Below are 55,974 nucleotides of genomic sequence, written 5' to 3'. Positions count from 1 at the left end.
CGCGGCTTCCAGGCGGCTTCCGCCTGACGGGCACGGGCGCGCGGCGGCGCCTTACATCCTTGTCCCCCTCAAGGAAGCACGGACCCGGCTTCATACAATCTTAAAGGGCCATGAAGCATAACCCCTTGGGTTCTCACGTTTCCGATGGGCATGATGCATCCTGTGCCGATCCGCAGGCATGGGACGTATCTCATGGATCTGGGCAAGATCGTTTGGACGGTGTCATTCGTGCTGGTATTGTGCAGCACGCCGATGTTGATTCCCGACCTGATCGGTATCCAGCGCTCGGTCGAGATCGCCAGCGGGGCGGATCTCTGGTACGACGGGGAGCTTTCCGCCGACCTGCTGCGCCTCCAGGTCTCCATCCGTGCGGTCGAGCCGGACAGTCGGACGGAGGTGGCCGAGGAGGTGATGCTCCGCCTCGACAACGTGTTCAACCGGATCAACGCATTCCCGGAGGCAGGCAGCGCCGAATGGCACACCTGGGCCGCCGGGCGCGAGGCCGGCGTCGCGGAGGTCCGGCGGGTCATCGACCGGATCGACCGTTACCTGCCCCTGCTCCGAACCGATCGGGCCGCTTTCCGGACACTGGCGGACCGCACCGTCGAAGAGGCGGTGGTCGTCCATCGGCGGGTGCTGTTCGCCGGGTCGGACCACCAGAACGTGCTGGTCGGCCAGATACAGCGCCAGGTCAGCGTCTTCCAGATGAAGCTGCTGGGCTACGGCGCCGGATCCGCCCTGCTGGTGCTGGCTTTGGTCTGGCTGATGCTGCGCCATGTCGGGGCCGAGAAGGAGCTCAGGAAGACCAACCGGGATCTCCGGGACCTGACGGATCGCCTCGTCGTCGCACGTGACGCGGCCGTGCGGTCCAACGAAGCGAAGACCAACTTCCTGGCCAATGTCAGCCACGAGCTGCGCACGCCGCTGAACGCCATCCTCGGCTTCTCGGAAGCGCTGGCGAGCGGCATCTTCGGCCGGTTGGCCAGCCGCCAGGAGGAATATGTCGGCGACATCCATCAGTCCGGCCAGCGCCTTCTGGCGCTGATCAACGACATTCTCGACCTTGCCAAACTGGACGCGGGCAAGCTGGAGCTCCGGGAAGAAGCGGTCGCCTTGGACATGCTGGCAGCCGAGGCGGTCCGCGACCTGCGGGTCGCTTCCCGCGCCGCCGGGGTCACGGTCGATCTCACGCCGGCCGTGGGCAACGTCACGATACTGGGCGACCCGCTGCGGCTTCGGCAGATCCTGGACAACCTGCTCTCCAACGCGATCAAGTTCACTCCCTGGGGTGGCCGGATCGAGGTCGCCTTGGAGCGGTTCGCCGATGGCCGCACGGTCGTCGCTATATCCGATACCGGGGTCGGCATTCGGGCCGAGGATGTGGCACGCGTCTTCCTGCCGTTCGAGCAGATCGACAGCCGGCGGGCGCCTCAGGTCCAGGGGACCGGATTGGGATTGCCGTTGGTCCGCCAGCTGGTGGAGCGTCACGGAGGCACGGTCAGGATGTCGAGCCAACCTGGCTTGGGCACCCAGGTGCTGGTCGAGTTGCCGCCCGAACGCGCGCTCCGGGCGGAGACCAGCCCAGGGCCGATCGCACCGGGCAACTCCGTTGCGGATCACAGTCCCCGCAACATGGCATGAAGGGGGGGACTCCCCACCGCTTGTCAATGATCCGAGTAGTGTCTGGGGGTGCCCCTTACGTCCGATGATTATGGTTCCCGACGGCCCGACACGCGTCAAGCCTGACCCTGCGGGTCACCGCCGATGGCGGCACGGGCTTGACTCGTGCCGTTCCGCCGGAAGCGCCGCCTCCATCGGATGTAAGGGACAGTATCACCTCCGCCCAGTTTCAGAGGCTTGCTTCAGGCGGCTTGGCGTGTCCGCCCGGCGCGTTGCGGGTCGTACAAGCCGCGGCCACGCAACATGGCGCAAGCGGTTTCCAGCAGCCGGTCGCCGACCGTGCGCAACGCCCGGCCATGACTGTGGCCGGCTTTGCGCAGGGCTTGATAGCGCACCTTGCAGGTGGCGTCGCATTGGACCGCGACACGGCTCCAATGATAGACTGCGTCGCGCAGACGCTGGCAACAGGCCTGACGCATCAGCACGATGCAACTCTTGCCACTACGCCGGGTCACCGGCGCCACGCCGGCCAGCGCCCGCAGGGCTTGATGGTCACCCGCCTTCAGGGGCTCGCCGGCCTCGACCAGCAGAGTGGCGCAGACGATCCTCCCAACCCCCGGCAAGGAGCGCAGGATCGTCACGTCGCTCTGCTGTGGCGGCTGCCCCGGCACCGCCTCCGGTTCCTCTGGAGAGGCCGCCAACTCGGTCAGGATCTGGTCGACCCGCCGCTCGGCCGCCGAGATCTGGCGGTTGACGAGGCGCAGCCGGTCGCGCAAAGCGCCGACATGGGCGCTCGCCGCCTCGACCGTGCCGGACGCCACCGTCAGCGCCGGACGACGCAGGCGTCGCACCACTTCGGCGGCGTCGAGCCGGCGAATCCGATGCTTCCTCAGCAGCTTGGCGATCGTGCTCTCGCGCACCCGGCGCGCCTTGGCCGGCGTTGGCGCCAGCGCCCAAAGATCCAGCAACCATGCCGCCGACAGATCGTCGGATAGGTCCAGAATCTGCGGGTAATAGCGCCAGAGCTGCTCGCGCATCCGATTGGTCAGGCGAACGCGCTCGTGCTTACACTCCTCGGTCATGCGCAGCCGTTCGCGCAGTTCGATCATTCTGGGCTCATCCCGCCTCAGGCGCCGGAAGCAGCGGGTATCGGTGCGCAGGCTGTCGCCCAACACCCGGGCATCGCGCCGGTCGTCCTTGGCTCCGGAAACTGAAAATCGGTCCCGGAAGCGGTCGAGTTGCTTGGGATTGATGGCGTGCACCGCGAAGCCGCGTTCCATCAGGCTCTCCACGACCGGACCGTGGGGCAGTTCGATGCCAATGCCGATGCGTTCCGGAGCGGCGCCCGTGGTCTCGATCAGCCAAGCCGCCAGACCGGCCAGTTCCTCGCCACTGTGGCGCACCGCGCGCTCCCCGCGTACCACGCCACGATCATCGACCAGGCAGACCTGATGAACCTCGCTCGCCCAGTCGATGCCGACATACCAGTCGAACATCTCACTCATTCAAGGGCTCCCATCCAAATGGGCCGCCGCAGCCTGGATCCACCCCTGTACTGGCGCTCGCTTGGCGCTGACTCCCCACTGGGCCTCAGCCGCGGCCTGCCGCCGGGGCACGCGTCCCCCCCAGGTGTTCGTGACACAGGGGGCAAAAGGTTGCTCCCGGCGGATCGGCCCGATCAGTCAACGGCGCTATGATACCGCTGACCATTCGACCCGTGAAGGGTACAGGGGACCGGAAGCGGCTGAGGGAAAGCGGCGTTGCGCCTTACCCCCTTCACCTTCGCCGGTCCCCCGCCGCGACGCCGCTCACACCGCCGCTCCGGCAGCGCCTTTCTTCGCCAGTTCGCGCGCCTCGGCGCTTGCCATCGCAAGCCGGCGCTGGCGGCGGAGCTGGAGTTGCCGGTCGGCGAGGACGCCCAGCAGGATCACGGCCCCCATGACGGCGAAGTTCAGCGAACTCGGTATGCCCAGGATGTTCACGAGGTTCTGCAGGACCTGGAGTAGAACGGTACCGAGCACGATGCCCAGGATCGAACCCTCGCCGCCGCGGAGCGAGCATCCGCCCAGGACCGCGGCGGCTATCGCGTAGAGTTCGTAGAAACTGCCGTGCGCGGACGGCGAGACCGATTGCGTGTAAAAGACGAAGAAGACGGATGAAATGCCGGCCAGGGTTCCGCCGATCACGTAGGCCGCCGCGATCACCGTGTTCGTGGGAATGCCGGAGAACCGGGCGGCCTCCTCGCTCTTGCCGACGGCGAACAGGTAGCGGCCATAGACTGAACGGTGCAGCACGACGCCCATCAAGGTCGCGACGATCAACAGGAAGATGAAGGTATGGGGAATGTTGTAGGTCCGGCCGGACATCAGCCATTCCAAGGTTTCATAGCCATAGCCGTAGCCGAAACCCTGGGTGGAGTCTGCCGTGTACCAGCGCGCGATGCCCCGGTACAGCAGAAGTCCGCACAAGGTCACGACGAACGGCTGCATCTTGAGCCGGGTTACCAGCAACCCGTGGATCAACCCGAGCACCGATCCGCCGGCGATCGTCAGGAGCAGGGCCACGGGCCACGCCAGTTCGTAATTGACGAGCAGATCGAGGAAAACTATCCCCAGCAGCGCGAACATCGAGCCGACCGACAGGTCCACGCCGCCTGAGATGATGACCAGGCCGGCACCGATCGAGATCAGGCCGAACAGTCCGATCTGGTTGGCGAGGTTCATGAGGTTGATCTGGGAGATGAACTGCGGGTTGATCGCAGCCGTGATGGAACCGATCACCAGTATCAGGATCAGCAGGCCGAGTTCTTTCTTAAGCATGGGTGACCAGCTCCTCCCCGCCCATGTTGCCTACGGCGAGCGTCAGGACGTTGTGTTCCGAAAACTGGGGCCTGTCGAGCATCCCGCTGATCCTGCCCTCGTGCATCACCGCGATGCGGTCGCTGACGCCGATGACCTCCTCCATGTCGCTGGAGATCATCAGGATCGCCACGCCGGCATCGGCGAGCCCGCGCATCAGGGCGTAGATCTCGCTTTTGGCTCCGACGTCGATGCCCCGAGTCGGCTCGTCGAAGATGATGAACTGCGGACGCATCGAAATCCATTTGGCCAGGACGACCTTCTGCTGGTTCCCGCCGGACAGGGTGACGGCGTCGGTGTCGATGGACGGCGCCTTGATCGCGAGGGCGCGGCACTGCTCCCTGGCCAGGCTCGTCTCGCGCGACACGTCGACGAGCATGGCCTTGGCCATGCTCCGGAGGTCCGGAAGCGAGATGTTCTCGGCTATGGTCATGTCGAGCAGCAGGCCGGATTTCTTCCTGTCCTCCGGGATGAGATAGATGCCGCAGGCGATCGCATGGGCCGGCACCCTGATGGAGAGAGGCTGCCCATCCAGGAGAATGCGGCCCCCTTTGGCGGCATGGATGCCGAAAACGGTCTGGGCGAGCGAGGTCCGCCCCGCCCCGACCAGACCCGCCAGACCGAGGATCTCGCCGCGATGCACGGTCAGCGAGACCTCCCGCTCGGGAAAGGCCGACGTGACGAGGTTCTGGAGCTCGAGTCCGCCCTTCCGTCCCCCAGCCTTCGGCGGGATATAGAGGGACTTCAACTCCCGACCGATCATGAGGCGGACCATCGCACCGCTCTTGATCTGCGACTTCGGCAGTTCGCCGACCCGGCGCCCGTCGCGCAGCACCACGACCCTGTCGGCGCACTGCTCCACCTCGCCGAGCCGATGGGAGATATAGATGATGCTGACCCCCGAAGCCTTGAGGTCGGCGATGACGTTCAGCAGGTTGTCCGTTTCGGTCAGCGTCAGGCTGGAGGTGGGTTCGTCCATGATGATCAGGCGGGCATCCATGGACAGCGCCTTGGCGATCTCCACCATTTGACGTTGCGCGATGGACAAGGCGTCCACGGGGTCTTCAGGACGGAAATCGACGCCGAGGCGCTTCAACAGCGGCTTCACGCGCTCGTGCAGGGCGGTATTGTCGATGAGGTTGAGGATGCCCCCTTTCCGGGGCTCCCGCCCGATGAAGATGTTCGCCGCGACATCGAGGTTTTCGAACAGGTGCAGTTCCTGATGGACGAACGCGATCCCGGCGCGAGCCGCATCCTTGACGGTCAGCGTGGACCTTGGAATGCCGTCGATGACGATCGAGCCCGACGAGGGCGAGACCACGCCTCCGAGGATCTTCATCAAGGTGGACTTGCCGGCGCCATTCTCGCCGATGAGGCCCACGACCTCACCGTGCCCGACCGAGAAATCGACGCCGGCCAGCGCCTTGACGCCGGGGTACGTCTTCGTGATCGAACGGAGTTCCAGTAGGGTATTCGACATGCGCGAACCTCGTTCGCACGCAAGGAACGGCATTCCCTGCGGTGGCCATTATCCGAAGGACGGCAAAGGGTCCGGCATCCCGATGCCGGACCCTTCAGGAACTACTTTTTCAGCAGTTCCCTGACCTTGGCCGCGAAATCCTTGACGTTGGACTTGTCGATCACCTGGGTGGGAACGATCCTCTGCTTGTTCTCGGGGATGAAGGACCGATCGCCCTCGATGTACTTGGCGAGGTAGATCATGGACTGGTAGCCGAACTCATAGGGCTGCTGGACGACGGTGGCGTCGATCACGCCCTCGGAAATGCCCTTGAGGGTCTGCTGGTCCTCGTCGAAGCCGACGATCTTGAGCGAGCCTCCCTTTCCGGCCGCCTTCACGGCGTTGTAGATCTGCGGCGTGTTGTAGGCCCACAGGCCGACCAGAAGGTCGATGTCAGGATACTTCGTCAGCGTGTCCTCGACGTTGGCCTTGGCCTTGGCCTGGTCGCCGCCATCCGTGCGGACGTCGATGATCTCGATCTTCGACCCGGCTATCGCCTCCTTGATGCCCTGCAGCCGCTCGCGCGCGTTGGCTGCGTCGAGGGTGCCGACGAAGACCATCGCCTTGCCGCCGTCCGGAAGGGCCTTCATCATCTGCTCGCCGGCCTGCCGGCCGGCGGCCACGTTGTCCGTCCCGATATACAGCGCGCGGTTCGACTGGGGGGCGTCCGCGTCCTGGGTGAACAGGACTGCCTTCGCGGCGACCTGATTCAGGATTTCCGTCGAGTTGTCGGGATTGACGGGGCTGATCGAAACCCCGGCCACGCCTTTGGCAAGGAGGTCTTCCAGGATGCGCTTCTGCGCCGCGGCGGACATCTCGCCGGGGATGTAGAACTCGATATTGTAGTTCGGAAGTTCGCTCTGGGCCTTCTCGGTGCCACGACGGGCGATCTGCCAGAAATCCGCGGGAACATTGACCACGAAAGCCAGGGTCTTCTTTCCCTGGGCGAAAGATGGCTGGGTCGTCATGACGCCGGCCAGAACGGCGACAGCCATACCGGCCAGGGCGGTCTTCATCTTGATCATGGCGTTTCCTCTAGGTTGCTTGTTATTTTATTTTGCTTTCACTAACCTAACGCTTCGCCAAACTCCCGACATGCGCGGCTGCCGCGTCGATCCGGAGCTTGTTTCTCCTTGGCCGCAGATTTCACGATGCAAGCCTGCCTCCCGTCAATGATTAATTAGACCCTCAGTATAAAGAGCCATCGATCCTCTCCGGGACCGGCGGACACCATCCGGCGGAGCCGGCCCGTCGCCGAACGGACACCCACGACTGGGACCTCGGCCCTCGCGAGGCTTGCGGACGCAGGATCGGGGGCTTCGGCCTCTCCACCGAGCGGTGCGGCCGGAACTGAACAAAAAAACCCTGCTTCCGTTCAGTTCCTGAAACCACGAGCGGAATGGCCGCCCTGAGCGGCGATCGGCGGATATCCGCCTGATGGTCGCGGGCGCCGACCGCATCGCGGGGATCGCCCCGATCGGTAGGCGGAAGGTCGCGCATGGTCGAACGAGAACAAGAAGCATCCGACATGGGAGGGCCTCAGATGGGAAACGGACTGTATCAGCAGGGCGAGTACGACGAGTATGCCGAATCCGCCCCGGACCGGCGGAAAGCGATGATCCTCTGGGGCATGCGGGCTTTCGGGCTGATCGCGGCCCTTGCGGTCTGGCTCGCCATGGGGAACTCGGAAGGGCTGTCGCCCGACGCACGATGGGTCGCGGCGATCGGCACGCTCATGGCGATCTGGTGGATGAGCGAGGCCATCCCGCTCTCGGCCACGTCGCTGCTGCCGATCGTGCTGATCCCGATGCTGACCGAGCGGACCGTCAGCGAGGCGACTGCACCCTATGCCAGTTCCATCGTCTTCCTGTTCCTCGGCGGCTTCCTGATCGCCATCGCCATGGAAAAATGGAACCTGCACCGCCGCGTGGCGCTGCTGACCCTGGCCCGCGTCGGGGTCGAGCCCCGTCGGATCGTGCTGGGAATGATGCTGTCGACGGGCTTCCTGTCCTTGTGGGTGTCGAACACGGCGACGACGCTGATGATGCTGCCGATCGGCCTGTCGGTGCTCACCCTGGTGGTGGAACACAGCCCGACGCGGCAGAGCGCCTCGGATGTCGAGGCGCTGCACTCGGGCGCCCGCATCACGGACGTCATCGAGGATGACAACATCAAGCGGTTCGGCGTCTGCCTGATCCTCGCCATCGCGTGGTCGGCGACCATGGGCGGGCTCGGAACCCTGCTCGGCAGCCCGCCCAACGCCATCGTGGCCGGCTACGCCGCCGACGAACTCGGCCGCAGCATCGGTTTCCTGGAATGGATGATGATCGGCCTGCCGCTGGCCCTCACCTTCATCCTCATCGGCTGGGTCCTGATGACCCGGGTGCTCTATCCGTTCAGCCTGGATGAGATTCCGGGAGGTCGCGAGATGATCGACAAGGAGATCCGCGATCTCGGCCCGCTCAGCCAGGGCGAGAAGGTCGTCATGGCCGTCTTCGGCGCGGCGGCGTTCCTGTGGGTCGTGCCGGGGCTTCTTGCGGCCATTCCAGGCCTGGGCGACCGGCTCGGACCGATCGGCGACCTCAACGACACCGCGATCGCCATCGCCGCCGGCATAGCCCTGTTCATCCTTCCCGGCCGGGGCCGGACGGAGATGGCCCTGAACTGGAAGGATGCCGAGAACGGGCTGCCCTGGGGCGTGCTTCTCCTGTTCGGCGGCGGACTCAGCCTTGCGAGCGCCGTCGGGGCTTCGGGGCTCGACAACTGGTTCGGCCAGCAGGTGGTCGGGCTGGGGGCGCTTCCCATCATCCTGCTGGTCGCGGCGGTCACCGCGATCGTGCTCTTCCTGACCGAAGTCACCAGCAACACCGCGACCGCCGCGACTTTCATCCCCGTGCTCGGGGGCGTTTCGGTCGGCATCGGAGCGGATCCGCTCACGCTGCTGATCCCTGCCGCCCTGGCCGCGACCTGCGCCTTCATGCTGCCGGTCGGCACGCCGCCGAACGCGATCGTCTTCGGGACCGGCGCGGTGACCATAGGGCAGATGGCGCGGGGCGGCTTCGTCCTGAACCTTATCGGGATCATCCTGATCACCGCTTTCTGCTACGTCCTGGGCGGCCTGGCCCTCGGCCTGAAGTTCTGAATTCCCGGGAGCGGGAGGGAGACCGTCGAAGCGCGGACGTCGACGCTCCCTCCCGCCGCGCGGTCGGCCGGGCGGCGGCCCTTTCGAACCACGCCGCCCCTGGGTCAGGCGGCCGCGGGCAGGCGCGCGATGACCTTGATCTCGAAGTCGAAGCCCGCCAGCCAGTTCACGCCGACCGCGGTCCAGTTCGGATAGGGCGGGTCGCCGATCACCTCCTGCCGCACGGCCATGACGGTCTCGATCTGCGCCTGCGGGTCGGTGTGGAAGGTGGTCACGTCCACGACGTCCCGGAACGTGCAGCCAGCCGCCTTCAGGACGGCCGCGAGGTTGTCGAAGGCCAGCCGCACCTGACGTTCGAAATCGGGCTCGGGCGATCCGTCCGCCCTGCTGCCGACCTGGCCCGAGACGAACAGGAGGTCGCCCGAGCGGATCGCCGCGGAGTAGCGGTGCTTCTCGTAAAGCGCGTGCCGTCCGGGCGGGAAGATCGCTTCGCGACTGGTCATCGTTTCGTTCCTCTTTCGAAGGGGACATGCCGGGCCGGCCGGCGCGACGGTGTTGCCCACCAGGGGCAAGGCACGTGCCCGGGGCTTGCGGGTCCGCAGGTTTCCCCGGACTTCATGAACGGCGCATCGCATTCACATACGCTGCGTATGTGAAAAGAGAGCATACATCCGCCCCGTATGTCAACTAGCATGCGGCCCGCATTTCGATCGGTCGGAGGTAAGGGTGGCAACGGGACGGCGCGCCGAGATGATGGAGGAAACCCGGGCCAAGCTCATCAGGGCGGCCCGGCAGGCCTTCGCGGCCAAAGGCTATTCGGCGGCGTCGATGGACGACCTCACCGCCGAGGCGGGGCTGACGCGCGGCGCGCTCTACCATAACTTCGGCGACAAGAAGGGTCTGCTCCAGGCGGTGGTCGACCAGATCGACGCGGAAATGGCGGAGCGCGCGCGCGCCGTCGGAAGCCGAGCCGGAAACGACTGGGACGGGCTCCTGGCGGAAGGCGTCGCCTATATCCAGATGGCGCTGGAGCCCGAAGTCCAGCGCATCGTGCTTCTGGACGGACCGGCCGTCCTGGGCGACCCTGCCGGTTGGCCCACCCAGAACCGCTGCCTCCAAACGACGACGCGCACCCTCCGATCACTGATCGCCCAGGGCATCGTCAAGCCGGTGGACCCCGAGGCTGCCGCCCGGCTCATCAACGGGGCGGCGCTCAATGCCGCGCTCTGGATCGCAGCGGCCAAAGACCCGCACAGCGTCCAGGAAAAGGCCGTCGAAGCCTTCATCCAGCTTGCCGGCGGACTCCTGAGAACCCGATAGCGACGGCGGGAGGCTTGCCGCCGCTCTTCGGCACAAGGCGGATGATCGATCAGATCGGCATCATCAAGGATCGAATCCCCTGGCACATGGTTGATACAAGGCTATCTGAAACGGCCGAACCATTTGCGGGAGAATTCAATGACTGGTGGCAATATCGCTTATCTGGTGCTCGTAATCGGATCTTTCCTGGCTTTCAGCGGAGCCCTCTATTTCGGCAGCACGCGGACCTTGGAAGCCGAGACCGATCCGAGCGTTCCGACAGGAAAAACCAATCCCGACACCATGCACGACCATGACCAGATGTGAGTTCCCGCGCGAGGCGTGACGCGGGAATGCGATCCCGCCTGCCGGACGGCGGGGCGGGATCGATCGAGCACGGCGGCGGATGCCTGGTCTGCGAACGGATGGAGGGAAGCCGCTCCATGGGAACGGCCTCCCCCTGCCTGTTCCTTACTCCTCCCGCCCGCGCTCGATCGCGCCCGGTCAGGTCCGACCTTCAGTGCAGCCGCGCTACACGATGCCGCCGGCCCCGCCGAAGCCGCGCCCGCGGCTCCCCGCCCAGGGTATCGGAGAAAAGTTCAGGTGATCCTCGACTTCGCGGATGCCCGGCACCGTCTCGGCGGCAACCCTCAGGGCGTTGCGCTCGGTGTCCGAACCCACGAACCCCCAGATCTGCGCCACCCCGTCGGTCACGACGATGTTGAGCTGCGACACGCGCGCCCAATCCTGCCCTTCGAGGTTGGCCATGACCTTCTCGCGAAGCTCGCGGTCGTTGGCGCTGATGGGGACGCCCATGTCGGGTGAGGAGGCCAGGACCACGCGGAGCAGGTCGGCGCGCGAGACGATGCCGACCAGCCGTTCGCCGCGCAGCACCGGCACGCGCTTGATCCGCCGCTTCTCCAGGATGCGGACAATCTCCTCGGCCGGCGTGTCCTCCGTGACGGTGATGACCTCGCGGGTCATGATGTCCCTGGCGTGGATGGCGTGCGTCTTGATGAACTCGGCCGCGTCTTTTCCCGAGCCGTCGAACAGCCGGGACCACCAGGCGCGGTGCCCGTCGCTGGTCGCCGCGACCCGGTGGATGATGTCGCCCTCGCTGACGATCCCCAGGACGCGCCCATTCCCGTCGATCACCGGCACCGCACTGATGTGCTTCTTCAGTAGGCATTCCGTGATTTCGTGAACCAGGCTATCGGGGGCGACCGTCTTGGGGTGGGTCGTCATGATGTCTTTTGCACGCATTCTTGCCTCCCTGTCGTTTCGTATGTCCCTCATCCAAGCAGGTATGGTCTGTGTCATTTCCCCGCCTCCGGAGGGATGACGCCATGGCACCGGGATCCCATGGCGTCATGCTGCTTCACGCGACGGCCCGATCGTCAGGCCAGGAACTGGAAGTAGAGGACGTAAAGCGTCAGCAGCACCAAGCTGATCGTGCCGGCCCATGCCCAGGCGAATTGGAACTTGCTCGGAAGGTGTTCGCGCTCGAAATCCGAGGTGAAGTTGTCCTTGATCGCCTTGATGGTCAGCCAGAACAGGATCGGCGAGAAGAGCAGGGCCATCACCGAGGCGACCTGGACGACGAAGATGGGTTCGGGCAGGCCGAAGACGACGGCGATGCCGGCCACCAGCCAGATGACCTGCATGCTGCGGTACAGCAGCTTGCGCATGCGGGGGTTGTCCCAGTCCCGCTTCAGTCGGACGGCGCATTCCTCGAAGATGCGGGCCTGACCATCGAAGTAGGTGAAGACGGTGGAGAACAGGGCGGCCACGCCGCCGGCGATGATGACCGGGAAGATCCACGGGCCGAAGGTATCGGTATAGATGCGGGCGATCGTCACGCCCATCTCGCTGCCCCTGGGAACCAGCCCCAGCGGGTTCAGCACGGCCGCGCCGACGATCAGGAAGACCATGCCCGACAGCATGGAGATGATGTAGCTGATGTTCATGTCGCGCTTGAACAGGATCAGGCTGTTCTTCATGTAGTTCGGGTCCATATGCACCGTGTGCCCCTGGGCCCGCATCTCGTTGACCTTGACCATGCCCGCTTTCTTGTCCACGGCCCAGTTCGACTGCATGGGCGCGACTTCGAGCGTCGTGGGGAAATAGCCGAACATGGCACCGAACAGCAGCATGGCGCCGATCGGCGGCAGGGTCGGCAGCAGGCGCGACAGATACTCGGCCGGAGGCGTCGCCTGCAACGCGAACGCCACGAAGCAGGATACGGCGAAGACGATGATCAGGACCTTGCAGATGCCCTCGACCGACTTGTAGCTGCCGAGCCACAGGATGGCGACGGTTCCGACCAGGATGGCGACTGCCCACAATTCGAGCGACATGAAGGGGAAGGCCGCCCACATCAGGGCGGCACAGCCGAGGGCACGCCCAGCGATGCCGACGGTATTGGCGAAACCCTGGAAGATCATGAACCAGAGCGGCCAATTGCCCACCCGGTGGTAGGCGTTGATGATGGTTTCGCCCTTCACCATCGTGTAGCGGTGGGCGAACTCGAAGGCGCAGTATTTGATGATATAGGCGGCCAGGATCACCCAGAGCAGATCATAGCCGAACCGGGCGCCGGCGGTCGGCGCGTGCATGATATGGCTGGCCCCGATGCCCGTCATCGCCGCCGCGATGCCCGGCCCCATGGCCCGCCATGTGTCCCGGAAGCCCGTTCCCGGAGCATTCAGGGTAACGGTCTGAAAACCGTCCGTCGGGTTATCCTTGGCCGCAGTCGTGGCTGGCCTCAGACCCTTGTCCGGATCTCCTGGAAGCGCTCTGACGGTCATTTTTCCTCCCAAAGATTATTTTTGTGCGCAGGGGCCTGTTCTGCCGAGGGATTGTTGCCCTTGCTGGTATACTAAATGCAATATACAAAGCGTCACAACCTCATCCACGACTCTATTCCGCATGGCGAAAACCGTTGTCGGTTCGATGAAGACATCTTCCGATGTGCTGGAGTTTCGATCGGGGACGTTTGGCCCGCGCGGAACCGGGCAGCCTCTGCCCGTACCGAAACGACGGCATGCCTGTGCGCCGGCGACGGTCGGGGTCCGCGGAACCCACCTGGAAGAGGGCGGAAACGGTAATGCCGTTGTACCGGAGACCCACAGGGATATCTAATCGCGAGGCAGGCCGGCTTTGCGCCTGTGGCAGCCTTCAAGCGATGCCTGTTGATGACATTTGACCAGACGCTGACGCTTGCCATCCTGTTCGGGACGATGGCGCTGTTCATTTGGGGACGCTGGCGGCACGACCTCGTGGCGATGGTCGCCCTGATGGCGGGAGTGGCCGCCTTTGTAGTCCCCGTCGGCGAGGCGTTCTCCGGCTTCGGGCATCCTGCGGTCGTCACCGTCGCGGCCGTTCTGGTACTGAGCAAGGGCCTGTCCAATTCGGGCGCGATCGACATCCTGGCGCGCCATGTCCTGCCGGTCAGGGCGGGAGCGCCGATGCTGATCCTGGCCATGTCAGGACTGACTGCGTTCCTCTCGGCCTTCATGAACAACGTGGGTGCCCTGGCCCTGATGATGCCGGTGGTGATCCAGGCGGCCCAGAAGAACGAGATCCCCGTCGGATACCTGCTGATGCCGGTCTCCTTCGGGTCGATACTGGGCGGCATGACGACGCTGATCGGAACGCCGCCCAACATCATCATCGCCGGGTTTCGCCACCAGGCCGGCGGCAGCCCGTTCGGCTTGTTCGACTTCACGCCGGTCGGGGCGGCCGTGGCTCTGGCCGGCATTGCTTTCCTGTCCCTGGTCGGGTGGCGACTTCTTCCCGTCTCCGCGCGACAAAGCCGGACCGGCGGACAGCTTTTCGACGTGGGCAAGTACCTCACGGAAATCCTGGTGCCCGACGGGAAGCTCACCGGTCGATCGCTGGCCCAGTTCGAGCCCGAGCTGATCGAGGTGGGTGGTCAGATCGTCGGACTGGTGCGCAATGACGAGCATATCCTGGCGCCCCGGGCTTGGCGCCGTATCCGGCCTGGAGACATCCTGGTGGTCGAGGCCGAGCCCGCCGCCCTGACCGACATCGTGACCGCCTACGGGCTGGAGCTCGTGGACGACCGCCGTATCAGCCAGGAAGACCTGCAGTCCGACGAGATGGAGTTGATGGAAGTCGCCGTTCGTCCGGGCAGCCTGCTGGCGGGCCGCACCGCGGCGGGCATCCGCCTGCGCTCCCGGTTCGGCATCAACCTGCTGGGCCTGTCGCGCCAGGGCCGCCAGACATGGAGCCGCCTGCGGGACCAGAAATTCTCCGCAGGCGATGTCCTGATGCTGCAGGGTCCTGCCGGCCGCCTTGGCGACTTCATCGCCGACACCAACTGCGTTCCCCTCGTCCAGCGGGCGTTGAAGTTTCCGAGACGCGGCCAGACCATCCTGGCCGTTTCCATCATGGGCGCCGCCATAGCCACCATCACGGTCGCCGGAGTCCCTGCGGAGATCGCCTTCGTCGCGGCCGCCGTGCTGTTCGTCCTGGCGGGCCTGGTCAGGCTCAGGAACCTTTACGAGGCCATCGACTGGTCGGTCATCGTCCTTCTCGGTGCCCTCATCCCTCTGGCAATGGCGATGGAAACGACGGGTGCCGCGGCGTTGCTGGCGCAGACGATCGTCGGATATCTGGCCGGCGGGTCCGCGGTGGTGGCGCTGATCCTGATCCTGGTCGTGACGATGACCCTGTCCGACCTCATGAACAACGCGGCGACCGCGGCCGTGATGGCGCCGATAGCCATCGTGGCGGCCCGCCAGATGGATGCCAATCCGGATTCCTTCCTGATGGCCGTGGCCATCGGGGCATCCTGCGCGTTCCTGACGCCGATCGGACACCAGAACAATACCCTGATCCTGGGCCCTGGCGGATACCGGTTCGGCGACTACTGGCGGATGGGCCTTCCCCTGGAGATCATCGTCATCGCCGTCGGAGTTCCCGCGATCCTGCTGATCTGGCCGCCTTGACCCTGCGGTGATAGAGTGCGGGAGTTTCTGCAAGAGGGCTCAGCTCAAGCGAGCGGCCATGGTATGCGGTTGAAGTCCGAAGCCGATTGGAACGCTGCGGCCGCTACGGCGTGGCCGTCACCTGAGACCCAGGATCTCTGCGTGCTGGCCCTATTGCCGTGACAATGCCCTTTGATAACGTCACCTCACCACCCGAAGGAGGCGCGCCGCAAGCCGCTTCACCGCCATCCCCTCGGGCCACCCGGAAACAGAACAGCCCAGAAATGCGCGATCAGCTCCAGGCGCGGGCAGCCGAAGCGGGGGAACGGCAGGCCGAAGCTGCGGGCGACCTGCTTCAGGACTATGCGGAGCGCCACCGTCCCGAGCGCCGCCGCCGGTGCTCCGAGCAGCGCCAGCTCCGTGCCCTCAGTCATGATTCCGCCCAGGGCCCATCCGGCCCAGCAGATGGCGGCGAGCGCCGCCGCGCCTACGAACACCAAGTCGCAAAGCCCGGCCAGCGTGATCAGACCGAGGCCCAGCCAGAGGGGCGGGCCCGGGCGGCGGATCCGTGTCAGGATGAGGATCAGGGCCACGCCAACCGCCGCGCTCACGGCAGCCGTTCCGGGATGGCCGGCGATCAGCGCCGCCGGGACCAGCAGAAAGACGAGAACGTAGCCAAGCGTACCGGCAGCCAGCAGCACCTTGAGCAACATCACGTTGCCCAGGGCCGCAGCCGTCTCGCGGATCTCCTGGCTGGTTCGTTCGGTTTCGGTCATGGCCGCTCCTCCCGATCGCGCGATCTCCGAATATTCGGAAAAGGCGGCTAGGTCAGTATGGGTCCGATTTGTGTCCAGGCTCCCGAAGCGCATATCAGGACCGGGACGCCACCTCCCTGGCGAGGCGCATCACTTCCCGGCCGAAGCGGGTGAGGTTACGGGCTTGGCGCCTGCAAGCGGCGCGAGTTGCTCGGAGCTCAGGACGACGCATTGCTGCGACGACGGTCGGTCGCCGGACCCCGCGTGCGCGGCGGATGCCAGGAGGGACACTGCGATCGTCGCGAAGGCTCGCATGGGCATGGTGTTTCTCCTTGAGCGGAGCAAGAAAGGCATGTCGGAGTCCAGGTCCAAAGGACGCAGGTGGCTGTCATCGCGGCGAGAGGCGCGCGCCGCGCAGGGCGCGGTCTGTCGCCGGCCACCTGAAGGAGAGGCCCAGAGCACCGGGAAGTCGGGCGCTCCCCAGTCGAGAAAAGGTTCCTGAGGTTTGCCGTGATCCAGGCATTGAAGCGGCCTGGAGCGTCGCGGCCTCGCGGGACGAACCCGTAGATCGGGCGGTGGGAAATGCCGCCTTGGCTGCCTACCGTCCTCTTGACGGCCACGACGATCCCAGGCGCCAACCCATGGGTCAAAACGGCCCGTGCGGTGCCCCAGCCGATATTCAGACGGATCGAAATGGCGACGCTCCCCGTGACCATCACCAGCACCGACACGGCGATGGTGTAACGCTCCATGTTTCGGCTACTTTCGATCGTCTCACCGGCTCAGCTTGGATGCGGCGATGGGCCTCCGGCGGCTGTCGGCCGGTTGGGTCGACGCTTCGCAGAGCAATGATGCGAGTGGCGAGGCCCGAGCATACCTATCCCCGGTGGGCACACCATCTCATCCATCACCACTGCTCCGGTAGCACGGATCATCTGGTTTCCGGAAAAGCTACCATGCTTGACGAGGCATCGGCAACTCGGGGGCAATGTCTCTGGAGAGCACCCGCTCCGCGGCCAGGATTACCCGCTTCGTTCGAGACGCGATACAAGCTAGAGGCTCCGGAAGAGGGCATTGACGACGGACGGCCGGGCGTTCGATCCCCTGATGCGCGCAGTGGCGGACCGCGCCTAATCCCAGGCCGCGATCCGGGCGTACCTGCGCCGGCGCGGCATCAGTGCGGTCACACCGCGGCCGCGCGTAAAGCGCCCGCGAGCCGTGAGCGCGCCAGATCGAGCGCCTGATCGGTCGGCTCAAGTACTTCCGGCGCATCGCGACGCGCCACGGGAAGCTCGCAGACAACTATTTGGCCATGCTTCAGCTCGCTGCCGTTCGTCTATGGCTCAGACTTTGAGAACGTCACTTGGACTTTCTGCGCGCCGTAAACCTGGAAGCTCTCGTCGAAGACCCGGCGGATCCGGCCGCGCAAGGAGGTTTCGCGTCGTACGCGGACCGACGCACGCTCCGGCGCCCGCCGCACCGACAGGTGGGCGTAGTAGGTCGACGGGGCGATCGGCAGCACCTTGCGGTCCGGCTGGAACCCGTGGACGGCGCGGTGATCGCAGATGAAGGCGATCATTTCCTGGATGGGCGATCGAGCTCCGCCTGGGCAAAGTACGCCGATGCCTTGCGCAGGATCTCGTTGGCTTGGCGTAGCTCGCGGTTCTTTCGCTCCAGCACCTCCAGCCGCCCTTCCGGGGCCCACGGCACTCCAGCCGGCGCCGCGCCGCCCTGCGACAGACGGACTCGGCACGGTGATCCGCCACCATCCGGACCGCGCGCGACCGAAACTCGGGCGAAAACGAGTTGGATGTCTTCTTCGATCCCGTAAGCTCCATCCTCTCAAACGGTAGAGCCGACAGCAGCGATGATCAAGTCCCCAGGCGTGGTGTAGGAGCGCCCGTTCCGGGGCAGGCCCGCAGGGAGGCGTAGCCGACCGGAGGGCCTGCCCCGGAACGGGCGGTCATCGTGGTTCTCGGGTAAAGTCTGGTCACCACAACACATACCTGATCCAAGGTGACCACGATGACCGACGAGATGATGACGCTTCGCTCGATGCTTGAAAAGGGCACTGATGCGGATGTGCTGCGGGAGATGATCGGCTTTGCCGCCCAGCGGCTGATGGAGATGGAGGTTCAGGCGGTGACCGGCGCCGGTCACGGTGAGCGCTCGGCTGACCGCCTCGCACAGCGCAATGGCTACCGGGATCGCGACTGGGAAACCAGGGCCGGCACGGTGGAGCTGCGCATCCCCAAGCTGCGCAAGGGCAGCTATTTTCCAGGATTTCTGGAGCCGCGCCGGATGGCGGAGAAGGCGCTGACGGCGGTGATCCAGGAGGCCTACATCCAGGGCGTTTCGACCCGCGGGGTGGACGATCTGGTCAAGGCCATGGGCATGAGCGGCATCTCGAAGAGCCAGGTCAGCCGGTTGTGCGAAGAGATCGACGACCGGGTCAAGACGTTCCTGAGCCGTCCGATCGAAGGCGACTGGCCATATCTCTGGATCGATGCGACCTACGTCAAGGTCCGCCAGCAGGGACGTATCGTGTCTGTCGCCGTGACCGTCGCGGTGGCGGTCAACACCGACGGCCGGCGCGAGGTGCTGGGCATGGACATCGGTGCCTCGGAGGCCGAGACCTTCTGGCTCGAATTCCTGCGCAAGCTCAAGCGTCGCGGTCTCGCTGGCGTCAAGCTGGTGATTTCCGACGCCCATGAGGGCATCAAGGCAGCCGTCCAGCGCGTGTTCCAGGCGACATGGCAGCGCTGCCGAGTGCATTTTATGCGCAACGCCATGGCGCATGCTGGCAAGCAGGGCAAGCGCCTCTTCGCCGCGTTCATCGCCACCGCCTTCGCCCAGGACACCGCCGAAGCCGCCAAAGCCCAATGGCGCCAAGTTGCCGACCAGATCCGGACAAAGGCTCCCAAGTTGGCGACCCTCCTGGACGAGGCGGAAACCGACGTGCTGGCCTACATGACGTTCCCAAAGGAGCATCGGGTCAAGATACACTCGACAAACCCGATCGAGCGCCTGAATGGCGAGATCAAGCGCCGGACCGACGTTGTCGGCATCTTTCCGAACGAGGACGCCATTACTCGGCTTATCGGCGCCATTCTCCTGGAGCAGAACGATGAATGGGCCGTCCAGCGCGCCCGCTACATGACACTGGAAACCATCGCTCCACTCGGCGATAATTCCCCAATCATGCTGCCCGTTGTGGCTGCATGATAAACCCGGCCAGACTGCTGGGAACCAGGATGATTGGCAATGCCAATCCTACACCACTGCCTGGGACACGATCACAGCGATCCCGGGGCGATTAATCGACTCGCTTGCCCGATCGCCTGTCAAAGCTGTGCCGAGGCGATCGAACGAATCAAGCGCTGTCAAAACGCCCCATCTCCCAAACCAAAGGTGCAAGGCTGTTGGTGGCTTTCATCACGCGGCCTGCCCAAATCGGTGCCGGGCCTTGCCGGCCGATATGAGCAGGTCGCGATTGATTTCAGAATGTTCCGGACCACTTGCACAGTTCCAAAGAGCTATTGGCGCTACTTTGCTTCCCCGGTTGAAGAACCGCTATTGGCCCAGAAATGGCGAAGGCCAGCTAACCTACTGAGGTTGCTGGCCTTCAAGATGGTGGGCGCGACAGGGATTGAACCTGTGACCCCTACGATGTCAACGAAACGCCTGAAAACCAACCACGTGAAAATTCAATCGGTTAGAAGCAAGCCAACCAGGAACAGAACAAAAACATAGACCCGCCTGCGCCTCGAATGCACCCCAGATGCACCCCAGGTCCGCTTGCATCGGTCAGCATGATCGATGCTGGTCAGTCGCGGTCGCGCTTGGCGTGCCGCTCCTGTTCGAGTTCCAGTTCGCGCACCAGAGCCGTGCGGCAGCACTCCTCGCGCTCGACCGCCGCGGACTAGCGGGCCTTGAGCTTGCGGCGCTGGCTGGCCGCCGCATCGCCGTCCAGTTCCGCCCTGAACTCCTTCAGCCGCTCGCCCATTTCGGCGCGCAACGCCTCCAGCCGGCCGCAGCGGCGGAACGACGCGGTTCACGATTGCCTAACCCGGCTCACACCGCCTTCCGGACGCTGACCGCGACGATCCTGTCGTATGGGATCGGACCGGACACAATGCCCACCTCCCGGGAAAAGGCGATCATACCGGCGACCGACCGCTCCGGCAGACAGGTATCGTAGAACGGCAGGTCGCGCCGGACCAGTTCGGCGATCAAGCCGGTTTCCGCAGGCGGGAACAGCACTCCGGCGATGCGGGTCGCCGCCAAGGAGTCGTCGCGCAGCACTTCCTGCGCCTCGGCGACGGCGCGGGCCATGCCGACGGCGGCTTCCGGCGTCCGTTCGATCAGCCGGTCCGTCGTCGCCACGATCGCGGTCGTGTAATCGAAACAGTCGGCCGGCCCGTCGCCGCGCCGGGGATCGAGAAGCACCATGCCCGTGCCGCTCCGGACGGCCAGTTCCGCCCCCATGCCGTTCGCCCAGAACCCGTCGATCAGCCCTTCGGCCAGAGCCCGGGCGGCGGTCATGCTGTAAGAGTCTGTTTGTAGGCGTCAGGCTGTAAAGGGCGGATGAAGCTTGGTCCATCCGCAAACTCGGTGCAGCGCGAGGGGACTGTAGGATGAAGATAACCATATGAGGCGAAGAGCTTTTCCTCACAGAGTGCTGTTTGAGCGCGAGCCGCCGGTTGCCCGTTGCGCTGAAGGAAATCCTTCTCGTTGTTCCTGCCCCGCATATCGGCGGCGGCACGATCGAGGCGCACAAGGCGTTGCAGGATCTCGTCGCCGCCGACATCGCTGCCTTCCTACAGGCCGGCCTGTCGGGCGCCCGTTCCGGAGATGGCCTGTAGTCAGCCCCAGACGCTGGTCAGCACCCGGATGAAGATCTCTACGCTGGGCGATTGCACCGGCTTTAACCAGGCTGCGCAGGTGGGGATCGGCTGACGCACGTCGTCGAGATCACGGATCACGATGCCGCGACGCTGGAGATTGCGGACGCAGCCGGCATAGACACTGACCCCCGTTCCCGCCGCGACCAGGCCGAAGATGCCTTCGCTCGACGAGGCCTCCTGCACGATGTTCGGATGGAAGCCCAGGTGGTGGCAGATGTCGAACAGGTTACTGCGGTACGCTCCCCAGTTCTCGCCCGATCCCAGCACGAACGGTTCATTCGCAAAGTCGGCCAGGCGCAGGTTCCGGACGTTCGACAAGGGATGGGTGATCGGCAGGAGCGCCACGTACCGGTCGGTGTCGAAGGCATAGTTCTCCACATGCTCGCTGTCGAAGGCGCCGATCATGAACCCGACGTCGATCCGGTCGGCCAACAGGGCCGCATGCTGCTGTTGCGTCGACAGGAAGAACAACTCCAGCCGCACCTCCGGCCGATGCCGCGCAAAAGCCCGGATGAACTCCGGCAGACGGCCGTTGATCGCGAAATCCATGTAGCCGACGCGTACGGTGCCGAGTTCGCCCCCGGCGGTCCGCCGTGCTTGGGCGACCGCGCGCTCGAAATGGTCGATCCCGATCCGGCACTGGGCGAGGAAGACCTTGCCGGCCTCGGTCAGGTCGACCGTGCGCGTGGTGCGGCGGAATAGCGGGACCTTCACGTGGCGCTCGAGCTCGCCGATCAGCCGGCTGAGGCCGGGCTGGGTCATGTTGAGACGCTGGGCGGCGCGGCCGAAATGCAGTTCCTCGGCCAGGGTGATGAAACCCCGGACATGTCTGAAATCGAAGTTCATCCGCTAATTAATGACTAAACTGGTATCAATAATCCATATAAAATAATTTCACGGACTGGATCTCCTGTCGCATGCTCGGGTCCGAGGCCGCCGAAAAGATCCGAAAACGGGGCGGCCGACGCTCAACAGGGTGCGACAATGTCATTCGATAACGACCTCGACGCGGCGCTGAACGCCGCCTTCGCACAGGCCACCGAACTGTACCAGAAGCGCGGATTCCAGCGCCGGGTGGGCTTCGGCAGCCGGCCGGCCCTGATCAACGTCGATCTCGCCAACGCCTGGACACGGCCCGGGAATCCGTTCACCTGCGAGAAGATCGACGATCAGATCATTCCGGGCGTCCAGCAGCTTCTGGCGGCCTGCCGGCGGAACCGCCATCCCGTCGTCCACGTCACCACCTGCTATCAGGTGACGGACGGACGCGACGCCGCGACTGACATGGGACTGTGGCACCATAAGATCCCGATCGAGGTGGTCGAGCAGGACAAGCCGGAACTGTGGGCGATCGACAGCCGGATCGAGCCGGTCGCGGGCGAGCAGGTGCTGGTCAAGAAGCGCGCCAGCGCCTTCCACGGGACCTATCTTGCCGGCTTCCTGCGGGCCAACGGCGTGGACACCATCCTGGTCACCGGCGTGACCGCGTCGGCCTGCGTGCGCACGACGCTGTGCGACGGTCTCGCCGAAGGCTTCCGCACCATCGCGGTGAGGGAATGCATCGGCGACCGGGTGCCGGGTGCCGTCGCGTGGAACCTGTTCGACATCGACGCGAAGTTCGCCGACGTCGAGTCCGTGGACCGCTGCGTCCAGTATCTCGACGAGGTCGGACGCAAAGCCGCGGCCTGAGCCCTACGGGCCGCCAACAGTTCAGAAATATTCAAGAAAAACAGGGGGTTCACTTTGACGAAGCTGATCGACCGCTTGTCCGGGGCGCCGACGCGCCGTGATGTCCTGTTCGGCCTCGGAGCGGCCGGCGCCGCGGGAGCGGCCCTCACCCTGCCGGGGAGACCCGCGCGGGCCCAGGGAGGCACGCTGGTCGTGTCCAACTGGGGCGGCGACTGGAACGAGCGGACGGTCCGCTTCGTCGAAGAACCTCTGGTGGAGAGCAAGGGGATCCGCATCTCCCACGATCTCGGCATGGAACCGGAGCGCAAGGCCAAGCTGCTGGCGGAACGCAGGTTGCGGCGGGGCACCGTGGACGTCCTGCACATCAACGAGGGGGACAGCTACGAGATGTTCACCCAGGACGTGCTGACCGAGATCGACTTCTCCAAGGTGCCGAACTACGGTGACGTGGTGCCGTCGCTGAAGAACCGGCCCTATTTCGTGCCCTGGCTCTACAGCGGCGTCGTCATCATCTACAACAGGGACAAGGTGCCGAACCCGCCCAAGTCCTACGCTGAACTGTTCGACACGAAGTGGGCCGGCAAGGTCGGCCTGACCAACCAGCTCTATTTCAACTACATCATGATGGGCAGTCTGCTGGCCGGCGGATCGGTGACCGACGGCGAGGCCGGGAAGCGCAAGCTGGTCGAGCTGAAGGAGACGGTCGAGCCGCGCATCTACGCCGCCCACCAGCAACTGGGCGCCGCTCTGGCGACCGGAGAGGTGGACATCGCCGTCAACTACAAGGCACGCGGCCTGCAATGGCGGAACGACGGCGCGCCGCTGGCGATCCAGTATCCGGAGGAGGGCGCCATCGCCGTGATGTTCGGCGCGGGGCTGCCGAAGCGGGCGCCCAGTTCCGAACTTGCCCATGTCTATTTCGACGCCATGCTCGACCGGAAGGCGATGGCCGGGCTGGCGGGTGCCAGCTTCTACGCTCCGGCCAACGGCGCCGCCGAGCTGTCGCCGGACCTGCGCGAGCTGATCGATTTCTCGCCCGATCAGGCGGCGGCGCTGAAATTCCCCGATTACGCTTATGTCGCCAAGAACACCGCCGAATGGTTGGAGTGGTGGAACAAGACCATCACCCGGTGATGGAGGACGCGAAGCCGATGACGAGCGCTGCCGTGACCGCGTCCCCCTCTCCGCCGCGCGCGGCGGGCGGGAGACGCCTTCCGCCGGTGTTCGGCCTGACATCGCCCGCGACCCTGTTCGTGGTGCTGGCGCTGCTCGGGCCGCTCGCCCTGATGTTCCGATTCAGCCTCAACCGCTTCGTGCCGGGCGAGCTGATGACGAAGGCGCTGACGCTGGAGAACTACGCGAAGTTCTTCGGCGACGGTTTCTATCAGGAGGTCCTGTTCACGACCCTGTGGGTTTCCGGCCTGTCCACGCTGCTCTGCCTGGTCGCCGGATTTCCGGTTGCCTACTATCTGGTCCGGCAGGCGTCGCCCGCCTGGAAATCGCGGCTGATGATCCTGATCATCCTGCCGCTGCTGATGGGAAACGCCGTCCGGACGGCGGCCTGGATGGTGATCCTGGGGGACCATGGGCTGCTCGCCGCCGGGCTGGAGGCCACCGGCGTCTTTCCGCCGCTGCGCCTGATGTACACGCCCGCCGCCGTGGTGATCGGGCTGGTGTCGGTCATGCTGCCCTTCATGATCGTCACGCTGCGCAGCGTACTGGAGGGGATCGACCGCAACCTGGAGGACGCGGCGGAAAGTCTGGGCGCCGGTCACGCCATGGTGTTGTGGCGGGTGGTGCTTCCGCTGGCACTGCCAGGCATTCTGGCCGGCACGATGCTGTGCTTCATCCTGTCGATGAACGCCTATGCGACCCCGGTGCTGATCGGCGGTCCGCAGTTCCACATGATGGCGCCCGAGGTCTACCAGCAGGTCGCGAAGGCGATGAACTGGCCGTTCGGATCGGCTCTGGCCTTCATCCTGATGGCGGTGACGCTGGTCCTGACCACGACTGCGAACCTGCTGGTCCAGCGGCGCTACCGGCGCTGGTCGGAATGAGAGGGGGTGCCTGATGAACGCCGGTTGGACCGGGCGGATCTACGCGGCGCTGTCCGCCGCCGTTATCGCCTTCATCCTGCTGCCGCTGGCCGGGATCGTCTGGGTCAGCTTCTTTTCCAACCGCATCCTGACGTTTCCGCCGGAGGGCTACACGCTCGCCTGGTACGTCCGCGCCTGGGAGATGGACACCTTCCGCGAAGGCTTCGCGACCAGCGTGCAGACAGCGGCCTGTGCCGCGGTGATCAGCCTGGCGCTCGGCGTGCCCGCCTCGCTGGCGCTGGCACGCGGGCGCTTTCCCGGACGCGACGCGATCCAGACGCTGCTGCTGGCGCCCATGATCGTGCCCGGCATCGTCGGCGGTGCCGCGCTGTTCATCGCCTTCATCGAGCTGGAGGTGCTGTTCGACCGGCAGATCGCCGGAACGCTGGGCGGACTGCTCATCGCGCACGGGCTGATCGCCCTGCCCTGGACCGTGCGGCTGGTCACGGCGTCGCTGGCCGGCATGGACCGCTCGGTCGAGGAGGCCGCGGCGAGCCTGGGGGCATCGCCGCTGACCGTGTTCCGGCGGGTGACATTGCCGGCCATCCGGCCGGGAATCGTCGCGGCGGCGTTGTTCTCGTTCGTGATCTCGTTCATCGACCTGGAGAAATCGATCTTCCTGGTCGGCGCCGGGCGCACGACGCTCCAGATCGCGCTGGTCAACTACTTGGAATGGAACCTGGATTCCACGGTCGCGGCGGTCGCGACGGTGCAGATCGCCATCATTGGGGCGCTGCTGCTGGCGAGCGACCGATACGCCAAGCTGGGCCGCGCGTTCTGATGCGGCTTCACGGAAAAGGGGAGTGATCGGATCATGTCGGATGTCGTTCTCCAGTCCATCGTCAAGCGGTACGGGCAGACGCTGGCCGTGGACGATGTATCCCTCTCGATCCCCCAGGGCCATCTGGTGGCGCTGCTGGGTCCGTCGGGATGCGGCAAGACCACCACGCTGCGGATGATCGGCGGTTTCGTGGGCGTGACCCAGGGGCGGATCTTCGTGGGCGGGCGGGACGTGACCGCCTTGCCGCCCGCGCGGCGCAACATGGGGTTCGGGTTCCAGAATTATGCGCTTTTCCCGCACATGACGGTGGCGCAGAACGTCGGCTTCGGCCTGGAGATGCGCAAGGTTCCCAAGGTCGAGGCGGCGCTGCGCGTCAGGACTGCCCTGGACCGCGTGCGGCTGGGCCATCTGGCCGACCGGCTGCCCAAGCAGTTGTCCGGCGGGCAGCAGCAGAGGGTTTCGCTGGCCCGCGCGCTGGTGATCGAGCCGGACGTGCTCCTGCTGGACGAGCCGCTGTCCAACCTGGACGCGCAGCTCCGCCAGGAGATGAAGATCGAGATCCGGGAGCTTCAGCGCAGCCTCGGCATCACCACGGTCTTCGTCACCCACGACCAGGACGAGGCCCTGTCGGTCGCCGACCGCGTCGTCGTGATGCGTCAGGGCCGGATTGAGCAGGACGGCACGCCGGACGAGGTGTTCGAAACTCCAAGGTCGCACTTCGTCGCCGAGTTCATGGGCGTGACCAACCTGTTGGAAGGGCGGCGTGAAGGTCCCGGCGAGTTCCGGACCGCCAGTGGCGACCTGATCACGGTCGACACCGACGGGCAGAACGGACGCGGGCACGCCGCGCTCGCCTATGCCGTGCGGCCGGAGCGCATCGAGGTCACGGTCGGCGGCGGCCCCGATCCGGCGAACTCGCTGGAGGCGGAGATCGAGAACGCGACATACCGCGGCCACGTCATCGACTATCGGCTGCGCACGCCGTCCGGTCTGACACTGGTCGCGCGGCGTCCCGCCTCGGCCCTCGGCGGACCGCAGGCTCTGGAAGCCGGGGCCAGGGTCCGGGCGTCGTGGAGCCGGCACGCCGGCGTCCTGGTTCCGATGTGACCAATCGAATAAAGAAGACAGGCATGGAGAGGAATAAAGTGAGCAAGCTGCACGACGACCTGGTCGTCATCGACGGACTGATCGTCTCGGACTTCGGACCCGAAATCTTCCGCGAGATGCGGCGCGGCGGGATCACCGCGGCCAACTGCACCTGCTGCGTCTGGGAAGGCTTCGAGGAGACGATGCGGAACGTCGCCCGCTGGAAGGGCTGGTTCCGCGACCATCGGGATCTGATCACGCAGGTCCGGACGGCCGGCGATATCCGGCGGGCGAAGGACGAAAGGCGGACCGGGATCATTCTCGGCTGGCAGAACACCTCGGCGATCGAGGACCGCCTGGAGTATCTGGATCTGTTCCACGAGTTGGGCGTGCGCATCATCCAGATGACCTACAATACTCAGAACCTCGTGGGGTCGGGGTGCTACGAGGGTCGTGACGGCGGCCTGTCCGACTTCGGGCACGACGTGGTTACGGAAATGAACCGCCTCGGCATCCTGTGCGACCTGTCGCATGTCGGGCCGAAGACCTCGGAAGACGTGATACGGGCCTCCAGGCAGCGTGTCGCCTATTCCCACTGCCTGCCGTCGGGCCTGAAGGCGCATCCACGCAACAAGAGCGACGAGCAGCTCCGGTTCATCGCCGAGCACGACGGATTCGTCGGCGTCACCATGTTTCCGCCTTTCCTGCCGAAGGGCCCCGCCTCCACGGTGGACGACTATGTCGCGGCGATCGAATACGTCATCGGCCTGATCGGCGAGGACAGGGTCGGCGTCGGCACCGACTTCACCCAGGGTTACGGCAAACCCTTCTTCGACTGGATCACCCACGACAAGGGCAACGGCCGCAAGCTGACCGACTTCGGCGAGGTGGTGAACCCCGCCGGCTTCCGCGAGATCGCCGACTTCCCGAACCTGACCTCGGCGATGGAACGCCGTGGCTGGCGGGCGAGCCGCATCGAGAAGATCATGGGCGGGAACTGGTTGCGGCTGCTCGAAGATGTCTGGGGCGGCTGAGAGGCGTTGTGTAACCTTGATGAGATGGACGGCCTCCCGCATTCCAGCACTGGAAGTGCCATGTGACGGACTGATCCCTTTCATCACGGAGGTTGTACGATGTCCACGGCGCTCATCCAACTCTATTCCTACTGCTCTCGAAAGGCCCTTCTGAAACTGTCGGTCAGCGGCTGGATGATGTAGGTACAGAATGTATGGTCGCCGGTGTTGATGATGGTCTCGACCGGCATGCCGGGAGTCAGCCTGACCCCGTCGAGCGCCGCGAGTTGAGCCACGTCGGCCTCGACCCGGGGCAGATAATAGGTTTGATCGGTGCGCTCGTCGTGCAGGGCATCGGCCGAAACCTGGATGACCCGCCCGTCGATGTGGGGCGTCGTCCGGCCTTTGAAAGCTGAGAGAACCAGTTTGGCGGACAGGCCGCTATGCACCACATCAATGTCGGTCGGATCGATCCGGGCCTCGATCACCAGCCTCTCGCCCTTCGGCACGATGTCCAGGATGTCGTTGCTGGGAGGGACGACGCCGCCCAGGGTGTGGTAGCGCAGGTTCAGGACCGTTCCCCCTGGGGTGCGGTGATATCACGGCGTCCGAGCTTGACGCTGGCCTCCGCCAGGCGCTCCTAGACCTGGGCGAGCTGGGTCTCGACTTCGCGCAGTTCGAGCGCCGCCTTTTCCACCCGGGTACGCCTTGCATTGAGGATCTCCATCTCGGCGCCGGCGATCGCCTCCCTGGCTTCCGCGCTGCGTCCGGCGTACTCTCCCTGCTGGCCGGCCAGATATGCTGCGTTCCGCTCCAGGGCGAGCAGGCGTGGCTTACGCTCCAGGCCTTTCTCGACCAGAACTCTGACCGACGCCACCTCCTCGTTGATCAGGGCCAGCTGATCGAGGCCGGCCTCCCATTGGGATCGGAAGGCGTCGGTCTGCGCGTTCAGCTGGGCTATGCGCTGGTGGAGCACATCGATTTCGCCTTGCAGGGCCTCGCGCCCACTGGTGAAGATGCGCTCCTGCCCTCTGATGATTTCTGACACCTTCTTGTTAGCGATGAGGGTACCGAGCCGGTCACGCCACTCCTCGCGCTGCGCCCACTTCATTACGGCGGCGATCGCCTTGTCGTGAGCGGAATCCTGCATGTCATGTCCCTTCCCGGTCTGTCCAGGGAGCGAACATCTAGAGGGTAGAAAACAGCAGTATCAATGCAAGGATCAGCGAAATGGTCTGCCAGAACCGCACGGGGTTCCGGTCGTAAAGCGGCGGCTTGCGCAGACTGACAGGGCTACCGCGCACCAGCCCGCTTTCCAGCTCCGAGGCGAATTCGATCGCGTCGGCAACGCGGTCCCGGCGATCCACGGCCACGGCCCGCTCCAGGACGGCGTCGAGCCAGCCCGGCAGGTCGGGCCGGTAGCGTGACAAGGGCGCCGGCTTGCCGAAGCGCGGCCGGCTGAACGGCTCGACCTCGCCATAGGGGTAGTGGTTGCTGAAGGCCCGGTAAATGGTAATGCCCAAGGCATAGATGTCGCTCAACTCGTCGCCGGCCTGGCCGGCGAGCAGTTCCGGGGCCATGTAGCTGGGCGTCCCGGGAATGTCGGCGGCCGGGAAATCCTCGATCCGGGGCAGGCGCACCACCCCCAGGTCGATCAACCTCAAACCGCCCCGCGGTTCCAGGATCACGTTGTCCGGCTTGATGTCGCGGTGGACGATGCCGGCACGGTGAAGTGCAGCGACCGCCTTGCACAGCTTGATGGCGATCTCGACGCCGTCGCGCAAGTTCAGCCGTGGCTTGCGGCCCAGCCGTTTCTCCAGCGTCTCGCCCTCGTAGAAGGGCATGATGGAGTAAAGGCAGGTCTGGCGCTCCGCCGGCACCTCGATCACCTCGCCGATCCAGGGGCTATGGATGCGCGCCGACACCCAGGCCTCGCGCAGGAAGGCGGAGTGGTGGGTGGCATCGGTCGCGACCATGGGCTGCGGAAACTTCACCACGACCCAGCGGTCGCCGTTGGCGGTGTCGGCGGCCTTGAACAGGCGGCTGTAGCGCCCGTCCGACAGAACGCTGTCCAACCGGAAGCCGTCGACTGTATCTCCCGTCCTGGGCACCGGATCGCGGATCGGCAGGGCGGCGATAGCCGATTCAAGGTCGGCATGCTCCGCCGGAGGCAGGCGGATGACGTCGATGACCAGGGCCGTGATGTTGTCGGTGCTGCCGGCCTGGAAGGCGGAGGCGACGATCTCCCGCGCCGCCTCCTCCGGCGCCAGGCCCCTTATCAGCAGGTCGCGGATGCGGCGGTCTCCCAGGGTGCCGTGGACCCCGTCCGAGCACAGCAGTAAGCGGTCGTGCGGCTTCAATGCCTCGGCCGAATAGTCGAGCCTGACCGACGGCTCGATTCCGATCGCCCGGAACAGCACGTGCCTCAGGTCCGGATGCTTGAGCGTGTGGTCCTCCGTCAGGCGCACTAGGTCGTCGCCGCTCAAGCGGTAGGCACGACTGTCGCCGACATGGAGGACATGGGCCTTCCTGCCGAGCAGGATCAGCGACGTGAAGGTGCAGGACGCATTCTCCAACATCGCGTCGGTCCGGCCGAGTTGGTGTATCCACCGGTTGAAGGCGTCGATCGACGCTGCGGCGGCGTAATGAACGCCGACCGTCGCCGGCTGGGCATAGTAGCCATCGATGAAAGTCCTGACCGCCAGCTCCGCCGCGACGCGCCCGCCCTTGGCGCCGCCGACACCGTCGGCCACCGCCGCGACGATCCCCTGCCGAATGCGCTGGAGCGCGGTTCCCTCGTAAAGACCGGCGTAATCCTCGTTCCGCGGGCGCCGGCCCTGTTCCGAAGCGATGCCGAACCGGATCTGGATGCCCTTGGAGCGAACCTCATTCATGCCGATGGAATCCACGCGCCGTCAGGCGCGGAACCGGCCCGGAGACCGCGACCGCCACAGCCGCTCGGCCATTGCCTCGGCCTCCTCGATCAATGCGGCTCGGCCAACGGCCCTCAGGCCCACGGCTGCGGTCGCGATGACCGCCTGCTCGGCGACCGGGTTGTCCAACTCCCCCGCCCACAGCAGGGCGGGGTGGCGTGGATCCAGGTCCTCGGCACGCCACTGGTAGGTCGTTTCCATCCGTTCCGCGAGCCGGGGCGCCCAGAATTCCTCCGCCGCCTGGCCGTCCTCGACGGTCGCGACCACGCACTCCTTCAGGGGGGAGCGTTGCGCCTCGCCGCCGATACCCTTGAAGATGGCGGCGCGGGGCTGGCCCAGGCGGATCGCGATCTCCTGGTGCAGCGGGCGGTAGGGCGGATGGAACACGCTCTGGATCTGGGCAGGGGCGTCCAGCGGGTTGATGTCGCGGGCGAAGGTGTTGACCGCGGTCCGCACGCCCAGCAGCGGGCGGAGTTGGAACAGCCGTTCCAGGTCGGGACAGAAACCCTGCAGCCTGATATAGGCGAAATTGCTGTTCCGCAGTTCGGCCGCCGCTTGGGTCAGGGATCCACAGGGATGGATGCCCAGCTGGGCGAGCGCAGCGGGGGTCGGGGCGTACCCTTCCGACCCGCCGTCGATGCCCTGCATCAGCACCTTGACGCCCTCTGCCGCCAGCAGCAGCGCCGACAGCACAAACCAGGGCTGCTGTCGGTGCCGGTCGGCGTAGGAGGGCCAGCCCAGGTCGGGAACGATCGGGTCGTCGGGCCGGGCGAGCACCGACTTCGCCGCCCGGACGAATCCGGCAAGCTCCGCTCCCGTCTCTCCCTTGCGCCTCAGCAGCAGAAGGAAGGCGCCGAGCTGGATGGGATCGACCTCGCCGCGCAGGACCATCGTCATGGCCGTTTCGGGCTCGTGCTCCTCCAGGTCGCGGAACAGCTTCGGTCCCTTGCCCAAAGCCCTCGTATATTCGGCGAACGGATGTTCCTGCATGATCGGTGACTTTCCCCGATTTTCATCAACGATATTCTAGTGCATTGACGCCGGCAAGGGATTCACACAAGGGCGGCATTGTGCGAGTCTGGGGTCATGGCCCAGACAGTCAGCGTCATCGTCAGCCCTGAGAACCGCGCGCGGTTGGCCGCCGTCATCGGGGACCGCAGCCGCCCGCTCAAACACACGCAGCGGGCCCGTATCGTGCTTCTGTCGGCGGATCGGCTGCCGGTCCTGGAAATCGCCCGGCAGACCGGGGTAAGCCGCCCCTCGGTTTGGCGCTGGCAGCGTCGCTTCGCCGAGAAGGGCGTGGACGTGCTGCTGCGCGAACCCAGCCGCAAGCCGGGCAAGGCTCCGGTCCCGGAGGAGACGGTTCGGCGGATCGTTGCCCTGACCTGCGCGGAACCGCCCGGAACGGCGACCCACTGGACCGGGCGGGCGATGGCCGAGGCGGTCGGCCTGAGCCTGCGCACGATCCAGCGGATCTGGGAGGCGCATCGGCTCCAGCCCCACCGCATCCGCACCTTCAAGCGGTCCAACGATCCGGCCTTCGCCGCCAAGGTCGAGGACGTCGTCGGCCTCTACATGGACCCACCCGCCCACGCGGTGGTCATATCCATCGACGAGAAATCGCAGATCCAGGCGCTCGACCGCACCCAGCCGGGACTGCCGCTGAAGCCGGGGAAATGCGGAACCATGACCCACGACTACAAGCGCCACGGCACCACCACCCTGTTCGCGGCCCTGAACGTGCTGGACGGCACCGTGGTCGGCCGCTGCATGAGCCAGCACCGTCATCAGGAGTTCATCAAGTTCCTCAACGCCGTCGAGCGCGCCGTTCCGGCGGGCAGGATCGTCCATGCCATCCTGGACAACTACGCCACCCACAAGCACCCGAAGGTGCAGGCCTGGCTGGCCGATCACCCGCGTTGGGTTTTCCATTACACGCCCACCTCGGCGTCCTGGCTGAACGCCGTCGAGGGCTTCTTCTCGACCCTGACCAGCAAGCGCCTGAAGCGTGGCGTCTTCACCTCCGTCCCCCAACTGGAGGACGCGATCCGCCGCTTCATCAAGGAGCATAACGGCAAGGCAAAACCCTTCGTCTGGACCAAGCCCGCCGAGACCATCCTGGAAAAGCTCAGGCGCCTTCCCGCTGCATCCCTTCAATGAGTCGCTGCACTAGCGGACATGCTGGTGCGGTGCAGCATTTTGTTCCATGAGATATCGGTGGCTTCGCTTTGCTCCGCATTGCATGTGAATGCCGGCGCTACCGTCCGCGGTAGTAGCGGTCAAGTGGTAGGAACGAGCGTGACCGCAACTCCGTTCCAGAGTCTCAACCTGATTTTGCACCGACATCATCAAGGAAATACCCCATGGCCAAGGACAACCAGGGGCAAGCCCGAAAGATGGAGATCGATGGCATGCAGAAGGCGAAGCGGCTGAACCACAATGCCGTCGCTAATACAGCGCCTGACAGCAATGATGCCAGCCGCAACGATCCCGAATTGACCTCTCCGGCAATCGGCGTGCCGAAATCGCCCGGATCCCACAGCTGAGCACCGGGAGGGCTAAGCATCGGGGCCGTCGCCCAAGATTTATTCAGACTGTCATGATGACGGCAGGTTGAGCAGATATTGGGCAATTATCGTTTCCGACGCGCCTTAATTCCATGCAGTGACCGACGCCGACCAGCCACACCTGTCCGGCGTCGGTGATTTCAAGCACCTTCTCTAGATCGGAAGATCGTCGAGTACCTCTTAATTGGGTAAGAGCGGGCGGTTCCGCAGCAATGAAGTTATAGATCTTCATCTGTGAAAGATGTTCGCATGACACCAACGTGACAGTTGGCACATGGATTGCGACGCCATTTCCCCGGATGGATGAAGATATAAGCATAAAATCGAAAGATTAATTTTATGTTTTCTCGGCTGAGTTGGGTCGCAGCCGCAGAAAAATCCGGGGAAAGGAGCTCCATGCACTCTAGTTTCTGGAAGGCGGGTCATCCACCGACCCTGTTCGCCGCGTTCCTGTATTTCGATGTCAGCTTCATGGTATGGGTGCTGCTGGGGCCGCTCGGCGTCCAGATTTCCGAAACCCTCGCGCTCAGCCCGGCCCAGAAGGGCCTGATGGTGGCCACCCCCGTACTGGCCGGAGCGTTCCTGCGCGTCGTGCTAGGCCTGATGGTCGACCGGATCGGCCCGAAGCTGACCGGCATCATCGGCCAGCTGCTGGTGATCGGGGCGCTCGGCGCCGCATGGCTGGTCCAACTGTCCGCCCTGTGGCAGGTGATGCTGCTGGCCGTGTTCCTCGGCGTCGCCGGCGCCTCCTTCGCCGTGGCCCTGCCGCTGGCGTCGCGCTGGTACCCGCCCGAGCACCAGGGAACCGCGCTGGGCATCGCCGGCGCCGGCAACTCCGGCACTGTCTTCGCGGCCCTGTTCGCACCGACGCTGGCCGTCTGGTACGGCTGGAACAGCGTCTTCGGGCTGGCCCTCATTCCGCTGGGCATCGCCTTCGTGGCCTTCCTCGTCATGGCGAAGGACAGCCCGGATGCCCCGCCGCCCAAGTCCCTGAAGGAATATCTGGCGGTGCTCCGGGAGGTCGACGCCTGGTGGTTCATGTTCTTCTACAGTGTGACCTTCGGTGGCTTCGTCGGCCTCGCGTCCTCCCTGACCATCTACTTCAACGACCTCTACGGGCTGGGCGCCGTGGAAGCGGGCTACTTCACGGCGGCCTGTGTCTTCCTGGGGTCGGTGATGCGGCCGGTGGGCGGCTATCTCGCCGACCGGATCGGCGGTATCCGGTCGCTCAGCATCATGTATGCCATCGCGGCGGCTTTCCTGATCATCGTCAGCTTCGGCCTGCCCAATGCCTGGCTCGCGCTGATCGCCTTCGGATGCGCCATGCAGGCCCTGGGTATGGGCAACGGCGCCGTGTTCCAGCTCGTCCCCCAGCGTTTCCGGCGGGAGATCGGCGTCATGACCGGGATGGTCGGCATGTCCGGGGGCATCGGCGGGTTCTATCTGGCATCGAGCCTGGGCCTGTCGAAGCAGTGGTTCGGCGACTACCAGGCGGGATTCCTGGTGTTCGCTCTGCTGGCGGTGGTGGCTCTGCTCGGCCTGTCCGGCGTTAAGAGGCGGTGGCGGACGACCTGGGGTGCCGCCCACATGACCGCCGCCAAGGTCTGACGGCATGGCGGGGACGCATGCGGGGACCCGCACGGACACGCACTGTCCGTACTGCGCCTTCCAGTGCGGCATGACCCTGGTCCGGGAAGACGCCTGCGGGGAGGTCCGTTACACCGTGGCCGCCCGCGATTTCCCGACCAATCGGGGCGGACTGTGCCGCAAGGGCTGGACGGCCGCCGACCTGCTGTCGGCACCCGACCGGCTTACCACGCCCCTGATGCGCGACAGCAAGGACGGCCCCCTGCGCCCCGCCTCGTGGAACGAGGCGCTTGACAGGATCACCGACGCGATCGGCCGGACCCAGCGGGAGCATGGTCCGGCCGCCGTCGGCATATTCGGCGGCGGCGGGCTGACCAACGAGAAGTCCTACATGCTGGGCAAGTTCGCCCGCGTGGCGCTCCGTACCCCCAACATCGACTACAACGGCCGTTTCTGCATGGCATCGGCCGCCGCGGCCGGGATGAAGGCGTTCGGCATCGACCGCGGCCTGCCGTTCCCGCTGGAGGATATCGGGAGGGCCGAGGTGATCCTCCTGGTCGGCGGCAACCCGGCTGAATCGCTGCCCGTCATGATGCAGTACTTCGAGGAGCAGAAACGCCGAGGCGGCCGCCTGATCGTCGTCGATCCCCGAGTCACGCCCACGGCGGCGCTGGCGGACCTGCATCTCCAGATCACTCCGGGAACCGACGCCGCGCTCGGCAACGCCCTGCTGAACTCGGTGATCCGGCAAGGCTACCTGGACCTCGACTTCATCGGGCTGCGCACCGTCGGGTTCGAGCAAGTCCGGCGGACCGTAGGCTCCTACTGGCCCGATCGGAGCGAGCGCATCACCGGCGTTCCCGCCGACCGCATCAACGAGGCCGCCCGCATGCTGGGCACCGCCGGGACGGCGATGGTGCTGACCGCCCGCGGGCCGGAGCAGCAGAGCTCCGGTGTCGACAACGTGCTGTCTTTCATCAACCTGGCGCTGGCGCTGGGCAAGGTCGGCAAACCTTTCTGCGGCTTCGGCACCCTGACCGGCCAAGGCAACGGCCAGGGCGGGCGCGAGCACGGCCAGAAGGCCGACCAGCTTCCGGGATACCGCAAGCTGGACAACCCGGAGCACCGGGCGCACGCCGCTTCGGTCTGGGGCGTCGAGGAAGCCTCGCTTCCCGGCCCGGGGCTGTCAGCCTGCGAGCTTCTCGCCGCCCTCGGCCGGGAGGAGCCGGGCAAGCCCGGCATCCGCGTCCTTCTGGTGATGGCCTCCAACATCGCCGTCTCGGCCCCGGATGCGGCGCAGGTCCGGCAGGGCCTGCGGGCGCTCGACCTGCTGGTGGTGTCCGACATGTTCCTGTCCGAGACCGCCGGGATGGCCGACGTCGTCCTCCCAATCGCCCAGTGGGCAGAGGAGGAGGGCACCATGACCAACCTGGAGGGGCGCGTCCAGCTACGGCGCCGGGCGAAGCCGGCACCCGACGGCGTCCGCACCGATCTCCAGGTGATCAAGGCCCTGGCCGACCGGCTGGGCCGCGGCGCCCACTTCACCGACGATGCCCGCGAAGCGTTCGGCGAGCTTCGCCGGGCAAGCTCCGGCGGCCTCGCGGACTATTCCGGCATTACCTGGGAGCGGGTCGTGGCGGAGGACGGCGTCTTCTGGCCCTGTCCCGATGACGCCGCTGGTCCTGCCGGGACCCCCCGCCTGTTCCTCGACCGTTTCCCGACACCCGACGGCAGGGCGCGCTTCAGCCCCGTCGGCCACCGTCCCCCGGACGAGGAGCCGGACCAGCATTACCCGCTCTACCTGACCACGGGGCGGGTGCTGTCGCAGTACCAGTCCGGCGCCCAGACGCGCCGGGTGCCGGCGCTGCTGGAGGCGGAGCCCGAAGCTTTCGTCGAGATCCATCCCGGCATGGCCCGAAGCTTCGGCATCCGGAACGGCGACCGGGTGCGGCTCGTCACCCGGCGGGGCGACGCGGTGGTCAAGGCGCGCCTCGTCACGACGATCCGGATGGACACGTTGTTCGTCCCTTTCCACTGGGGCGGCGCGGGGTGCGCCAACCTGCTGACCAACGCCGCCCTCGATCCCGTCTCGCGCATACCGGAGTTCAAGGTCTGCGCCGTCCGCCTGGAACGGGCGGACTTGCCCCGGAAACATTGAAGAACGCCCTTCACACCCACTGAACCACGGGAGAAACCGGACATGATGGATTCGACCCCACGCTTCCTCAACGGCGTGTTCGACTTCGAGGGGCGCGGCCTGTCGCGGCCGGCGGAGCTGGACCCGACGCTGGCCTATACGGTCCCGGCGGACAAGCGCGCCCAGCTGATCTACCTCCGCGCCGGAAACTCGCTGGATGAATTGGTCTACCTGGTGCTGACCAAGGATGGCGCGCCGATGCGCTATTTCCCCATCGGCGCCAAGGACGCGGTCCATGTGCCGCTGGCCGTGGTCGAGGACCTGTTCCCGGAAACCAGGGTGGAGGTCTTCCTCGGGGCGCCCGAGGGCCAGGCCGGCACGCTGGTGCTCGACATCGGCCTGATCGAGATCTGACGGTTTCTCCCTTCGCTGCCATCTTCCCAGGAGAGAGCCATGGGCAAGCGTAAACTGGTCGTCATCGGCAACGGCATGGCGGGCGCCCGCGCCGTGGAGGAAGTGCTCGCCCGCGGCGGCGCCGACCTGTTCGAGATCACGATGTTCGGCGACGAACCCTACGGCAACTACAACCGCATCCTGCTGTCCAACGTGCTGAACGGCAGCCAGGACCCGGCCGACATCGTCATGAACCCGCTGGACTGGTACCGGGACAACGGCATCACCTTGCACGCCGGGTCACCGGTGACCGATATCGACCGGTCGGCCAAGACGGTGCGGTCCGGCGCCGGCGTCCACATGCCCTATGACTATCTGCTGATCGCCACCGGCAGCCGCGCCTTCGTGCCGCCGATCGAGGGCATGACCGGCCCGGGCGGTAAGCTCCGGGACGGCGTGTTCGCCTTCCGCACGCTAGACGACTGCGACGGCATCATCGCGAGGGCCAGGGAGAGCCGGCAGGCGGCGGTGATCGGCGGCGGCCTGCTGGGCCTGGAGGCGGCGCGCGGCCTGATCAACCACGGCTGCCAGGTCCACGTGATCCATATCGGCAAGCACCTGATGGAGCAGCAGCTGGACGCCCCGGCCGGCGCCATGCTGAAGGCGGCCATGGAGTCCATGGGCGTGCAGGTTCATCTTCAGAAATCCACCACGGCCGTGCTGGGCGACGAACGCGGCATCACCGGCCTCGCCTTCAAGGACGGCACCGGCATCGACTGCGACCTGGTCGTCGTCTCCGCCGGCATCCGGCCGAACGCGGAGATCGGCATGCGTTGCGGCCTGACGGTGGAGCGCGCCATCGTGGTCGACAACCACATGCGTTCGGTGGACGACCCCGACGTCTATGTCGTGGGTGAATGCGCCCAGCACCGGGGCCGGGTCTACGGGCTGGTGGCGCCGCTGTGGGACCAGGCGAAGGTGTTCGCCGACCATGTCACCGGGCGCAATCGCGATGCCGCCTACCACGGCTCCAAGCTGGCGACCAAGCTGAAGGTGATGGGCGTCGAGGTGGCCGCGATGGGCATCACCGAGCCGACCGAGGAGCGGGACGAGGTCGTCCAGTTCACCGAGCCCAAGCGCGGCACCTACAAGAAGCTGATCGTCCGCGACGGGCGGCTGGTCGGCGGCATCCTGATGGGGGACATCAGCAAGGCGGCCTACCTGATGCAGGCGTTCGACCGGGATGCGCCGCTGCCCGACGAGCGGCTGTCCCTGCTGTTCGACCTCGGCGCGCCGGCGGAAAAGGTGACGCTGGAGGAGATGCCGGCCGAGGCCCAGGTCTGCAACTGCAACGGCGTGACCAAGGCCGCGATTGGCGGCTGCGTTTCCGGCGGCGCCCGCACCGCGTCGGCGGTGATGAAGGCGACGCGGGCCGGCATGGGCTGCGGCTCGTGCAAGGGGCTGGTCAACGAACTGGTCGATTTCTACTGCGGCGGCGAGGCGGAGGAAGACCCCTCGGTCCACTACTATGTGCCCGGCGTGCCGCTCGCGACCCAGGACCTGATCGAGGCGATCCTCGCCAACGACTTGAAGTCCGTGTCGTCGGTCTTTAAGGTGCTGGCCGGCGGCAAGGAAGACCCCGGCAGCAAGCCCGGCCTTGCCGTGCTGCTGTCGATGATCTGGAAGAGCGAGTACGAGGACGAGCGCGACGCCAGGTTCATCAATGACAGGATGCACGGCAACATCCAGAAGGACGGCACCTTCTCGGTCATCCCGGAGATGCCGGGCGGCGTCTGCACCCCGGACGAGCTGAAGCGGATCGCCGACGTTGCGGTCAAGTACAACGTGCCGCTGGTCAAGCTGACCGGCGGCCAGCGCATCGACCTGGTCGGCGTGCCGCGCGACGACCTGCCTGGCGTCTGGAAGGACCTGGGCATGCCGGCCGGCCACGCCTGGGGCAAGAGCTACCGGACCTGCAAGTCGTGCATCGGCACCGATTACTGCCGCTTCGGCCTGGGCGACAGCATGGCACTGGCGACCAGGATCGAGAACCGCTTCCGCGGCATCGACAGCCCGGGCAAACTGAAGCTTGCCACCGCCGGTTGCCCGCGCAATTGCTCCGAGGCCTACGTCAAGGACGTGGGCGCGGTCGCGATCGGCGACGGCAAGTGGGAGATCTATGTTGGCGGCGCCGCCGGCGCCCACATCCGCAAGGGCGACCTGCTGTGCGTGGTCGGCAGCCACGACGAGGCCCTGAAGATCATGGGCCGCTTCATGCAGTATTACCGCGAGACCGCGAAATGGAAGGAGCGGACCTACAGCTACGTCGAGCGCATCGGCATCGCCAAGCTCCGATCCGTCGTCGTGGACGACAGCGAGGGCATCAGCGAGCGCCTGGACAAGGCGATGCAGGAATCGATCGACGCCTATCGCGATCCTTGGCTGGAAGGCCAGAATCCCGCAACCCCCAACCAGTTTACCTCACTCGTTCCAGTGGAGGGCTGAACCATGTCCGATCGTTTCACCCTGGGTCCCCTGACCGGCCTTCCCGCCGGCGAGGGGCGCACCTTCAAGCTCGGCGACCGCCGCGTCGCCGTCTTCCGCACCAGGGACGGTGCAGTCTATGCCACCCAGGCGAGCTGCCCGCACCGATCGGGACCGCTGGCCGACGGCATGCTGGGCGGCCATGCTCTGGTCTGCCCGCTGCATGACTGGATGTTCGATCTGAAGACGGGGAGTTCCCTGAACGGCACCTGCGGCATCAAGACATACACAGCCCGTGTCGAACCCGACGGGAACATCACCGTGGAGGTTGACGACGGCCCAGAAATCAATGCCAATCCCGCTGCCGGTCCCATGACATCCGACATCGGCACAGGCACGCCGCCGCCTAGCTGAACGTAATGAAGGATTGACCCTTTCCTCTCTATAGGACCGAAGAAGACATCAGGTCTGAAAAGGTTAGGGACTGCTGGAGCTATGCGGGAAATTGGGTGACGCGGTTTTCAGGCGGCACTTGGTAGGGGAACCTCGGCAACCTCGATGCCGTCGCGGAATGTGACGCCGCGGATGACCTTGGGCAACTGGTTTTCGCCGTTGAGCCGGCGCCAGGTCTTGGACGCGGCCATGACCAGCTTGAAGACCATCAGCTTGGCGGTGTCCTGGGACAGCGCGCCCTTGGTCCGAACCGTCCGGTGGCGCACCGTGGCGAAGACGCTCTCGATCGGGTTGGTCGTGCGCAGGTGCTCCCAATGCTCGGCCGGGAAGTCGTAGAACGCCAGCAGCGCGTCGCGGTCCTTGGTCAGGCAACCGACCGCGCCGGCATACTTGGCGCCGTACTTCTTCTCGAAGACCCCGAGGGCGTCCTGCGCCGCCTTGCGGTCCGGAGCCATCCAGATCTCCTGCAGGTCCTTCTTCATCGCCGGCTGGAGGGATTTCGGCACCTTGTTGAGGATGTTCACGGTCTTGTGGACCCAGCAGCGCTGGTGGCGCGTGCCCGGGAACAGCTCGTCCAACGCCTTCCAGAAGCCCAGCGCGCCGTCGGCGACGGCCAACTCGGGCGCGACCTGGAGGCCGCGCGCCTTCAGGTCGACGAGCAGCTCGCGCCAGCTCTGGGCGCTTTCGCGCACGCCGACCTGGAAGCCGACCAGTTCCTTGCGGCCCTCCGGCGTGGCGCCGATGACGACCAGCATGCATTCCGCGGTCGGCTCCATGCGGGCCTGCAGGTGGATGCCGTCGGCCCAGACATAGACGTAGCGCCGGGCCGACAGGTCGCGCCGCTGCCAGCGCGCGTAGTCCTCCGCCCAGTCCTGCTTGAGCCGGCCGATCACCGCGGGCGACAGGTTGGGCGCGTCCTTGCCGAGCAAGGCGGCCAGCGCCTCCTGGAAGTCGCCGGTCGAGACGCCGCGCAGGTAGAGCACGGGCAGCAGGGCGTCCAGGCTCGGCGTCCGGCGCGCCCAGCGCGGCAGGATCGCAGAGGTGAAGCGGACCCGTTCCTCCGCCTCCCCGGCGCCGCGGTCGCGCACCTTGGCGCGCCGCACCGCGACCGGCCCGATGCCGGTCTGGATGGTGCGCTCCGGGCCGTGGCCGTGCCGCACCACGCGCTCACGGCCGTCGGCCAGCCTCAGGTCCTTCATGGAGGCCAGGAAGGCCTCCACCTCCGCCTCGATGGCCTGCTCCAGCAGCCGGCGGGCTCCGGCGCGCAGGATCGCGGTCAGCGGGTCGTCGAACTCGTCGGGCTGACGCAGCCGGACAAGGGTGCTATCGTCGTTCATGGCGTATCGCTCCTTCGGGAGGTTCGGGCAGGCTTCGTCACCCGCCTCGATACGCCGCCTTCCTCACCGCGTCATCACCCAGTTTCCCGCATAGCTCACGGCGCGGCTCTGCTCGACCTTAACGACCTGATCCCCGCGGGATCAGAGTGGACGCTCCTGAATGGCAATGCGATCAACGACACCGGGCAGATCACAGGCTTCGGCACCAATCCTAGCGGCGAAGGCCGTGCCTTCCTGCTGACGCCGGTCATGGTCGCGGAGGTCCCGGAACCGGTGACGCTGGCACTGATCGCCGCCGGGGGCGTTGGGCTGAGCTTGGTGCGGCATCGCAGGCGCCAAAAAGTCTAATGTACGATCCAAGGATGACGCTGCCTGTCCGAAACCCACCGTTTTCCAACAGGCTAGTGCACTGACGCAGACATAGGATTCACAATGGGCTGCGGCCGTGCGAATCTATCGGCATGGCCCAGACCGTCAGCATCATCGTTGGACCGGAGGACCGCGCGCGCTTGGCCGCGATCCTCGGTGATCGGAACCGCCCCCTCAAACATGGGCAGCGGGCAAACATCATCATGCTCTCGGCTGAGCGACTACCGGTGCAGGAGGTGGCGCGCCGCGCCGGTGTCAGCCGTCCGGCGGTGTGGCGTTGGCAGGTGCGCTACGCCGAACAGGGCGTGGACGGGCTGCTGCGCGACAAGACGCGTAAACCTGGCCGGGCACCGCTGCCGACCACGACGGTGGCCAAGGTTCTGGCTCTGACCTGCTCGGAACCACCCGGGGCGGTGATGCGTATTCCGGCGAAAGCGCCCTGGCGTTTCGGTTCAAACCGCCCACCGTTTCGGTGATTTCGCCCACCCGCCCCATGGGACGGGTGGGTGGGCGGCATCGTGATCCATCGTTTTCATCTTATGCTGGTATCGTCGCTCGTGCCAGGGGTCACGATGGCGTTGCAGATCTGGCTGTTTTCTGGTCTGCCGCCCGTACCCGGCGCATGGACTCGCCCGTGAGCTCGATGCGCAATGCCCGGTGAACGACGCGGTCGAGGATCGCGTCGGCGTAAGTGGCATCGCCGATCGACCGGTGCCAGTTCGCCACGGGGATCTGGGTTGCCAGCACCGTGGCGGCACGGTCATGCCGGTCGTCGATCACTTCCATCAGGTCGAGCCGCTGAGCCGCAGTGAGCTCGGTCATGGCCCAGTCGTCGATGATCAGCACCTCCAGGCGGGCCAGGCGGCGCAGGACGCGGGCGAGCGAGCCGTCGAGCCGGGCGGTCGCCAGATCGTCGAGCAGGCGCGTCAGCCGGGTGTAGAAGACGCCGTAGCCTTCCCGGGCCGCCTGGTTGCCCAGCGCACAGGCCAGGAACGTCTTGCCGATGCCGGTCGGGCCGGTCACCAGCAGCGGCTGGTGCTCGCGAACCCAGCGACAACTCGCCAGATCGCGGATCAGCGTGCGATCGAGGCCGCGCGGCGTGCGCCAGTCGAGATCCTCCAGGCAGGCGGTCTGGCGCAGCCGGGCCCGCTTCAGCCGGCTGGCCAGGGCGGTGTTGGCGCGCTCCGCCGTCTCGCGCTCGACCAGCAGGGCAAGCTGGTCGTCGAAGCTGAGCTGGTTGCGCTCGGGCTGGCGCTCGAGGTCTTCCAGGCCGCGCGCCATGCCGTACAGCCGCAGCCGGCGCAGAGCCTCGTGGGTCGGATGCTTCATGCTCTCGGGTCTCCTTGTTCAGTTCCGGTAGTAAGAGGGGCCGCGCAGGTTGGCGTGCTCGCCCAAGCCGTCGGATGAGGCTGGCGGCGGACCGCCGCTGGTGAGCCAGCGCTGGACGTAGCGCCAGGATCGGACATTGGCTTCCAGGGCGGCCTGACAGGCTTGTTCCAGCCGGTCGGCGCCGTGGGCGCCGCCGAGCCGGAGCAGGCCGAGACCGGCACGCACCGCCTGCTCGCGATGTTCCGCCGCCGCCAGGATGCGCTCGAACAGCAGGGTCGCCGCCGAGCCGACCGCGGCGAACTCGGCCTGAAGGTGTTCCGGCGTGTAGCGGGCCACCGCGCGGTGGGAGGCCGGCTGGTGAGCTTCCAGCGTCGTCCGGCTGCCGGCCGAAGCCCGGGGATGGCAGGCGACGCGCCGCCCGCGCAGGAAGATGCTGATCAGGGCGGCGGTCGCGTGGACATCGACCGTCTTGCCGATCGCGGTGTAGGGCACCGAGTAGGCGGCGCCGTCGATCACGACATGGTAATCGGGCGCCAGCTTGTAGCGGCTCCAGGTTCCGGAACGAAGCGGTCCGCCGGCAGCGGCCGCAGATGGGCACGCTCCCGCTCGGCCAGGATCCGCGCCCGGCAGCTGTCCTTGTCGCCGCTCAGCGGTGCTGCGTTCAGCATGGCCAGGTGCTCCCGGATCGCGGCGTTGGCGGCGTCGAGGCTGACGAAGACGGTGTCGCGGATCGGCGCCAGCACGCGCCGTTCGACCTGCAGCACCGCATTCTCGACCGCTGCCTTGTCCCTCGGCTGACGCACCCGCGTCGGGACGACGGCGATCCGGTAGTGCTGGGCAAGGTCGTGGTAGCCGGGGTTGAGGGTGGGATCGTAGAACGAGGCGTGGCTGACGCCGACCTTGAGGTTGTCGGGCACCAGGCGGGCCGGAGCACCGCCCAGGTGCTCCAGCAGCCGGACGTGGGAGGCCAGCCAGTCCTCCGACCGCTGCGTCCAGGTCGCTTCGGCGTAGATGTAGCCGGAGTACGGCAGGCAGGCGACGAAGATCTGCGCCGGGCGGGCATCGGCGCCGACCCCGATCATCAGGGTCATGCCGGCGTAATCGACTTCCAGCGCGTCGCCCGGCAGATGGTCGCGCCGCATCCGGGGAACTGCCCGGGCGGCCTGCCAGTCCCGGAAGCGCTGGACGAACTGGGTGTAGCGGTAGCCGTCGGGATGGCAAACCAGATACTCCTGCCAGAGCAGTTGGAGCGTCACGCCCCGCCGGCCCAGGTCCCGCTCCACCGCTGCCCAGTCCGGCAGGGGACGTGGCTGCGCCGGCGGTGGCGGGAACAGACGCCGCTCCAGCTCCTCGTCGCTCCACTCCTTCACGTCGCCAAAGCGCAGGTCCGCGCTCTCGAGGCGGCGCAGGTAATCGCGCACCGTCGTGCGCGGCATCCGGCATGCCGCCGCGATCCGGCGCACGCTCGCCCCGAACTCATCGCGCAGCCGCAAGACTTCCCTGATGCGTCGCATGTCCGATCTCCCTCGCGGCATCCCACCCTCCCTGCCCATTGTCGCAAGGACCCCAGTGTAGATGCCGATACAGGATCAGACGCCGCCCATCTCTACTCCCACGTGTGGGCGAAATCGCCGAAACGGCAGGGCGGTTTGAACCGAAACAGGGGGGCGCTTTCCCCCGAAATCAGAGGGCGGATTCAGCCGAAATATGCACGGTGACGCACTGGACCGGTCGGGCAGTGGCCAAGGCGGTCGGCATCAGCCTGCGCGCCGTGCAGCGCATCTGGGAGGCCAACCGCCTTCAGCCCCATCGCATCCGCACCTTCAAGCGCTCCAACGACCCGGCGTTCGCCGCCAAGGTCGAGGACATCGTCGGCCTCTACATGGACCCGCCGTGCCACGCGGTGGTGCTGTCCATCGATGAGAAGAGCCAGATCCAGGCGCTCGACCGCACCCAGCCCGGCCTGCCGCTGAAACCCGGCAAGTGCGGGACGATGACGCACGACTACAAGCGCAATGGCACCACCACGCTGTTCGCCGCGCTGAACACGCTGGACGGCACGGTGGTCGGGCGCTGCCTGCCCAAGCACACCCACAAGGAGTTCATCAAGTTCCTGAACGCGGTGGAGCGCGCCGTCCCGGCGGGCAAGGTGATCCATGCCATCGTCGACAACTACGCCACCCACAAGCATCCCAAGGTCCTGGAATGGTTGGCCGATCACCCGCGATGGGTCGTAAGCGATGCGAGCGGACCCTTGGCCTTTGGCTGCGTGATCACCGCATGGATCGGTTGCGGCGGGCCTTGAAGTGTTCGCGCAACTCCAGGATGGCCTTGGCTACGGCCGGGACGTCGGCCTCGGCGATGGCCGCCGTGCCGAACAGCACGGGGCCCAGGGCCTGGAACGGAGCATGTTCCGGTTTGCCCGGGTTGGTCACGCTCTTCCAGGCGCGCGGCGCCAGCCGGGTGGCCACCAGGAACCCGAGGGACCAGAAGATCGGGTCCAGCCCTCCTGCGTGGTGCGGCGCCAGATGCGGCCGGTACAGGCCGGGGAACTGCGCCATCGTCTCCGACAGGCGGTTATGGTGGTCCGCCACGGCCTGGACGGCCCGGTGCTCCCGGCTGCTCTCCGCGGCGAGCAGGGCGTGGTCGCCCAGCAGGTCGCCGAGCCAGATCCGCGGATCGAGGAACTTCGGCCCGATCAGCACGGCGGTCAGGTAGCCGTCGAGGCCGTCCAGCCGCGACACCGGCGCCGCCCGGCCCCGCTGGTACGCTTCGAGCTCCTCCGCGTCCTGCATCGCCCTGGGCGCCGCCGGTCCGGTCTGCGCAGCGGGCTCGGCCGTCATGCCGCCCGGACCGTCCCGGCATCGGCGCCCCGCTCGGCTTTCCATGCCCACGGCAGCAGGCGGTCGAGATCGTTGGCCTTCACGGCACCCGACACGATGCGCTCCAGCACGTCGGCCAGGTAGGAGAACGGGTCGAGGCCGTTCAGCCTGGCGCTGTTGATCAGCGAGGCGAGGATCGCCCAGTCCCGGCCGCCCGCCGCGGAGCCGGCGAACAGGGCGTTCTTGCGGCCCAACCCGATCGGGCGCATCAGTCTCTCCACGGTGTTGGTATCCACCTCGATGCGGCCGTCCTCGAGGAAGGCGACCAGCCCGTCCCAGTGACCCAGGGTGTAGGAGATCGCCTTGGCCAGGCTCGACTGGCCGGAGATCTCCGCCCGCACCGCCATCAGCCGGACCTTCAGAGCTTCCAGGATCGGCCGGGACCGGTCCTGCCGGACCCGCAGGCGGGTCTCCGCCGTCGTGCCGCGGATGCGTGCCTCGATGGCGTAGACCTCACCGAGGCGCCCGATCACTTCCCGCGCCACCTCCGACCGGGTCGTCCTGAACACCGCCACGAACTTGCGGCGGGCATGGCTCAGGCAGAAGACGAGCCGGATCGTCGCCCGCCTCCGGCGGCGGACAAGCGCCTTGTAGGCCACATAGCCGTCCACCTGGAGAAGCCCGTCGAAGCCCGCCAGCTGGTCCTGGATCGCCGCCGTGTCCCGCCCCTCGGCGAACACGTAGCCGACCGCCGGTCGGGCCGGTCCCTGCCAGGGGCGGTCGTCCACCGCCTGGGCCCACAGCTGGCAGATCCTGGTGCGGCCCCGTCCGGGATCCAACCGGGGCAACGGCGTCTCGTCGCAGAACACCCGCTCCTGGGATCGGATGTAGAGCAGCAGCCGCTCGTACAGCGGCTTCAGCCACCACGCCGCCCGGCGAACCCAGAACACCAGCGTCGTCCGGTCCAGCGCGATGCCCTGGCCGGCGAACATCCGGGACTGCCGGTACAGCGGCAGGTGCCAGGCGAACTTCGCCACCACCACGTGGGCGACCAGCGCGGTGGTGGCCATGCCGCCGTCCACCACGCGCGGCCTGGCGGCGGCCTGGACCAGGGTGCCGCGGCAGCATCGGCAGGCATACTTCGGCCGGATGGTGCGCAGGACGCGCACAAGGGCCGGGATCACGTCCAGCGCCTCGGCGACGTCCTCGCCGATCCGGTGCATCGGCCCGGCGCAGCACGGGCACGCGGTGCTCTCCGGCTCGATAGTCGTCTCGACCCGCGGCAGATGCCGGGGCAGAGCGCCGACATTCCGGTTCGCCGGACGGCGCGGGTGCCGCCCCGGCTTCCCGGACGTGCGGTCCGCGTTGTCGTTGGCGGCCGGAGCCGCCTCGACGGCGAGGTCGCCGAGATCGAGGACGCCCTGCTCCGGGTCGATCATCGCGGCCCTCTCCGACTTCGCCCCGAAGATCATCGCCTTCAGGGTCTTCACCTGCGCCTGCAGATCCGCGTTCCTGGCCTCCAGATCACGGATGATCCGGACCAGTTCGGCGGGGTCTGCGGGGAGCGGGTCGGGAGGCTCGGCCATGCCCCGGAGCATACCGCAAAAGCCGGCAGCATCCCAGACGGATCAACGCCTTCAGCCCATCCACCGGGGCGTCTTCACGGGTGGCGGCGCGGCCGCGCGCCACTCCAGTCCGTCGAGCAGCAGCGCGAACTGGACCGCGCTCAGCCGGACCGCGCCGTCCCGGACCGGCGGCCAGGGGAATCCGCCGTCCTCCAGCCACTTCGTTGCGAGGATCAATCCGCTACCGTCCCAAACCAGGAGCTTGAGCCGGTCCTTGCGCTTGGAGCGGAAGACGAAGACGTCACCGCAGTAGGGATCCGCCTTCAGCGCCTCGGCCACCAGGGCGACCAGGCCGTGGACCCCTTTGCGGAAATCGATCGGCTGCGTGGCGAGCACGACCTTGAGGCCGGGACGCGGCGTGATCATCCCCGCCCTCGGGCGGCCGCGACGACCGCCGCGGCGAGGCCGGGATCGACGGCGCCGTGGAACACCAGCCGCCCGCTGCGCAGATCCATCTCGATCCGGCCCGGCGCCGTCTCCCGGGATGCTTGACGCCGGTCCCGCGGAGGAGCGGGCGCAGGCTCCTCGACCACCGTGACCGGAACGAACAGCGGCGTCTGCGCCGGGGTCGCTTCCGGGACCGCACCTGCCTCCCGGCGCCAGACCGTGAGCAGGCCGCGGTTCACCCCGTTCCGCCGCGCGACCTCGGAGATGTTGGCGCCCGGCACCGCGCTCTCCGCCACGATGCGCGCCTTCTCCTGTGCCGTCCACACGCGCCGTTGACACCGTCCCGTGATCACCTCGACCCGCCGATACGGCCCGTCTTCATCCATGGCTTCAAGCCTGGGATGAAGCCTGACGCCATCCTCCATCGCCCCCTCCGTGCTCCGTGAACCCGCGCGTAATCTCGCTCACAGACCCGGTTCCGGGAAGAAGGGTGCACTCGCATCGCTTACGATGGGTCTTCCACTTCACGCCCACCTCAGCCTCCTGGATCAATGCCGTCGAGGGCTTCTTCTCAATCATCACCCGCCGACGCATTCGGCGCGGCGTCTTCAAGTCCGTGGCCGATCTGCAGGACGCCATCGCCCGCTACATCCGCGAGCACAACAAGGCATTCAAGCCCTTCGTATGGACCAAGCCCGCCGACACCATCCTCGCCAAAATCGCCCGCCTCCCTGCACCTTCTGAATGAGTCAGTGCACTAGCGCGACGTCGGTCTTGTAAGCCTTTAAGAGCATGGGTGTAACTGAATCGGGACGGACGGTCTTGGCGTGGCTGACGCCAACGGAGTCCATGACTGCCCTTACCGCGAGTTAACCTGAAACAACCGACCCGCCTGTTCGGCGGTTGCAGAACCGCCATCGAACGGTTCATCAGCCGTTGCGAGCGGCAGATGCATTCGAACTAGGTCTCTCCTAGCCAGAAGAAAGAAAAATATCGGCCTCTTCTGCTTTTTCTGTGTACCGTCATCTAACGAGCCACCTCCGCTGCTGTGGCGCCCTGCTGAATGGGTCAGTTTGACTTGTCTGATCTTGCCGGCTCCAGCAGTTCCAGGATGAAGCGGGCCGTGGCCGCGTTGCGGATGCCACGCACCCCGGAGATCAGGTCGCGGCAGGTCGGCAGGCGCCCGAGGCGATCCCGCAAACTCTCTGCCTTGCGCGCGAGCGTCTCCAGTTCGTTCAGGTCGTATGCGTCGAGCAGACGCCGGGCGTCCGACAGGTGCAGAGCGCTGACCCGAGCCGCCCAGCCGACATCCTCGGCATCAATCACTTCCTCCGCCTTCCCGAGCAGAAAGTGATAGACCAGGGCGTACTTCATAGCGCGCCACATCACCCGCCGGAAGAACGAGGTCGGCATGCTTTCGTGACGCGCGAAGGCCTGACGGAACGCGATGACGTATGAATCCTCAGCCTCCGTCGAGGTCCGGTAGATCGGATGCAGCGGTTTGGCTTCCAACGCCTGCCACGCGGCCGCCAGCGGCGCCAGATTACCGGGCTCCATGGTCCGGTAGATCGGAAACAGGCTGGCCGGCCGGGCCGGATCCGGGTCGCCGACCACGTACTGAAATCTCTGCATGAAGCCATCCAGCATGCTCTCCGCAGAGACAGCTGAGAGAAAAGTTTCGGGCACCGAAGTACCGACGATCACGAGGGCCGGATCCTCCACCACGATGCTGCCCTTCATGGTGGTGCGGGATAATGGCTTGTTGTCGTACAGCCGCAACAGGTAATCCCGAAGCTCTTCCGCGTAGCTCTGCGTCTCAATCCGTTTCAGGACCTGAGCCCACTCATCCTGGAACCATGCTCCCCGGTTGTGTTCCGCGAGCTGTTGCATGAACGTCGCAGCAGTAGTCGTCTGCGGAAACTGCCGCAGCGGCATGGTCGCGCTGATCACGGTTGTCGACAGGGTCTTGCCCGAGCCGCTGGGAGCGAGGATCGTCGTCCACAGATCCGGCCGCATCCGGGTGCCGGCAACTTCGATCACGACATCACGATCGAGCAGATAGGCGGCCAACGAGTTAAGGGTCAGGAAAACCGGCACTTCGAGCGGAAAATCGGTCGTCCGCTGAAACAGTTCTGCGACGCGGTCGAGCAACGATCCCGGTGGCACGATATCCATGCCGCGCCAGTGACCGGCGGGCTTGCTTGCCAGCAGTCCCTTGAGCGCCGTCCGACGATCATCGCTCAGGCGATCGCTGGCGATCAGGTCTATCAGGCTCAGCTGCTCCGGGCGGGACGAACAGGGTGTCTTGCGCGGCATCATCTCATCCGTAGTGTATGGGAACCGCTCGGGAGATATGCCCCTGCCACGCTGACCCAAGGCGAATGCGCGTCGGCACGGCGACGCGTTAAGGTCCCTTCAAGTTCTTCCTCCGTGACCCCGGTCGGCATCGGCAGCAACGGCGCAAACTATTGTAATCAAAGGTAAATCTGCGAAAAGCTCCTGTCAGCGGAGCGTCAGCAGGTTGATGCTGCATCCGGACCCGAGGTGAATATGCCACTTGGTCTCAGCCCGCTGCGCACTGTCGGAGCAGCGGGCGGCTTCCTGGCGCCGGATCACCCGCGGGCGTCACGGCCGGAGCCGCCCCGCAGCCGGTTGCGGATGCGAACGTTGCGCTGCGATGCCATGATGCGACCGAGTTCGGCTTCCAGTGCCGCGTCGTCCCGGCCACGTGCCGCCAAGTCGAGCATTTCCCGCGCGGCAGCATTGCGTGGCTGTGCGGTGCGGACCGGTCCGGATACCTCGGTACTGACGGCGGGGCTCGCGACCGGCGACGATGCCGGCAGCGGTTTCTGCGCCGGTCCCGCGGCCTGCGCCTCCTGCGCCGCGACGGGTATCCAGCGGCCGACCCAGCCCGGGACGAGAGCCCTGCCCGCCAGGGACGCGCCCCAGCCCGCGATCAGCGCCAGCTGTTGCTGCAGCCATCGGACCATGCCCTTCAGCTGGGCTACCAGGGCCTCCGCAGCCGTCCGGCGCCGGCGCTCGCGCCACGCTTGGCGCGCCAGCCACTGGCGCCGGTGCCGCTCGACCCGGGCCAGCCGATCCAACTCGGCCCGATGGGCTCGCAGCGCGGCGATCTCCTGCCGGGCATCGTCCAAATTCCTGCGCAGCATCGTCGCGATCTCCTTCGCAGCTTTCTTCGCACCAGCGGGATCCGGCAGGTCGGTCCCGCCCATGCGCATCATCAGCTCGCCTTTGCGTATTCCGGGCAGCAGCATTCGGACGTTGTGCAGCACACCGGCCTCGTCGACCGCGAGCAGCGTCTTCCCGAGGCCGCGCGCCCGGCCGCGCTTGCCGCCGTCTCCCCACGCCAGCACCAGCCCATAGCCCGCCAGATGGTCGCGGAAAGCCGGTGCGCTGTCCGTCGTCGTCCAGGCAGCCACGACAACCGCGGACACCTCGGCAACCGGCAAGCCGGTCCGGACTGCCGCCTGCTCGCGGGCATGCGTCCGCCGCCGTGCCCGACCCGGTGTCGGCGGGCCGTCATGCCGACGCCCGCAAGCCGGCCGCAGGGCGGCAGCTGTCGGCCGGTCGTGCACCTGGCGCAGGCCGTACTGGCGCTCCGCGCGGCGCGCCGTGCCCATCAGGGTGCGGACGGTATAGGAATCCGATGCCGTCCGGCCGGTTGCCGGATCCGTCCGTGCCCATACTACGTGGTAGTGCTCGCGCGCGTGCTTGACGTGTCTGACGACCAGGCGCGGGTGTCCACTGAGGCCCAGGTCATGCTCGGCCCGGTCGACGATCTCCATCAGCAGAGCGGGCGTCATGGCGCCGCTCGACCAGTCCTCCGGAGCAGGGTTGAAGCTGACGTGCATCAGCGTCCTGACCGGCGGGCGTCGGGCGGTCGCGGCGTAGTCGTCGAAGTCGGCCAGCGCTCCCCATCCGTGCGCGGACGCCGATCCCCGGATCTGCAGTACCTCGGGTCGCTCATCGTTTTGGCCCTTCAGCAGGTGCGCGGCAAGTCCCCGGGGGTCGCCCCGGCTTTGACCCTTAATCAGCATCGGCGGTTTCCCTGCCGGCAGGTGCGCCCCGGCGATTCCGCCCGAAAGCACGCTCGACCCGATCTCGCAGTCCGTCCAGCTCCGTCAGCACCCGCCTGCAGTCGGTGCGGAGCGCGCTGGTGGCGTCCGGGTCGTCGGCGATCCGGGTCAGCTGGTCGGTCATCCGACCCATGCCTGCCTTAATTAGCGCCAGGTCCGTCAGCGACGCCGGTGGCCGGGACCGTACCCGCGGGGCCGCGATCCCTTCGCACTCCAGCACCGCCTGCCGGGACCACTGGGCCGGGCTGATGCCGTGTGCGTCGGCCCGACGTCGGATATGGTCGGCTTCCGCTACGGTTAACCGGAAATTGATCTGGATCGGCCGCTGGCGCGACGGCGGTGATCCGGTGCAGGGTGTGCGCGCAGGTGGGCCATGTGGAGGTGTCGTAGCGATGCCGTCTGTCACGTCTTTCTCCTGCCGGATCCCGGGCACTGTCCCGCGCGCTCCCGGCGCCGATCGTGCCGCATGGCGCCCGGGTGGATATCCACCCACCCCTGGCGCTCATCTCATGAATACTGAATCTGAGATATGCTCAGCATTGGACGACGTCCACGGGCAAAGAACAGAAAGTCTCAAGATATTCGCGCGTATTGTCGATCGTCCTGCAAATAAATTATACGCAGGACTATTCACCTCGGTTGACGCACGAACCGGATCATTCCAGATCCTGCGTCAACGCGAGCGAACAGGGCGGAGTTGCTGCCGTGCGGGGATGCGACTATTTTGACTGTCTTGAAATCATCAACCACGAAGCTTGGGCCTTTGCGTCATCAAACGCGTCCGGCAGTCTCGTCCGCGAGCCTGTAGAAATCGACACCGGGAACTGGTCTATTCTGGTTGCAGAAGTTGCCAGAAGGTTTGCGCAGTCCGAACCAGAGCCGGATAAGTTCCGGCGGGCACTGTGGCTCTACACCGTTGGCCTGGGCCATGTCACCCAAACCCAGCATTACGAGGGGTCAACAGCCATTCAGACGACCCAGGCCACGCTGGGGTCGTGGGGCGCCGAAATCGATGATCTTCACGCGACGGGAATCCGGCTGTCGGAGGAGGTGAGCCAACGCGCCTTTCAGGTGCGCGAGATGCTGGACGCCGCGTTGGCGGACGCCTGGCATCGGCTGATAGCCGGTGTCGGTGTGCACCTGCCGGCTGAAACCTGTGAGAAGATCGATCTACCCGCGGCCGCTGCGCCAATTGTCCAGCCTGGGTGGAGTCGGACTGCCCGCGATGCGGTCCAGGTTCCGGACCGTCGGCCGGGCGGACAGCGCAAGTGGAAGGACAAGACCGAGGCAGACCGGATGGCCAGGGACCGGCGGAAGATCGAGAAGAGCATCGTCGCGATGACGTTTTCGGCTCACGAAGGAGACCGTGAGCTGCTTCGGGCGCTCGCCGCCGCGTCGCGGGCTTCCGACACGGCCCGCCTCGCCCGGATCGCCAGGACGCTGGGGCTGCTGTGCTCCGGACCGCAGAGCGGCTGAACCGGTGGGAATGGTCCCCTCCCGGCTGTGTCACGGCCGTGGGCAGGCGGAGCGTGGATCTCCGCTCTGCCTGCCCACGGCCGTTTCCCGGATTGGGCGGTCCTCAGACCTGATCGAGCAGCATGCCCATCATGTCGTGCACCCCTGCGAGATAGATCGCCGCGTCGGCCGGCGTCTCGAAGCGCAGGACTTGGTGTCCGCGGATCAGCAGGCACCCATCGGCGCCGGATGAGCGGCTGGCGTGTCTCACATCGTAGCCTGCCATATGTGCGATCTGAACGACGCGTGCCAGAATGTCGCCTCTCATCGCCGGCCTCCGCTGCGGCGGTGATGGACAGTGCGGCGGCGCGCGCCATCCCCTCGTACCCTGTACACGCTGACGAACTGGCCGCTGTCCGCAGTGACGGTGCGATCCAGCTGATAGCCGAGTCGCAGCATGGTCCCGTCGACCAGACGGCCGGCGCGGTCGAGCCGGCGGCGGCTGAGCGGCTCAGCCAGGTCCACTTCCAGTCGGCACTCCGAGCCGCAGCCGCCAGTCATCGTGCGGCTCTCGGCGGCGATCGGGTCCAGGTCGCCGACGACATTGTCGCGAATGGCCTTCATGACCTCTTCCGCGTCCGCCGCAGTCGGCGCATGCACCCGTGCGCTCAACCGGGTGCCTGACCGGAACATGACGACTGATACGGGACGGTGATGGGATAGGAGCATCAGATAGTCATCCCTGCTGGTTGTCGTAGAACGGCTCCGTCGCGCGATGTCGCGAACGGGCCAAGCAGCAGGGCAGGAGCGGTGGTGTCGAGTGCGACCGTTGTTCAGTTGCTGGAATGTATGTGGGTTCAGATTTCCGGGCCGGATCCAGGCAGCGTCATTAATTCCGCTGATACGCGCCGGTCGCGTCATGGTGCCAGAGCAATCGCTAGAAGGGGTTTGGCGTTAGGATTCCATCCGTTTCGGAAATGTGATTCATAGGAACCCTCAGTTTTGGAGGGCGCCATGGTGGAAGCTTCGGGAACGGTTCTGGGCTTCTTCACGAGCGTTGAGGACCCGCGCCAGCGGGGCAAAGTGGTCTACCGGCTGGACGAGATCCTGCTGATCGTGCTGGCGGGGGCTGACAACATGGTCGAGGCGGCGGGCTTTGCCCGTATGAACCTTGAGGCGTTGCGCGGGATCCGGCCGTTGGCGCGCGGCGTGCCGAGCCACGACACTCTGACCGACGTGGTCAACGCGCTCGACCCCGGCACCTTCGAGGAGTGCTTCGAGAGCTGGATCGGGGCGATCCGGCCCGACGCGCCGGACCTGATCGCGATCGACGGCAAGACCTCGCGACGCAGCGGCGACGCACGCACCGGCCGGCGCCCGCTGCACACCCTGTCGGCCTACGCGCGCGAGCAGCGGCTGGTCCGGCCCAGGAGGTCGTGGACGGCAAGTCGAACGAGCGGGTCATGATCCCCTCGCTGCTCGACAAGCTGCGCCTGAAGGGCTCGCTGGTGACGATCGACGCGGCTGGCAGCTACCGGCCGATCGCCGCCCAGATCGTCGAGGCCGGGGCGGATTACCTGCTCGCGGTCAAGGCCAACCAGCCCAAGCTGCTGGCCGGGATCAAGGCGGCGCTCGAGCAGGCCGCGCCGGAAACGGTCCAACGCTGCGAGACCGAGGACACCGGGCACGGCCGCCGGGAGCGGCGGCGCTGCACAGTGGTGCCGGCCCCGGCCGGGCTCGGCGGCAAGACGCCTTGGGCCGGGCTCCGGTACGTCGCCGCCGTGGAGGGCACGGTGCTGCGCGACGGCAAGATGACCACCCTCACCCGGTACTACATCACCTCGCGGAACCTGACGGCGGACCAGTTCCTGGAGGCGGTCTGGGGGCATTGGTCCATTGAGAATTCGGTCCGTTGGGTTCTGGACGTCGTCTTCGGCGACGACTACTCCCGCCTGCGCTCCCAGTTCGGTCCCCGCAACATGGCCCTGGTCCAACGCATCGCCCTTAACCTGATCCGGCTCAGGCCCTCGGGCAAGGACAGTCTCACGGTCAAGCGCAAAAAAGCCGGTTGATCAGGCGCTTACCTCATCGAAACCATCGCAGGCACCGCCGCCTGAACCTGCCCAGCCTAACCATGCGGCTTTTGTTCCCACTTCAAGCGATCCCCCTGATGGTGCCGACCTCTTGCTCCAGAGAGAATGTTAGGGTTTTGATCCTCCCGCATTTTCCGTGGTTCAACGCTTCAGCGCCGTGCTCTAAAGCGGATATCTCGTTGAGATCGA

51 protein-coding genes, 6 pseudogenes and 1 other annotated feature (1 of these 58 only partly in view) are annotated in these 55,974 nt (G+C 66.2%); of the genes and pseudogenes, 29 read left to right on the top strand and 28 right to left on the bottom strand.

The window, feature by feature from the left end:
* Together IGS68_RS05440 and IGS68_RS05435 are read left to right on the top strand one after the other, a co-directional pair.
* On the top strand, window positions 1-27 hold the 3' portion of the coding sequence (locus IGS68_RS05440; protein ID WP_201077923.1) for a LuxR C-terminal-related transcriptional regulator. It extends 645 nt beyond the left edge of the window; only the last 27 of its 672 coding nucleotides appear in the window; its start codon lies off the left edge, out of view; its stop codon occupies window positions 25-27.
* Between the two features lie 165 nt (window positions 28-192).
* The gene (locus tag IGS68_RS05435) at window positions 193-1,641 is read left to right on the top strand and encodes a sensor histidine kinase (RefSeq protein ID WP_201077921.1); all 1,449 of its coding nucleotides are present in this window, start codon (window positions 193-195) and stop codon (window positions 1,639-1,641) included.
* A 221-nt stretch (window positions 1,642-1,862) separates the two neighbouring features.
* Here the strand turns inward: IGS68_RS05435 and IGS68_RS05430 are convergent, their stop codons facing one another.
* The 4 genes from IGS68_RS05430 to IGS68_RS05415 all read right to left on the bottom strand — a co-directional run bounded on the left by IGS68_RS05430 (window position 1,863) and on the right by IGS68_RS05415 (window position 7,022).
* Window positions 1,863-3,125, bottom strand: a complete 1,263-nt coding sequence (locus IGS68_RS05430; RefSeq protein WP_201070323.1) for an IS110 family RNA-guided transposase — start codon at window positions 3,123-3,125, stop codon at window positions 1,863-1,865.
* Between the two features lie 303 nt (window positions 3,126-3,428).
* Window positions 3,429-4,439, bottom strand: a complete 1,011-nt coding sequence (locus IGS68_RS05425; RefSeq protein WP_201077918.1) for an ABC transporter permease — start codon at window positions 4,437-4,439, stop codon at window positions 3,429-3,431.
* Window positions 4,432-5,958, bottom strand: coding sequence for a sugar ABC transporter ATP-binding protein (locus IGS68_RS05420; protein ID WP_201077916.1), 1,527 nt, complete (start codon window positions 5,956-5,958; stop codon window positions 4,432-4,434). Before IGS68_RS05420 ends, IGS68_RS05425 begins: the two co-directional genes overlap by 8 nt.
* Window positions 5,959-6,059: 101 nt before the next feature.
* A complete protein-coding gene (locus IGS68_RS05415; RefSeq protein ID WP_247881185.1) occupies window positions 6,060-7,022 on the bottom strand; it encodes a sugar-binding protein in 963 nt (320 codons plus the stop codon).
* Window positions 7,023-7,540: 518 nt separating this feature from the next.
* Here IGS68_RS05415 and IGS68_RS05410 point away from each other — a divergent pair.
* Window positions 7,541-9,139 (top strand): SLC13 family permease, encoded by a 1,599-nt coding sequence (locus IGS68_RS05410; protein WP_201077914.1) that lies wholly within the window; start codon window positions 7,541-7,543, stop codon window positions 9,137-9,139.
* 104 nt (window positions 9,140-9,243) lie between these two features.
* Here the strand turns inward: IGS68_RS05410 and IGS68_RS05405 are convergent, their stop codons facing one another.
* Window positions 9,244-9,642, bottom strand: a complete 399-nt coding sequence (locus IGS68_RS05405; protein WP_201077912.1) for a RidA family protein — start codon at window positions 9,640-9,642, stop codon at window positions 9,244-9,246.
* A gap of 223 nt (window positions 9,643-9,865) precedes the next feature.
* Here IGS68_RS05405 and IGS68_RS05400 point away from each other — a divergent pair, with 223 nt between their 5' ends.
* Both IGS68_RS05400 and IGS68_RS05395 read left to right on the top strand, forming a co-directional pair.
* The gene (locus tag IGS68_RS05400; protein ID WP_247881184.1) at window positions 9,866-10,459 is read left to right on the top strand and encodes a TetR/AcrR family transcriptional regulator; all 594 of its coding nucleotides are present in this window, start codon (window positions 9,866-9,868) and stop codon (window positions 10,457-10,459) included.
* Window positions 10,460-10,597: 138 nt separating this feature from the next.
* Window positions 10,598-10,765, top strand: a complete 168-nt coding sequence (locus IGS68_RS05395; RefSeq protein ID WP_201077909.1) for a hypothetical protein — start codon at window positions 10,598-10,600, stop codon at window positions 10,763-10,765.
* A 204-nt stretch (window positions 10,766-10,969) separates the two neighbouring features.
* Here IGS68_RS05395 and IGS68_RS05390 read toward each other — a convergent pair whose 3' ends face one another.
* Together IGS68_RS05390 and IGS68_RS05385 are read right to left on the bottom strand one after the other, a co-directional pair.
* Window positions 10,970-11,701, bottom strand: a complete 732-nt coding sequence (locus tag IGS68_RS05390) for a CBS domain-containing protein (RefSeq protein ID WP_201077906.1) — start codon at window positions 11,699-11,701, stop codon at window positions 10,970-10,972.
* 134 nt (window positions 11,702-11,835) lie between these two features.
* Window positions 11,836-13,104 (bottom strand): Nramp family divalent metal transporter, encoded by a 1,269-nt coding sequence (locus IGS68_RS05385; RefSeq protein WP_201077904.1) that lies wholly within the window; start codon window positions 13,102-13,104, stop codon window positions 11,836-11,838.
* Between the two features lie 528 nt (window positions 13,105-13,632).
* On the opposite strand from IGS68_RS05385, the gene IGS68_RS05380 reads away from it, so the two are divergent.
* Complete coding sequence (locus IGS68_RS05380) at window positions 13,633-15,411, top strand: SLC13 family permease (RefSeq protein WP_201077902.1); 1,779 nt, start codon at window positions 13,633-13,635, stop codon at window positions 15,409-15,411.
* A gap of 218 nt (window positions 15,412-15,629) precedes the next feature.
* Here the strand turns inward: IGS68_RS05380 and IGS68_RS05375 are convergent, their stop codons facing one another.
* Window positions 15,630-16,166, bottom strand: coding sequence for a hypothetical protein (locus IGS68_RS05375; protein ID WP_201077900.1), 537 nt, complete (start codon window positions 16,164-16,166; stop codon window positions 15,630-15,632).
* Between the two features lie 1,210 nt (window positions 16,167-17,376).
* On the opposite strand from IGS68_RS05375, the pseudogene IGS68_RS05370 reads away from it, so the two are divergent.
* A pseudogene (locus tag IGS68_RS05370) lies at window positions 17,377-17,499 on the top strand (IS5/IS1182 family transposase); the annotation flags it as partial.
* Here the strand turns inward: IGS68_RS05370 and IGS68_RS05365 are convergent.
* Window positions 17,482-17,724, bottom strand: a complete 243-nt coding sequence (locus tag IGS68_RS05365) for a hypothetical protein (RefSeq protein WP_201077898.1) — start codon at window positions 17,722-17,724, stop codon at window positions 17,482-17,484. The pseudogene IGS68_RS05370 and the gene IGS68_RS05365 sit on opposite strands and share 18 nt — an antisense overlap.
* Window positions 17,650-17,766: a sequence feature (AL1L pseudoknot), on the bottom strand. (Overlaps the previous gene by 75 nt.)
* Before the next feature lie 404 nt (window positions 17,767-18,170).
* On the opposite strand from IGS68_RS05365, the gene IGS68_RS05360 reads away from it, so the two are divergent.
* Window positions 18,171-19,370, top strand: coding sequence for an IS256 family transposase (locus tag IGS68_RS05360; RefSeq protein WP_201072611.1), 1,200 nt, complete (start codon window positions 18,171-18,173; stop codon window positions 19,368-19,370).
* Between the two features lie 849 nt (window positions 19,371-20,219).
* Here the strand turns inward: IGS68_RS05360 and IGS68_RS05355 are convergent.
* On the bottom strand, window positions 20,220-20,690 hold the full coding sequence (locus IGS68_RS05355; RefSeq protein ID WP_201077895.1) for a substrate-binding domain-containing protein: 471 nt from the start codon (window positions 20,688-20,690) through the stop codon (window positions 20,220-20,222).
* A gap of 158 nt (window positions 20,691-20,848) precedes the next feature.
* Here IGS68_RS05355 and IGS68_RS05350 point away from each other — a divergent pair, with 158 nt between their 5' ends.
* Entirely contained in the window at window positions 20,849-21,010 is a 162-nt protein-coding gene (locus IGS68_RS05350) for a hypothetical protein (protein WP_201077893.1), read from the top strand.
* On the opposite strand, the gene IGS68_RS05345 is transcribed toward IGS68_RS05350, so the two are convergent.
* Window positions 21,011-21,898, bottom strand: coding sequence for a LysR family transcriptional regulator (locus tag IGS68_RS05345; RefSeq protein WP_201077891.1), 888 nt, complete (start codon window positions 21,896-21,898; stop codon window positions 21,011-21,013).
* Window positions 21,899-22,036: 138 nt separating this feature from the next.
* Between IGS68_RS05345 and IGS68_RS05340 the strand changes: the two genes are divergently transcribed.
* The 6 genes from IGS68_RS05340 to IGS68_RS05315 are packed head-to-tail and all read left to right on the top strand — an operon-like array spanning window position 22,037 to window position 27,738.
* Window positions 22,037-22,741, top strand: coding sequence for an isochorismatase family protein (locus IGS68_RS05340; protein WP_201077889.1), 705 nt, complete (start codon window positions 22,037-22,039; stop codon window positions 22,739-22,741).
* A 54-nt stretch (window positions 22,742-22,795) separates the two neighbouring features.
* Complete coding sequence (locus IGS68_RS05335) at window positions 22,796-23,875, top strand: ABC transporter substrate-binding protein (RefSeq protein WP_201077887.1); 1,080 nt, start codon at window positions 22,796-22,798, stop codon at window positions 23,873-23,875.
* A 17-nt stretch (window positions 23,876-23,892) separates the two neighbouring features.
* Window positions 23,893-24,798, top strand: coding sequence for an ABC transporter permease (locus IGS68_RS05330; RefSeq protein WP_201077886.1), 906 nt, complete (start codon window positions 23,893-23,895; stop codon window positions 24,796-24,798).
* A gap of 13 nt (window positions 24,799-24,811) precedes the next feature.
* Window positions 24,812-25,618, top strand: a complete 807-nt coding sequence (locus tag IGS68_RS05325) for an ABC transporter permease (RefSeq protein ID WP_201077885.1) — start codon at window positions 24,812-24,814, stop codon at window positions 25,616-25,618.
* A gap of 33 nt (window positions 25,619-25,651) precedes the next feature.
* Window positions 25,652-26,725 carry an ABC transporter ATP-binding protein gene (locus tag IGS68_RS05320; protein ID WP_201077884.1) on the top strand — a complete coding sequence of 358 codons (1,074 nt, stop codon included), beginning with the start codon at window positions 25,652-25,654 and terminating at the stop codon, window positions 26,723-26,725.
* 23 nt (window positions 26,726-26,748) lie between these two features.
* On the top strand, window positions 26,749-27,738 hold the full coding sequence (locus IGS68_RS05315) for a dipeptidase (RefSeq protein ID WP_201077883.1): 990 nt from the start codon (window positions 26,749-26,751) through the stop codon (window positions 27,736-27,738).
* Between the two features lie 128 nt (window positions 27,739-27,866).
* Here IGS68_RS05315 and IGS68_RS05310 read toward each other — a convergent pair whose 3' ends face one another.
* The 4 genes from IGS68_RS05310 to IGS68_RS05295 all read right to left on the bottom strand — a co-directional run bounded on the left by IGS68_RS05310 (window position 27,867) and on the right by IGS68_RS05295 (window position 31,640).
* Window positions 27,867-28,238 (bottom strand): HlyD family secretion protein, encoded by a 372-nt coding sequence (locus IGS68_RS05310; RefSeq protein WP_371821907.1) that lies wholly within the window; start codon window positions 28,236-28,238, stop codon window positions 27,867-27,869.
* A gap of 119 nt (window positions 28,239-28,357) precedes the next feature.
* Complete coding sequence (locus tag IGS68_RS05305) at window positions 28,358-28,867, bottom strand: hypothetical protein (RefSeq protein WP_201077882.1); 510 nt, start codon at window positions 28,865-28,867, stop codon at window positions 28,358-28,360.
* A 37-nt stretch (window positions 28,868-28,904) separates the two neighbouring features.
* Window positions 28,905-30,611, bottom strand: coding sequence for a bifunctional protein-serine/threonine kinase/phosphatase (locus tag IGS68_RS05300; protein WP_201077881.1), 1,707 nt, complete (start codon window positions 30,609-30,611; stop codon window positions 28,905-28,907).
* A 21-nt stretch (window positions 30,612-30,632) separates the two neighbouring features.
* Window positions 30,633-31,640 (bottom strand): glycosyl transferase family protein, encoded by a 1,008-nt coding sequence (locus IGS68_RS05295; protein WP_201077880.1) that lies wholly within the window; start codon window positions 31,638-31,640, stop codon window positions 30,633-30,635.
* A 96-nt stretch (window positions 31,641-31,736) separates the two neighbouring features.
* Between IGS68_RS05295 and IGS68_RS05290 the strand changes: the two genes are divergently transcribed.
* The 7 genes from IGS68_RS05290 to IGS68_RS05260 all read left to right on the top strand — a co-directional run bounded on the left by IGS68_RS05290 (window position 31,737) and on the right by IGS68_RS05260 (window position 40,232).
* Window positions 31,737-32,810 (top strand): IS630 family transposase, encoded by a 1,074-nt coding sequence (locus tag IGS68_RS05290; protein ID WP_201077878.1) that lies wholly within the window; start codon window positions 31,737-31,739, stop codon window positions 32,808-32,810.
* A gap of 203 nt (window positions 32,811-33,013) precedes the next feature.
* The gene (locus tag IGS68_RS05285; protein WP_201077876.1) at window positions 33,014-33,196 is read left to right on the top strand and encodes a hypothetical protein; all 183 of its coding nucleotides are present in this window, start codon (window positions 33,014-33,016) and stop codon (window positions 33,194-33,196) included.
* Window positions 33,197-33,613: 417 nt separating this feature from the next.
* Window positions 33,614-34,825 (top strand): nitrate/nitrite transporter, encoded by a 1,212-nt coding sequence (locus IGS68_RS05280; RefSeq protein ID WP_201077875.1) that lies wholly within the window; start codon window positions 33,614-33,616, stop codon window positions 34,823-34,825.
* A gap of 4 nt (window positions 34,826-34,829) precedes the next feature.
* Window positions 34,830-36,962, top strand: coding sequence for a molybdopterin oxidoreductase family protein (locus IGS68_RS05275; protein WP_201077874.1), 2,133 nt, complete (start codon window positions 34,830-34,832; stop codon window positions 36,960-36,962).
* 42 nt (window positions 36,963-37,004) lie between these two features.
* Complete coding sequence (locus tag IGS68_RS05270) at window positions 37,005-37,355, top strand: hypothetical protein (RefSeq protein WP_201077873.1); 351 nt, start codon at window positions 37,005-37,007, stop codon at window positions 37,353-37,355.
* Between the two features lie 39 nt (window positions 37,356-37,394).
* Window positions 37,395-39,839, top strand: a complete 2,445-nt coding sequence (gene nirB, locus IGS68_RS05265) for a nitrite reductase large subunit NirB (RefSeq protein ID WP_201077872.1) — start codon at window positions 37,395-37,397, stop codon at window positions 39,837-39,839.
* Window positions 39,840-39,842: 3 nt separating this feature from the next.
* Window positions 39,843-40,232: a Rieske (2Fe-2S) protein gene (locus IGS68_RS05260; RefSeq protein WP_201077871.1), complete on the top strand. Its 390-nt coding sequence runs from the start codon at window positions 39,843-39,845 to the stop codon at window positions 40,230-40,232.
* Window positions 40,233-40,339: 107 nt separating this feature from the next.
* On the opposite strand, the gene IGS68_RS05255 is transcribed toward IGS68_RS05260, so the two are convergent.
* The gene (locus IGS68_RS05255; RefSeq protein ID WP_201077870.1) at window positions 40,340-41,608 is read right to left on the bottom strand and encodes an IS256 family transposase; all 1,269 of its coding nucleotides are present in this window, start codon (window positions 41,606-41,608) and stop codon (window positions 40,340-40,342) included.
* Window positions 41,609-41,857: 249 nt separating this feature from the next.
* Between IGS68_RS05255 and IGS68_RS36285 the strand changes: the two genes are divergently transcribed.
* Together IGS68_RS36285 and IGS68_RS05245 are read left to right on the top strand one after the other, a co-directional pair.
* A complete protein-coding gene (locus IGS68_RS36285; RefSeq protein WP_201077868.1) occupies window positions 41,858-41,956 on the top strand; it encodes a PEP-CTERM sorting domain-containing protein in 99 nt (32 codons plus the stop codon).
* A gap of 113 nt (window positions 41,957-42,069) precedes the next feature.
* Window positions 42,070-42,414, top strand: a pseudogene (locus tag IGS68_RS05245) (helix-turn-helix domain-containing protein); the annotation flags it as partial.
* 130 nt (window positions 42,415-42,544) lie between these two features.
* On the opposite strand, the gene istB reads toward IGS68_RS05245, so the two are convergent.
* Window positions 42,545-43,306, bottom strand: a complete 762-nt coding sequence (gene istB, locus IGS68_RS05240; protein ID WP_201072657.1) for an IS21-like element helper ATPase IstB — start codon at window positions 43,304-43,306, stop codon at window positions 42,545-42,547.
* Between the two features lie 18 nt (window positions 43,307-43,324).
* Window positions 43,325-44,841: pseudogene (gene istA / locus IGS68_RS05235) on the bottom strand (IS21 family transposase).
* A 179-nt stretch (window positions 44,842-45,020) separates the two neighbouring features.
* On the opposite strand from istA, the pseudogene IGS68_RS05230 reads away from it, so the two are divergent.
* A pseudogene (locus IGS68_RS05230) lies at window positions 45,021-45,536 on the top strand (IS630-like element ISAzba6 family transposase); the annotation flags it as partial.
* A gap of 43 nt (window positions 45,537-45,579) precedes the next feature.
* Here the strand turns inward: IGS68_RS05230 and IGS68_RS05225 are convergent.
* The 4 genes from IGS68_RS05225 to tnpA are packed head-to-tail and all read right to left on the bottom strand — an operon-like array spanning window position 45,580 to window position 48,526.
* Window positions 45,580-46,149 (bottom strand): YecA/YgfB family protein, encoded by a 570-nt coding sequence (locus tag IGS68_RS05225; RefSeq protein ID WP_247880890.1) that lies wholly within the window; start codon window positions 46,147-46,149, stop codon window positions 45,580-45,582.
* Complete coding sequence (gene tnpC, locus IGS68_RS05220) at window positions 46,146-47,714, bottom strand: IS66 family transposase (RefSeq protein WP_201070909.1); 1,569 nt, start codon at window positions 47,712-47,714, stop codon at window positions 46,146-46,148. Before tnpC ends, IGS68_RS05225 begins: the two co-directional genes overlap by 4 nt.
* Before the next feature lie 51 nt (window positions 47,715-47,765).
* Entirely contained in the window at window positions 47,766-48,119 is a 354-nt protein-coding gene (gene tnpB, locus IGS68_RS05215; protein ID WP_201070915.1) for an IS66 family insertion sequence element accessory protein TnpB, read from the bottom strand.
* Entirely contained in the window at window positions 48,116-48,526 is a 411-nt protein-coding gene (tnpA, locus tag IGS68_RS05210; RefSeq protein WP_201070912.1) for an IS66-like element accessory protein TnpA, read from the bottom strand. The genes tnpB and tnpA overlap by 4 nt, the downstream gene beginning before the upstream one ends.
* Before the next feature lie 122 nt (window positions 48,527-48,648).
* Between tnpA and IGS68_RS05205 the strand changes: the two are divergent.
* Window positions 48,649-48,888: pseudogene (locus IGS68_RS05205) on the top strand (IS630 family transposase); the annotation flags it as partial.
* Between the two features lie 320 nt (window positions 48,889-49,208).
* On the opposite strand, the gene IGS68_RS05200 reads toward IGS68_RS05205, so the two are convergent.
* The 4 genes and pseudogenes from IGS68_RS05200 to IGS68_RS36280 form a co-directional block, all read right to left on the bottom strand.
* A complete protein-coding gene (locus IGS68_RS05200; RefSeq protein WP_201077867.1) occupies window positions 49,209-50,459 on the bottom strand; it encodes a DUF3987 domain-containing protein in 1,251 nt (416 codons plus the stop codon).
* A 293-nt stretch (window positions 50,460-50,752) separates the two neighbouring features.
* Window positions 50,753-52,198, bottom strand: coding sequence for a relaxase/mobilization nuclease domain-containing protein (locus IGS68_RS05195; protein ID WP_201077866.1), 1,446 nt, complete (start codon window positions 52,196-52,198; stop codon window positions 50,753-50,755).
* Window positions 52,188-52,361: a hypothetical protein gene (locus IGS68_RS05190; RefSeq protein ID WP_201077865.1), complete on the bottom strand. Its 174-nt coding sequence runs from the start codon at window positions 52,359-52,361 to the stop codon at window positions 52,188-52,190. The genes IGS68_RS05195 and IGS68_RS05190 overlap by 11 nt, the downstream gene beginning before the upstream one ends.
* Before the next feature lie 45 nt (window positions 52,362-52,406).
* Window positions 52,407-52,643: pseudogene (locus IGS68_RS36280) on the bottom strand (plasmid mobilization protein); the annotation flags it as partial.
* 185 nt (window positions 52,644-52,828) lie between these two features.
* Here IGS68_RS36280 and IGS68_RS05185 point away from each other — a divergent pair.
* Window positions 52,829-53,713, top strand: a complete 885-nt coding sequence (locus tag IGS68_RS05185) for a hypothetical protein (protein ID WP_201077864.1) — start codon at window positions 52,829-52,831, stop codon at window positions 53,711-53,713.
* Between the two features lie 103 nt (window positions 53,714-53,816).
* On the opposite strand, the gene IGS68_RS05180 is transcribed toward IGS68_RS05185, so the two are convergent.
* Both IGS68_RS05180 and IGS68_RS05175 read right to left on the bottom strand, forming a co-directional pair.
* On the bottom strand, window positions 53,817-54,020 hold the full coding sequence (locus IGS68_RS05180; protein WP_201077863.1) for a hypothetical protein: 204 nt from the start codon (window positions 54,018-54,020) through the stop codon (window positions 53,817-53,819).
* Window positions 54,017-54,316: a hypothetical protein gene (locus tag IGS68_RS05175; protein WP_201077862.1), complete on the bottom strand. Its 300-nt coding sequence runs from the start codon at window positions 54,314-54,316 to the stop codon at window positions 54,017-54,019. The genes IGS68_RS05180 and IGS68_RS05175 overlap by 4 nt, the downstream gene beginning before the upstream one ends.
* 390 nt (window positions 54,317-54,706) lie before the next feature.
* On the opposite strand from IGS68_RS05175, the gene IGS68_RS35900 reads away from it, so the two are divergent.
* Entirely contained in the window at window positions 54,707-55,159 is a 453-nt protein-coding gene (locus IGS68_RS35900; protein WP_201077861.1) for an ISAs1 family transposase, read from the top strand.
* Window positions 55,129-55,764, top strand: a complete 636-nt coding sequence (locus IGS68_RS35895; RefSeq protein WP_201077860.1) for an ISAs1 family transposase — start codon at window positions 55,129-55,131, stop codon at window positions 55,762-55,764. Before IGS68_RS35900 ends, IGS68_RS35895 begins: the two co-directional genes overlap by 31 nt.
* Window positions 55,765-55,974 lie beyond the last annotated feature (210 nt).

The sequence above is a fragment of the Skermanella sp. TT6 genome (assembly GCF_016653635.2).
Classification (GTDB): Bacteria; Pseudomonadota; Alphaproteobacteria; order Azospirillales; family Azospirillaceae; genus Skermanella; species Skermanella cutis.
The sequence above is the reverse complement of the archived record's forward strand: the minus strand, read 5'-3'. Positions and strand labels throughout refer to the sequence as shown.

Bases quoted from the DNA above. Each gene is read 5' to 3' on its own strand.
- IGS68_RS05435 (WP_201077921.1), top strand. From the start codon at position 193: ATGGATCTGGGCAAGATCGTTTGGACGGTGTCATTCGTGCTGGTATTG.
- IGS68_RS05430 (WP_201070323.1), bottom strand. From the start codon at position 3,125: ATGAGTGAGATGTTCGACTGGTATGTCGGCATCGACTGGGCGAGCGAG.
- IGS68_RS05425 (WP_201077918.1), bottom strand. From the start codon at position 4,439: ATGCTTAAGAAAGAACTCGGCCTGCTGATCCTGATACTGGTGATCGGT.
- IGS68_RS05420 (WP_201077916.1), bottom strand. From the start codon at position 5,958: ATGTCGAATACCCTACTGGAACTCCGTTCGATCACGAAGACGTACCCC.
- IGS68_RS05415 (WP_247881185.1), bottom strand. From the start codon at position 7,022: ATGATCAAGATGAAGACCGCCCTGGCCGGTATGGCTGTCGCCGTTCTG.
- IGS68_RS05410 (WP_201077914.1), top strand. From the start codon at position 7,541: ATGGGAAACGGACTGTATCAGCAGGGCGAGTACGACGAGTATGCCGAA.
- IGS68_RS05405 (WP_201077912.1), bottom strand. From the start codon at position 9,642: ATGACCAGTCGCGAAGCGATCTTCCCGCCCGGACGGCACGCGCTTTAC.
- IGS68_RS05395 (WP_201077909.1), top strand. From the start codon at position 10,598: ATGACTGGTGGCAATATCGCTTATCTGGTGCTCGTAATCGGATCTTTC.
- IGS68_RS05390 (WP_201077906.1), bottom strand. From the start codon at position 11,701: ATGCGTGCAAAAGACATCATGACGACCCACCCCAAGACGGTCGCCCCC.
- IGS68_RS05385 (WP_201077904.1), bottom strand. From the start codon at position 13,104: ATGGGGCCGGGCATCGCGGCGGCGATGACGGGCATCGGGGCCAGCCAT.
- IGS68_RS05380 (WP_201077902.1), top strand. From the start codon at position 13,633: ATGACATTTGACCAGACGCTGACGCTTGCCATCCTGTTCGGGACGATG.
- IGS68_RS05375 (WP_201077900.1), bottom strand. From the start codon at position 16,166: ATGACCGAAACCGAACGAACCAGCCAGGAGATCCGCGAGACGGCTGCG.
- IGS68_RS05365 (WP_201077898.1), bottom strand. From the start codon at position 17,724: ATGATCGCCTTCATCTGCGATCACCGCGCCGTCCACGGGTTCCAGCCG.
- IGS68_RS05360 (WP_201072611.1), top strand. From the start codon at position 18,171: ATGACCGACGAGATGATGACGCTTCGCTCGATGCTTGAAAAGGGCACT.
- IGS68_RS05355 (WP_201077895.1), bottom strand. From the start codon at position 20,690: ATGACCGCCGCCCGGGCTCTGGCCGAAGGGCTGATCGACGGGTTCTGG.
- IGS68_RS05345 (WP_201077891.1), bottom strand. From the start codon at position 21,898: ATGAACTTCGATTTCAGACATGTCCGGGGTTTCATCACCCTGGCCGAG.
- IGS68_RS05340 (WP_201077889.1), top strand. From the start codon at position 22,037: ATGTCATTCGATAACGACCTCGACGCGGCGCTGAACGCCGCCTTCGCA.
- IGS68_RS05330 (WP_201077886.1), top strand. From the start codon at position 23,893: ATGACGAGCGCTGCCGTGACCGCGTCCCCCTCTCCGCCGCGCGCGGCG.
- IGS68_RS05325 (WP_201077885.1), top strand. From the start codon at position 24,812: ATGAACGCCGGTTGGACCGGGCGGATCTACGCGGCGCTGTCCGCCGCC.
- IGS68_RS05320 (WP_201077884.1), top strand. From the start codon at position 25,652: ATGTCGGATGTCGTTCTCCAGTCCATCGTCAAGCGGTACGGGCAGACG.
- IGS68_RS05315 (WP_201077883.1), top strand. From the start codon at position 26,749: ATGGAGAGGAATAAAGTGAGCAAGCTGCACGACGACCTGGTCGTCATC.
- IGS68_RS05305 (WP_201077882.1), bottom strand. From the start codon at position 28,867: ATGCAGGATTCCGCTCACGACAAGGCGATCGCCGCCGTAATGAAGTGG.
- IGS68_RS05300 (WP_201077881.1), bottom strand. From the start codon at position 30,611: ATGAATGAGGTTCGCTCCAAGGGCATCCAGATCCGGTTCGGCATCGCT.
- IGS68_RS05295 (WP_201077880.1), bottom strand. From the start codon at position 31,640: ATGCAGGAACATCCGTTCGCCGAATATACGAGGGCTTTGGGCAAGGGA.
- IGS68_RS05290 (WP_201077878.1), top strand. From the start codon at position 31,737: ATGGCCCAGACAGTCAGCGTCATCGTCAGCCCTGAGAACCGCGCGCGG.
- IGS68_RS05285 (WP_201077876.1), top strand. From the start codon at position 33,014: ATGGCCAAGGACAACCAGGGGCAAGCCCGAAAGATGGAGATCGATGGC.
- IGS68_RS05280 (WP_201077875.1), top strand. From the start codon at position 33,614: ATGCACTCTAGTTTCTGGAAGGCGGGTCATCCACCGACCCTGTTCGCC.
- IGS68_RS05275 (WP_201077874.1), top strand. From the start codon at position 34,830: ATGGCGGGGACGCATGCGGGGACCCGCACGGACACGCACTGTCCGTAC.
- IGS68_RS05270 (WP_201077873.1), top strand. From the start codon at position 37,005: ATGATGGATTCGACCCCACGCTTCCTCAACGGCGTGTTCGACTTCGAG.
- nirB (WP_201077872.1), top strand. From the start codon at position 37,395: ATGGGCAAGCGTAAACTGGTCGTCATCGGCAACGGCATGGCGGGCGCC.
- IGS68_RS05260 (WP_201077871.1), top strand. From the start codon at position 39,843: ATGTCCGATCGTTTCACCCTGGGTCCCCTGACCGGCCTTCCCGCCGGC.
- IGS68_RS05255 (WP_201077870.1), bottom strand. From the start codon at position 41,608: ATGAACGACGATAGCACCCTTGTCCGGCTGCGTCAGCCCGACGAGTTC.
- IGS68_RS36285 (WP_201077868.1), top strand. From the start codon at position 41,858: ATGGTCGCGGAGGTCCCGGAACCGGTGACGCTGGCACTGATCGCCGCC.
- istB (WP_201072657.1), bottom strand. From the start codon at position 43,306: ATGAAGCATCCGACCCACGAGGCTCTGCGCCGGCTGCGGCTGTACGGC.
- IGS68_RS05225 (WP_247880890.1), bottom strand. From the start codon at position 46,149: ATGACGGCCGAGCCCGCTGCGCAGACCGGACCGGCGGCGCCCAGGGCG.
- tnpC (WP_201070909.1), bottom strand. From the start codon at position 47,714: ATGGCCGAGCCTCCCGACCCGCTCCCCGCAGACCCCGCCGAACTGGTC.
- tnpB (WP_201070915.1), bottom strand. From the start codon at position 48,119: ATGATCACGCCGCGTCCCGGCCTCAAGGTCGTGCTCGCCACGCAGCCG.
- tnpA (WP_201070912.1), bottom strand. From the start codon at position 48,526: ATGGATGAAGACGGGCCGTATCGGCGGGTCGAGGTGATCACGGGACGG.
- IGS68_RS05200 (WP_201077867.1), bottom strand. From the start codon at position 50,459: ATGATGCCGCGCAAGACACCCTGTTCGTCCCGCCCGGAGCAGCTGAGC.
- IGS68_RS05195 (WP_201077866.1), bottom strand. From the start codon at position 52,198: ATGCTGATTAAGGGTCAAAGCCGGGGCGACCCCCGGGGACTTGCCGCG.
- IGS68_RS05190 (WP_201077865.1), bottom strand. From the start codon at position 52,361: ATGACCGACCAGCTGACCCGGATCGCCGACGACCCGGACGCCACCAGC.
- IGS68_RS05180 (WP_201077863.1), bottom strand. From the start codon at position 54,020: ATGAGAGGCGACATTCTGGCACGCGTCGTTCAGATCGCACATATGGCA.
- IGS68_RS05175 (WP_201077862.1), bottom strand. From the start codon at position 54,316: ATGAAGGCCATTCGCGACAATGTCGTCGGCGACCTGGACCCGATCGCC.
- IGS68_RS35900 (WP_201077861.1), top strand. From the start codon at position 54,707: ATGGTGGAAGCTTCGGGAACGGTTCTGGGCTTCTTCACGAGCGTTGAG.